A 57671-nucleotide genomic window follows, 5' to 3' on the forward strand; every position below is an offset into this window, starting at 1 on the left:
TGGCCAACCGGCGGCAGAACTCCATTATTTGGCGGAACAGGAAAGTGCAGACCTGATTATTGTCGGCTCCCACGGCCGCAAAGGCCTGGCCTTATTGTTGGGGTCCACACCTAACAGTGTTTTGCACGGCGCCAGTTGTGATGTGCTAGCGGTGCTGGTCAACAAAAGTGCCAAGGGGGAATAGCAACTACTGTTGCATATCCTCCAGCTCAGCCCAACGCTCGAAACAGTTATCCAACTGCTGTTGTACCTGTCCCAGTTGCGTTAATTTGGCTTCGACATCGGCCTGTGCCCGATTGTAGAAATCAGGGGCGTTTACTTCGGTTTGCAAGTGCTCCAGCGCCTCTTCCAGGCGCTCGATGGTTAACGGCAACTCATCAAATTCCTTTTGCAACTTATAACTGAGCTTGCGGGTTTTGGTCGAGGAGCGAGCGTCACTTATAACAGGCTTTTCTTCCACGGATTCCTTTTTGGCGACAGGCAATGCATCCTCTGTCCAGCGCCCCCCCTGGCGCAACCAATCATCGTACCCGCCGACATATTCCAGGACGCGTCCATTACCTTCAAATGCAATAACACTGGACACCAAATTGTTCAGAAATGCCCTATCGTGGCTGACCAGAAGTACGGTTCCTTCATAATCTGTCAGTATTTCCTCCAGTAGCTCCAGGGTTTCCACATCAAGATCATTGGTAGGTTCATCCAGTACCAACAGGTTTGCCGATTTGCTAAATAACTTGGCCAGCAAAACCCGATTGCGCTCTCCTCCGGACAGGGCACGCAAAGGCGTACGGGCACGCTCTCCACTGAAGAGAAAATCACTTAGATAAGAAAAAATATGTTTGGATTTGCCATCAACATCGATAAATTCACGCCCTTCAGCAATGTTATCAACCGCATTTTTATCCAGGTCTAGCTGATCGCGCAGTTGGTCAAAATAAGCGACTTGCAGATTGGTGCCACGACGGATATGGCCAGATTGAGGTTCAAGTTCCCCCAGGATCAGTTTCAACAGGGTACTTTTGCCGGCGCCATTGGCACCCACCAAGCCAATGCGATCACCGCGCACGATGCTGGTTGAAAAGTTATCGACGATCACCTTATCGCCCCAGCGATAATTGACCTGGCTCAGCTCTGCCACCAATTTACCGGATGCCTCTCCACTGGCCAGGCTAAAGCTGGCCTTGCCCACTTGCTCACGCCGCTGGGCACGGGTGTCACGCAAGGCTTTCAGCGCCCGCACCCTGCCCTCGTTACGCGTGCGCCGCGCCTTGATGCCCTGGCGGATCCACACCTCTTCCTGTGCCAGTTTCTTATCAAACAACTCATTGTGGCGCGCCTCATCCGCCAGTGCCTGTTCGCGATACACCAGGAAGCTGGCGTAATCACCGGCCCAGTAGCGCAACCGACCCCGATCCAATTCGGCAATATGGGTCGCCAGTGCCTGCAGCAAGGAGCGGTCATGGGTGATAAATACCAGGGCGCCATTAAACGCCAACAACTGCTTTTCCAGCCATTCAATAGCAGCGATATCGAGATGGTTGGTGGGTTCGTCCAGCAACAGGACATCCGGCTCCAACACCAAGGCCTTGGCCAGGGCAACACGACGGCGCCAACCACCGGAGAGTTCACGCATAAAGCGCTCTGCCGGTAGCGCAAGGCGAGATAACACCTCCTCCACTTTTTGCTGCAACAACCAGCCATCGGCAGCTTCGATTTGCAGCTGTAATTGGGTCATACGCGCCAGGCCGGCATCATCCAGGGCATCGCTATGGGCTAACTGACGGTATTCCGCCAGCAAATCCCCGACGCCTTTGAAACCTGCCGCAACCACATCAAATACACGGCGGTCATCCGGCTCCGGCAAATCCTGCTCCAGCCGGGCAATGCGGATACCGCCCTGGCGAATCACCTCGCCTTTGTCCAGATCCACCTCACCGGCGATCACTTTAAGCAGTGTCGACTTACCGGTTCCATTGCGCCCAATCAGGCACAGGCGCTGGCCTTTTTCGATGTTGAACTCAACATCGTCCAGAATAACTTGCAGGCCGTAGCCCAAATGGGCTTTTTCAATTTTAATCAGCGACATAGAAGGAATAATTCAAGTGTTTTTTGAGCCTAAATGTGACTGGCAGACGAGGCTGTTGACTGTTATTCTCAAGGGCATTATGACCGGCATCACTGCCGCGCCAGATCAGTCTTTGCCAATGATTGCGTTTCCTGTCTTCGATAAAAACCAAGGAGTGCCACAACACCCAAGCAGGAGGGCACCAACAGGAAGACCGTAGTTGCCATGAAATGGGGGCGAATCATATCCCAGTCACCCAGGCCAACCAAGCGCAATCACCGATGAATTGTTGTTGAGGTATCCATGAGTTTTACCCGCCTGTTATTTCACCCGCTTGGCTTAAGTGTCAGCCTCATCCTGGGTTGTAGCCTTGCCCCTTTGTCCCTGGCTAACAATACATCGACGCAACAGGCCGTTGCGCCACCGGGTATTGCGCTTGCGAGCAGCCATATACCCACCAAGCCCGACCAATACACGGTGCAACGTAAAAAGTATGCTGCTGCCCAAAAGGCGCTCAGTGCCAAAAACACCACTGAATTCCATCGCCTGAGCGAGCAATTGGCCGGCTATCCATTGCTCACCTACCTGGAATATGAGGAGCTGGTTCCCCGCCTGGTCAACCTGCCTTACAAAGATGTAGAGCGCTTTTTTGCCCGTTATCCGGATTCTTTCCTCGCCGAGCGCCTTACCCATCGCTGGTTGCGCACCCTGGCCCAACGCCAGCAATGGCAGGACTATCGCCGTTTTTATGATGCGCGCCTCAGCGACCCGGAGCTGGCTTGCCTCAACTTGCGCGCCCGCCTGGAAACCAAAGACACCAGCGCCCTGGTTGAAGCCGATAGCTTATGGAATATCGAAAAAACCCAATCCAAGGCCTGCGATCCAGTCTTCGAACAGTGGAAAAAAGCCGGGCGTATGACGCCGGAGCTGATCTGGAGCCGGCATTTAAAAGTGGTACGCGCTGGCGATGTGGGAATGGCCGGCTATCTCGCGCGCCAGTTGCCTGCTGCAAAACAACCCCTGGCCCTGCAATTACAACAGGTAAACGCCAATCCCGGACTGATTAAACAAACCACGCGTTTTTCACAGCAGACACCGGAAATGAAAAGCATCATCCTGCTGGGGCTGGAAAAATATGCCCGCCAGGATGCCAGTGATGCCCTTCGCCTGTGGCAACACTATGATGCCCAACAACTCTTCGAAGATGCGGACCGCCTGCATATCAAACATCAAATTGCATTGCGCCTGCTACACCAGAAAAAAGATCGGGAGGCAGAATTACTGGTCGCCTCATCGCCGGACTTAAGCCGCCTGGACCTGGTTGAATGGCTGATTCGCGAATCACTGCGACGCCAGGATTGGGAGAAAGTCAACGAGTGGCTGACTCGCCTGCCCGACGATGCACGCCAAACCGAACGCTGGCGCTATTGGCGCGCACGCACGATGGAAGAATTGAAAATTCTTGAGCACAACGGTGAAACGCCCACGGCGATTTATGCCAGCCTCGCACCGCAGCGCAGCTTTTATGGTTTCCTTTCCGCAGATAAAACCGGTATCGATTACCACCTGCTCGACCGCCCGGTAACCTTTACCCCGGAACAACTGACCAAGGTCGAAAATCACCCTGGCATTCAGCGGGCACGTGAATTCTATTTAATGGGGAATATGAGTGCAGCCAGCCGCGAATGGTTCTATAGCACCCGCCGCCTGCCAGCCCAGGACATTGCAATTGCCGGGAGACTGGCCAAGAGCTGGGGGTGGTATCGCCAGGGCATACAAGCCATGGTAGATGGAAACTATTGGGATGACCTGGAAGTGCGTTTCCCGGTGCTGTACCAGGACCATGTCGCCAAGGCAGCGAAAAAGACCTCGGTTAATCCCCTGTTGATTTTGGCAGTAACACGCCAGGAAAGCGCCTTTATGCACGACGCAAAATCACCGGCAGGCGCAGTAGGCTTGATGCAACTATTACCCTCCACCGCCAAGCAGACGGCACAGCGTAATGGCTTGAGCTTTCATCAACAGGATCTGCTGACACCGGAAAAAAATATCGCTTTGGGCAGCCATTACCTGGAGCAACTGCTCAAAACCTATGACGGCAATCGTATTTTGGCAGCCGCCGCCTATAACGCTGGCCCTGGCCGGGTGCGCCAATGGCTTAATAAGGAAAAAGACAGTCAGCTTCCCTACGATGTATGGATAGAAACTATCCCCTTTAGGGAGACCCGAGGCTATGTCCAAAATGTGCTGTCTTTCTCGGTGATATACGCTTACCGCCTGGGGCAAAAACAAAACTTCATCACCCCGGAAGAAGCCAACACCCAACTTTAGTATCGCTGCACTCACAAGTAGCGCTGAACATGATGTTTAACAAAAAAACCGGCACAAGGCCCACTGCTGTCCCATAGTTCTACTCATAAGGCGAGCCTCATTTGAGGCTCGCTTTTTTTATGATTCGGCGGGTCCGGTATCAGGATGCTTTTTAGACTCCTACGCTCAAACAAATTTAACTGAATTACCCTCATGATCCGTTGAACTGTCCATCCCGCTTTAGTGCTGTGACGCGAAAATGCCAACAATAGATACGTAATCATGGCAATCCAAATTTGTGTTAACACCGCATTTCTTGAAGTGCCCACAAACGCTTTGATCTTCAGGTTTTGTTTGATCGCTTTGAAGAACAACTCCACCTGCCAGCGATCCTTATAAATCGCTGCAATTGTGGCCGCCGCCAGCTGAAAGTTGTTGGTGAGAAACTCATAGAATTTGCCGGTTGTTGCGTCACGATAGCCAATTCGACGCAACTTCGGTGCGCCGCGTTTGATCGCATGAGCGCTGGATAATTGAATGACCTGATCACTGATAATACCTTTGCTGCTGTCGGCATAGCGACGTTCTTCCACGCGATAGACGGCTTTGGCGCGCAAGCGGGTTACAAAGAAAACTCCTTTATCTGTCAATAACTTAAACCAGCGGTAATCCACGTAGCCTTTATCAAACGCAACGATGCTGCCTTTGGGAAAATCAAATTTTCGTCCCTCAATCATGTCGTTTTCCTGGCCATCACTGAGTGCGACAAACTCCGGCACTTGGGTGCCATGATTCAGGCCAACACTTAATTTTACATTTGCTGTGTCATCTCGATGCGCCGCCCAGGGAAATACCGACAGCGATAAATCAATCGCGCTGGCATCAAGGGAGTACAGCGGATTTTTAAACTGGAATTTGTGTTTGCCCTGCATGGATTTACAGCGGTGAAGCAGACGAGCAAATACGTGTTTGTAGAGTTCGGCGGGCTGTACTTCGTTGATTCGTGCCAACGTTGAACGGGCTATTGGCTTGGCACCGAGATGATAAAGTTTATGCTGCTGTGCTTCGAGATTGGATTGAATATCACGCAAGCTTTGGCGGCCAGAGAGCTGCGACATGGCCATGCCGACAAATTGATCCCAGCGGGTGGCCGAGCGCAATTTTTGGCCGACATGATGCTTTTTAGCTTCCGCTTCAAATTCATGTCTCGATAAAGGTTTGAGTAGTTGATGAAATGCGGTGTTAGAATGTGACAAAGCCTGTTTTCCTTTGTTTTACCAATGTTTGGTCGCACTTACATTGTATCAACTTGGAAAACAGGCTTTTCTTTTATCTACAAACTATGGGACAGCAGTGGCGTCATGCCGCTTTTTTATTGGTTAATCTGGATAAAACCCTCACTGGGGTTTTGACAATAAAGGATTACAATTCTTTATTGTCACCCTGCCTTCCAGCAAATTCCCTTTGGAGTACTCACGAAAAATACACTGGTTTTTGGCCGGATCGTAATTTTCAATCCAGAGGTTATCGTCCTTCCAGGTTGCTTGCATATGCATTTCGCCATCGGGAACAGTGAGCGTCATCACTCCCCCCCAATGCTTTACAAAATATTGCTCGTAGTGAAACACATACATACCCCAGCCAATAATAAGAACGATCAGGCCTCCAATAAAACCCACTTTGGCTTTGAAATAACGTCCAATGCCCCAGAATACAAAGAGGCTAACGGCAATAACAGCAAACCAGTAGAGGTACGTAATCATGGCGATACTCCTTCGATGATTAGATGAGGGCACATCAGAATAACCTGGGCCCAAACAGGATCATCGACGAGTTTAGCACTCTTTAGCGATATATTTAGCCTTGGCCCGGCGCAATCCGACCATTAACCCCAACAGGGCAAGCATCCACAGGCCGACAGAACTGCTGCCATCACTCTTTTTATTGATGAGGGTATTTTTGACCGGATTAAGGGTTGCTGCTGAGTTGGGATCTGCGTTGACAACCAGGATATTGCTAATCAGCACCAGGTGGCGATCATCAACAGTGACGTTATTTGTAGCGTCTTCAGCGGTATAGTCACGCAGGGGGATTGCATCCAGGGGCGAGCGCATATTGAAGCGATTCAGGGCAGCTATGGCATCCAGGACGTCAATACCACTGATCACCTGGCCGAAAACGGTAAATCCGCCATTTTGGGTATCCAGATTTTCCGCATTCACATCATTCAGGTTGAAAAACCACTGGCTGCTGGCGGTATCCGGACCTGAGGATTGCTTAGCCATGGCAACTGTGCCACGCACATTCGAATAGATTGGCTGGTTGGTGATTTTGGGGCCGGTTTTCACCGATTTCAGCGGGAGGCTGCCATCGTAAAAATAACCACCAGCCTGGACAACATACAATTTTCCTGACGATGAGCTGGTTACGCGGTGAATCACGTTATTTTCGTAATTACCGTAACCCTCTGCACCTTCGACATAGTTGAGGAAGTTATCAACGGTTGCCTTGGTTGCCGGGTCGTGATCGAACAAGTTAATTTGAACATTGCCCAAAACCGTTTGCACCTCCACTATCGTTGCGTGGGCATGGGCACCACATAACAAACCAAGCCCAAGGGCAGTGGTTTTCAGGGGGTGGCCGATAACGTTGTTCAGGATTTGAGCAAACGGCAATTTCATTATGGTAATAACCTCAAGGTTGATCTTGGCAAATAATGGCATATTAGCCGAATGGAGGCATGACAACACGACTTCCGTTGTAGCATTTTGTAATCTGCCGTTATACGCGCCTATTCATCGATACACTTTAACCAGTGTCCGTTGGCCTGGGGCTTTACTTCATAGCGCGCCCAGAGACGGAATTCAGTGCGCAGGCAAATTCCCGTTGCATAGGCACCATCGCCCGCCACCGTTTTATAAATAACCTGATCCTTATTCGCCGACGGGCTGCTGTCAGCGGCGTCTATGACTTGGCGCACACTCCACAAGTTCCCCAGTTTGCCATTGCTGTAGTAGCGACCTGCAATAATCTCATTGGGATGGGTAATATTTTTTTCAGCGTGTTGTTTGGCCAACTCCAATAGCTGGGTCAAGTTGTCATGCGTAATATCGATATAGGAATCCAACTCTTCCATAGCCGCCGAAAAGTCCTCCTGGGTCAGCTCGTATTGACGCTCTGAAGTTTTGGTTGGCTTGGCCAGGGTTCGGCGAGTGAGATGGGCCGGGTAGCGCCGCCAGGGAAACAGCGCATTAAACGCAACCGCCATTAGCAGGATACTGGTCACATTCACCAGGATAGGCATCAACAGGTAGTAGTATTCCAGGCGGTAGATTTCAGGCCCGCCAATCACCGCGGCAAGCGCAGTCGCACCGCCGGGTGGATGAATACAGCGTGCATAGTGCATGGCACCGACAGCCAGACCGACTGCCAGCGCGGGAGTCCAGGTTTGATCCGGGAACATCTGCTGGCAGCTGACACCGACAAAAGCGGAAATCAAGTGTCCGCCCAATACTTGCCATGGCTGTGACAAGGCTCCCTGGGGGACAGCAAATAGCAATACGGCTGACGCTCCCATGGAGGTCACCATGATCAATGTGCCTGCAGTGTGCATAAAACCATGGGGGAAATACCAGCGGGTTCCCCAATAGACAGCCAGGATACCCAGGAAAGCCCCCAAGGCAGAAACCAGTTTCTCGTGATGACTCGTGGTATTGCGCTCTATCCCCAATAACGCGCGAGCTTCATGCAGCCAATGATTAACAGACATAGGTATTGTTCCGCACCATAAAAGTGCAGCATCCTAGTGCGAGATGCTTGGCAGATCAAACTCATTCGCCAAATCCTTACACAAAATAAACAGGCAGGATTGACCTGGATCATTGGCCCTGTACCCGCTTGACCTTACCATGATGTCAAGGATTATCCTGAGCCTGGATAATTACCGAAAAGAGGCGTGTTTGTATGTACCGTTTCCATGTTCCTGCGATGACCTGTGATGGCTGTGCACGCGCAATCACCCGTGCAATCCAGCGGCAAGATCCGCAGGCCAGTATCAGTGCACTCCCCTCAAGCCACCGGGTAGATATCCAAACCGGATTGGACAAGGGCCAACTGGTGCATATTCTGGAAGAGGCCGGCTACGGCGATGGGTTGGAGGAAATCCCGCATGGCTAATACTGCGACAGAAGCAAGTCTCGACCTGCACATTGAAGGGATGACCTGTGCCTCTTGTGTCGGCCATGTGGAGCGCGCCTTGTCCAGGGTAGTTGGCGTCACCGGGGTGAATGTCAACCTGGCTACTGAACGGGCGCATATCGAGCTGGCTGATGGTACGGACACAGCCGGTATTACCCCGCAATTGATCAGCAGCGTAGAAAAAGCAGGCTACGATGCCAGCTTACTCACTACAGACGCCACGGCTATCGATGACAAGGAGGAAGAGCGCAACAACCTGCAACGCCAATTGTGGATAGCCGCCTTGTTAACCCTGCCTGTGTTTTTACTGGAAATGGGCGGACACCTGATCCCTGCCCTGCACCACTGGATCATAGCGACCCTGGGAAATAACCATTGGATCATACAGGCCATATTAACGACATGGGTCATGTTCGGCCCCGGGCAGGTCTTTTATCGCAAGGGGCTGCCAGCCCTATTCCGTTTGCAACCGGATATGAACTCACTGGTTGCCCTGGGTAGCCTTGCGGCCTGGGGATATTCGCTGGTCGCCACCTTTAAAGCCGATTGGTTGCCTGCCCAGGCTGTCCATGTCTACTACGAAGCAGCTGCAGTTATTGTCACCCTTATTTTGTTGGGCCGTTTGCTGGAGGCTCGTGCCAAAGGGCGTACCAGCGAAGCCATTCGCCAGTTAATCAAACTCCAACCACACAAGGCTCAGCGCCTGCGCGATGGCCAGCCCGAGGAAGTTGATGTCACTGCCCTGAAACCGGGCGATGTCGTATTGGTGCGCCCCGGTGAGCGTATTCCCATGGATGGCCAGTTACTTGAAGGCCAATCCTATGTCGATGAATCCATGATGACCGGTGAGCCCTTGCCTATTAACAAAAAAGCCGGCGATAACCTGATTGGTGGAACACTCAATACCACAGGTTCCCTTACCTATCGACTCACCCATGTTGGCAAAGACACATTACTTGCCAGGATTATCCAACTGGTTGAACAGGCGCAGGGCAGTAAGCTGCCTATCCAGGCAGTCGTAGATCAAGTCACGCGTTGGTTTGTACCGGCAGTGATGCTGATTGCACTGGTGACGTTTGCCGTTTGGCTGGCGGTTGGTCCGCAACCGGCACTCAGTTTTGCCCTGGTCAATGCAGTTGCGGTACTGATTATTGCCTGCCCCTGTGCCATGGGCTTGGCGACACCAACATCGATTATGGTGGCCACAGGCAGGGCTGCGAACCTGGGAATACTCTTTCGTCGAGGCGATGCATTGCAAACCCTGGCAGAGGTTCGTGTTATCGCCTTTGATAAAACCGGAACCCTGACGCAGGGCAAACCTGAATTGACAGACTTTATCGTCGCAGACGGTATCAACAGTGCGGAGTTGCTCGCCCTTGCAGCAGCGGCCGAACAACATTCGGAACATCCTATCGCCCAAGCGTTGATCAAGGCTGCCGCTGCACAGGCGTTAACGCTACCCAGGCTCCTCCAGTTTGAAGCAATTCCCGGGTTTGGCCTAAAAGCAAAACTCGAAACCCCGGCGGGCGAACAAATCCTGTATATCGGAGCCGATCGATTAATGGTGCATATAGGCTTGGCGATTGACAGCCTATCGGCTAATGCAGAGCGCCTCGCCCACGAAGGAAAAACCCCGATTTACCTCGCCGTAAATGGCCGTGTAGCGGGCATCATGGCATTGGCTGACACCATCAAGCCCGGCACCAGGGAGGCCCTGGATACCTTGCATCAACTTGGCTATAAACTGGCCATGGTCAGCGGAGATAACACGCGCACGGCACAGGCAATTGCCAGACAACTGGGGATTGATGATGTGGTTGCTGAGGTATTACCGGAACAAAAAGTCAATGTTGTAAAAACACTGCGCCAACGCAAGGGAAAAATTGCATTTGTCGGCGATGGTATCAACGATGCCCCTGCCCTTGCTGAAGCCGATGTTGGCCTGGCCATGGGAACAGGTACCGATATCGCCATTGAAAGCGCGGATGTTGTTTTAGTGCGCGGCGATGTTAATGCAGTTGCACAAGGGCTGGGATTGGCGCAGGCAACCATGCGCAATATCAAACAGAATTTATTCTGGGCATTTGCTTACAATGTGGCCTTGATTCCCCTGGCGGCCGGCCTTGCCTACCCGGTGCTGGGTATCCTGTTGTCACCTGTTTTTGCCGCAGGCGCCATGGCCTTGTCCAGCGTATTCGTGGTGACCAATGCACTTCGCTTACGCTCCTGGCGTGCAACCTGATGGAGATGTCCCCATGAGTGCCAACCGACAACACACACCAACACTGGAATTGGCAGATGCCCATGCACAAGGGCTCTATAGCATCGGTGAGGTCGCCAGGCATACTGGTCTGAGCGCTAAAATGATCCGTCACTACGAATCCCTGGGGCTGGTAAACCCAACAGGCCGCACCCAGGCTAACTACCGTTTATATCGGCCCCGGGATATCCATCTATTGAAGTTTATTCGCAGCGCCCGCGACCTTGGCTTCTCCATGAAACAGATCGCTATTTTGCTTGACCTGTGGCAGGACGCCGGACGCAATAGTGCCGAAGTAAAACAACTGGCACTGGAGCATATTCGCACTATGGATGAGCGGATTAACGCCTTGCAACATATGCGCGAAGCGTTGAATGCCCTGGCCAACCAATGCCATGGCGATCATCGCCCGGATTGCCCTATCCTTGAGGGGATTGAAGGTCTCGCCGGACTGACCAATTGCGTTATTATTGAGCCCTGCTGCCAACATTAATAGCCAACCATGACGCTGACACAACGCTATCACAAATGGATCATTGCGCTTTGCCTGTGGTTACCACTGCAGGCAATAGCGGGCCAATGGGCTCATTGTGTCCAGCTGGACGCCCTGACAGCAACATCTGCTGCAACATTGGAACACACAAATCCAACACCGGGGTGCCATCAAACTACACCAACAGCAGCCAACGACAGCGCCCCTCAAAACACTGATTCCCGTTTTAGTTGCAAACACTGTCAATTTGCATGCCACTGGCATTCTGCGGCAATAGAAACCACAGTAATATCGGTACTTATGCCACAGGACCTGCTCACAGTTCCTTTCCTGTTCTTATCACCTGATTCGATAGTCCTGGCAACTCCACAGCGTCCCCCCCGATTCTCGTCAAGTTGATGCGATTAATAGCCTGGCTTTGCCACGCCTTTTAAAAAACCTGTACGAGATACACTCCATGAAGCCTGTTCCATACTCGGCCCATCGGCTATTCCGATGGCTGCTGGTTATCAGCAGCCTGGCCATGAGTGCCTGCGCCACGCGTGAACCACTGTCCAGCCTGCCCCAAGCGCAGGAACAATTTGCACAGACTTACCACCAATCCTGGCCAGGATTGGTTTTACATAACGCCAATCCCCAGGAGTTACCGACGTCCAATGTATTCATTAAGCCCCTCGATTTGCCGACCAGCTTGCAGCTCATGCTGCAGTATTCGCCCCAGGTGCGTAAGGCTATCGCCCGCCTGGGCATTGCCGATGCCAGTGTGTTGCAAGCGCAACTTATCGATAACCCTCATCTGGCACTAGGAGCCCTAAGGCCCGAGGATGGTGGACGCTGGCAATTGGAAACGGGTATCAGCCAGCCCTTGCTCAGTTTTTTCACGCGCCCCTTACAGCGTCAATTAGCACAGCAACAATTAGCCAGTGCACAATTGGAATTACAGGTATCCATCCATAAGTTGATCAGTACAACAACACACAACTACTACGAAGCCCTGGCAACACAACAAGAAAAAGCCATGTACGCGCAATTGCTTGCCACTGCACAGGCACAGCACGACCTGGCACAAGGGCTCTATGCAGCGGGCAATATTCCCGAGAATCGCTTTCTCTATTATCAAAAAGAATTAAACCTTGTGCGCCTGCAACAACTGGATGCCGTGCAGAAGGCTGAATCCGCGCGACTGACCTTATTGCAACAGCTGGGCATAGCCTCAACCAGCGCTATTACCCTGCCAAATGATTTACCACTCCCACCGCAAGACAGGTTTAATCGACACCAATTGCTGGCTGATGCCATGGCAAGCCGCCAGGACTTGCAATTGATTCGGCTGCAACAGGATCAATTGCAGCAACGCAGGCAGCTATTGCGCAAGGAATCCGGCTGGCGCGATATGAAACTAGGCGTCAATGCAGAACGTGAATTTGACGGTGCAGTGAATATAGGGCCAGAAATTGAATTTGCACTCCCCCTGTTCAATCGTGCACAGGGGAAACAGGCTGTGCTGGATGCAGAACTGGCTATTGCACAAGCCAATTACGATCAGACCCTATTAAACATAGAAAGGGAAATTACCCAGGCATTGATGACGCTCGATGCAACACAGCAATCCCTGGCCCTGCTACAAACTACCCTGCCCATTGCTGAAAAGCGCCTTGTTCTGTCGCTGCGCGAAGTGAACTTTATGCTCGCCAGCCCATTTGAATTATTGAACGATAAACGTGAAGTAATTAACTTGCACAAACAAAATATCCAAATCCTTAAAACCTACTGGCAGGCCAGGGCAGACCTGGAATTGGCCATCGCCAAACCACTAGCAATAGCATTGCAATCCATGCCAGGCACACAGCATCAGCATTCGCATCAGGAGCATCATCATGATTAATCGTCGCAACTTATTAATCAGCAGTGCTGCCGGACTGGTTGCTGCCAGCTTGCCCTTGCGAGCCCAGGAACACCATGCGCATGATCATCACGCCATGCAGGACAAGGTTGACCATTCAACCCATCACCACCAGGACCAACCCGCATCACCACATAATCCAAGCCAGGGGCATCACCATAATATTGAGGGGAAATCCCTTTTTAATCAGGAAATTCCCCACGTCAGTACCCAAAAACCTGCAATCACGGATCAGGGATATCGTCCGGTGATAACACCTAACGGGCGCACACTGGGTTACAAAATGAATGCAGGGATTAAGGAATTTCACTTGATCGCCCAGGAAATTGAACACGAATTTGCTCCTGGCACAAAAATCAAAGCCTGGGGCTACAACGGCAGTACACCCGGCCCCACCATCGAAGTGGTAGAGGGCGACCGCGTGCGCATTTTTGTTACCAACCAATTGCCCGAGCACACCAGTATCCACTGGCATGGCATTCTCTTGCCCTGGGGGATGGATGGTGTCAGCGGTTTAACGCAAAAGCCTATTCAACCGGGTGAAACCTTTGTGTATGAATTTACCCTGCAACAACACGGCACCCACATGTATCACCCACACGCCGACGAAATGGTGCAGTTGGCCATGGGCATGATGGGTCTGTTTATCATTCATCCTAAAACACCCGATGAACCGGTGGTGGACCGCGATTACGCCTTACTGCTGCACAATTGGGCCGTTCACCCGGGCACCTATAGGCCCGACCCGAGTGTAATGAGTGAATTTGATTTATGGACCATGAACAGCAAGGTATTCCCGGCAATTGAATCCATGGTCGCGCAAACCGGTGAGCGGGTGCGCATCCGCACCGGCAATCTGTCCATGTGGAACCACCCGATTCATTTGCACGGCGTGCAATTTGAAGTCACCGGCTCCGATGGTGGCCGCTGGCCACAACATCAATGGCGCAAGGAGGTCACCGAAATTGTCGGCGTGGGACAGGCGCGCGATATTGAATTTACCGCGGTGCCGGGCGATTGGGCTTTCCACTGCCATATGAGCCACCACACCATGAATGCCATGGGGCACGGTATTCCCAATATGCTCGGGGTAAAACAACCGGAGGCGCAAATAGCACAGCTAGTGCCCGGCTATATGGCCATGGGTGAACAGGGCATGGGCGGACACCAGGATCACACCGACTCAGGCCATATGCCCGGCCCGGAAAATACCCTGCCGATGATGATGGGCAAGGGGCGTTACGGCAATATCGAAATGGGCGGCATGTTCAGCCTGGTCAGGGTGCGCGATCTATTGGATGGCGATCCCGGACTCTATTCGCCGCCCGAAGGCACTCAGGCAAAACCGGTGAATGCCCTGCCCGAGGGGATTCCCGTTTAGACTTTCCCCGCTCATGGACGAGCGCAACCGTCAAAGGACACCCATCCGCGCCGCTTGTCCGACCCGGACTTGCAGCAATTAAAGGACGATATATTGCACGAGTTGGGCATTGAGCCATAAAAAATTTCCGGGAGAAATTTTCAACGCCGCGTCAGCGGCGGCCCGGAGGGTGGTCGCCAGGGATAGCAGGCCATAAAAAACCATCACATCTGTTGCTGTTGTTCGCTGGGATTTTTATCGCGCAACAAAATCCAATACGGTGGCGTTGATGCAATAACGTGGTTTGCCATTGGGGCCATCATCAAACACATGGCCCAGATGGATACCCGAAACTTTCGCGCGAATTTCCGTGCGCCGCATACCATAGCTGTTATCAGGCTTTTCAATGACGGCACCATCGACCGCTTTGGTAAAGGACAGCCAACCAGTTCCAGAGTCAAAGCGGTCACGCGTATCAAATAAGGGAGCACCACTTAACTTGTCTACAAAAATACCGTCCGGTGTATTCTTGAAAATTTCGTATTGTTTGCAAAATCGGGCGTCGGTACTTTCTTCGAATGCAACATTAAATGCTTCGCTGTCACCGAGTTTGAACTTACCTAACAGTAAATAGAATTGTTCGGGGCTCATGTAACCCTGGCGGCCAAATACTTCCTTGCCATCCTGCACTAATAAAATCGTGGGTGTAGCCCAGGTCGGTGTTTTTAATACCAGCCCATTTAGTTGGGTTGCATAACGAAAATGCATCGGGATATCACCTTTATAGCCTTGGGCAACATCCTCTTTAAATTTTTTACAGTAGGGGCAAAAGTCTTCGGCATCAATCACCAGGATATGCTTGCCGTTAAGCAGGGCCGTATTATCGACCATCGGGATCGATTTGATATTGTCTTCAAAGCGCACCCCCGTGGAGTGATCCGGACAGTAACCATTAGGTTTTTTGGCAAGGTAGTCCTGATGGTAATCCTCAGCGGGATAGAATTTCACCAAGGATTTTATTTGCGTAGTGATTGCCCCGTAGCCTGCTTTGGTTAACAGTACCTGATAGGCAATTAACACCTGCTGTGCAATCCCGGCCTGGGCTTCGCTGTTGGTTAAAATAACGGAGCGGTATTGCGTACCCACATCATTCCCCTGGCGATTCAACTGGGTGGGGTCATGCATTTCAAAATAGCGTTGCAATAATACATCCAGGCTGATGACTGTCGGGTTGTAGGTGATTTGTACGACTTCCGCATGATTGTTTGGATTGTGTTTATTGGTGTATTGCGTGATTGCCCTGTAATTTGGCTCAATCCCCTTGCCATCGGCATAACCTGCAACCACATCGACCACCCCCTTGATCGCTTCAAAGCGCTTTTCAACACCCCAAAAACAACCTGCCCCGACAACGATGGTGTCCAGGTTGCGGGTGGCAGGCATATCCTTGGGCTCTGCCTGTGCATAAGCCCCCAATAGCCAACTATTCACAAGCAATATCAGTAACAATCTGGCTTTAAGCATGACATTCTCCAGGCGCCAATAAATTCTCTGGTTAGAGTTTGATATAGGGGGATTTGTTACAAGCTGATAACAACTAAATTTTGCATCTTCATTGTGCACGCCCCTCATTTTACGCACCAAAAAATAAAAATTGCGCCACATAAATGAGTCTATATTGGTGCTACACCAGAAAATAAACATAATAAAGCACAAAAATAGATCAATTATGCATTGAGTGATCATTTTTATAGGATTGGCCCCCAGTTTGCTATGTATCGCTATATCCAATCATATATATCGATGTATAACCTTGAGCAATAACAACTCCATCAAATCCGTTTGTCCCTATTGCGGCGTTGGTTGCGGCATAGTGATAGATGTCATAGACGGCAAGATTGCCAAGGTGTCCGGTAATAAGCGTCTTTACGCCAAGGGGAATACCTGTAATTCAGATCAAGCCAGGTTCTGCGCTAAAAAAATTTAACCATCGATATATACATATAAATATATCGAATTTTACTTAAAGACCGAGGACAGACCATGAAACAAAAGATGCAAACACAACATCTGAAACCCGCACCATTAGCCACTGTAATTGCCACAATATCTGCACTGGGTATTAGCGCCACTGTACTCGCCAATACCGGCGATCCAAAACTCGAAACCATTGTGGTCACCGCCAATGCCCAGGATACCGAGCGCGACAATACCCAGCGCATCAGTATTGACACTATCCGCGCCCACGATAAGGAAACGGTGGGCTCAGCCCTAAACCTCAGCAGCGGCGTCAGCTTAAGCAAAATAGGCGCGCGCAATGAAGAGATGGTCTATGTGCGCGGTTTTGACCTGCGCCAGGTTCCGGTATTTCTCGATGGTATTCCGGTCTATGTGCCCTATGACGGCTATGTGGACTTGGGCCGCTTCAATACCTTTGGTATCGCCCATATCGATGTGGCCAAGGGTTTCAGTTCGCTGATTTACGGCCCCAATACCCTGGGCGGTGCGATCAATCTGGTCAGCCGCAAGCCGGGCGATTTATTGGAAGGCGAAATCGGTGCCGGTACCACCTGGGCAGATGATGGCGACAACAATTCCCGCCGGGTTTACGCCAATATCGGCAGCAATCAGGGCGGGTGGTATTTGCAGGGCGGAATCTCTTACCTGGATATGGATTATTTCGCCCTGCCCGATGACTTTCCTGAACGGCGCTTTGAAGATGGCGGCAAGCGCGAGAACAGTTACAGCGACGACCGCAAGTACAGCCTCAAGCTGGCGCTGACCCCCAACGCAACAGATGAATACAGCCTGAGCTATTCATCGCAACAAGGTGAAAAGGGCAACCCGCCCTATGCCGGCGCCATCGGCACCATCAATGCCCGCTTCTGGCAGTGGCCCACCTGGGATAAAGACAGTCTCTATCTGCTCTCCAATACCCAATGGGACAGGGTCAGCTTGAAAGTGCGCGCCTATCACGACACCTATCAAAACTCACTGTTCACTTATGACGACGCCACCTACACCACCCAGAACCGTCCCTCATCGTTCAGAAGCTGGTATGACGACTACACCAACGGCGCCAGCGCCCAACTGGATTTCCGGTTGAGTGAGCGCAACCTGCTCAAGGCGGCCTACCATTGGAAAGAGGATGTGCATCGCGAATACAACGCCGGCGAGCCTGTGCGCCGCACCAGTGATCGCACCCAATCTGTCGCATTGGAAGACACCCACAATATCAGTGATACCTTATCGCTGGTTGCCGGCGTTTCCCACGATTGGCGCGAAAGCCTGGAGGCAGAAGACTACAATGCGAATACCGGTGAAATTTCAGATTTTCCCAAAGGCGACAACAGCGCCAACAATATCACCCTGGGAGTGTTTTATCGTTTATCGGATGAGAGTCGCATCCACCTGACCGCTGCACGCAAACACCGTTTTGCCACCATCAAGGATCGTTTTTCCTATCGCATGGGCAGCGCTATTCCCAATCCGGAGTTGCGCAGTGAAGCCGCTGACCATATAGAACTGGGTTACGAGTACACGCTGTCCACGCACTTGCGCTGGGATATCAGTGTGTTCCGTTCAGACATTAGCGATATGATCCAGGCCATTAGCATTCCTGCCAGTGCTTGCAGTTCGCCGCCCTGCTCGCAAATGCAAAATATCGGCGAAGTGCGCGCAACCGGTGTGGATACCGGGGTTCGCCTTTCGCTCAACCATTGGGAGTTGGGCGCCGCCTACAGTTACCTTGAACGCGACAATATCACTTCACCCAGTGTGCATTTAATTGATACACCACGCCATAAGATCGCAGTAGATCTGCGTTGGAATATCACCGATGCCTGGAACCTGACAGCAACCACCGAGGCCGCGTCCTCCCGCTACACCACCAGCAATGGAGTGCAACAAACCCGTGGCTTTGGTGTGACCAATCTAAAAACCGGCTATCGCATTCTCGATGAAAAATTATTGATCGAAACCGGTGTACGCAATGCGTTTGATCGCCTGTATGAGTACAGTGAAGGTTTCCCTGAAGCGGGCCGCACCTGGTTCTTGCAAATGAATTACAGTCTCTAGGAGGCGGCAATGAATCCTGTACGTCGTCGATTATTACACTGCGCAGCACTGGTGATTGCCAGTGTTGCGCTGCCGGTACAAGCGGAAACGCTAACCCTCAAGGTGATGACCAGCTACCCGGCTGAAGTAACAGCGCGCATGGAGGCTGCGTTTGAAAAGGCTTATCCACAGTATCGCCTGCAAATTATCTGGCGCATGCCCCAGGACGCCCTGCCCTATCTGCAACAGCCCAAACAGGGCGGTGTGGATGTCTACTGGTCGCCCTCACCGCGCACCTTTAACCAACTCAAAGTTGAAGGTGCATTGCGTAAACTGGATATAGATTTCACCGGTTTGCCCGAGGTAATTGGTAAAACCCGCTTGCGTGACCCCGACCATTATTTTATCGCCAGCGAAATTGCCGGCTTTGGTTTTGCCATCAATACCCAAACCCTCACTACATTAGGTCTTGCTGCGCCGCAAACCTGGCGCGACCTGACCAACCCTGCACTGGCTGGACATATATTACTGCCCAATCCGGCCAGGGTTGGGTTTGCCCCTGTGTTAATCGATATTCCCCTGCAAGCCTATGGTTGGGACGCCGGTTGGGCACTGTGGAGTGAAATCAGCGGCAACGCTGAATTGTTGGAACAAGGCGGTGGTTTTATTAGCGATAAGTTAGCTTCGGGTGAATTTGCCCTAGGCTTATCCATAGACTTTTTTATCGCCTCGGCCATCGCCAATGGTGCACCTATCCATTTTGTCTACCCGGAGCGCGGCGGTATCAACCCGGCCCATATTGCGATTACCGCAGGTACAGATAAAGTAGCGGCAGCAAAAACCTTTGCCGCCTTTGTGCTATCGGAACAGGGTCAACAGTTACTGACCCACGCCGATATTCGCAAGTTGCCCGTACGCCCCGGCGTTTATGCGCAGTTACCTGCCGACTACTACCGCCCTTTTGCGGCAGCAGCGCGCGGTGAACTGGATTACGACAATGACCGCGGACGCAACCGCTTGGGCGTTATTAGCGCATTGTTCGATCATCACCTGGCGTATCGCCACCAAGAACAACGCGAGTTGTGGCAAAGGTTACATGCGCTGGAAGCCGCCGGAAAACCGCAAACGACATTGCGCCAATTATTAACGGCAGCTCCCCTTCCGGAAAGCGCAGCCGCTGATCCCCGGTTACAGCAGCAATTTCGCAATCGCCTGGAAGGCGCCAAACCTGAATTGCGTGAACCCGAGCAAGGTTGGCGGGCAGCGACCGATCAGCGGATTGCCAAAGCCCGGCAACTCTTGGAAAACCCATGATGGAATGGCGAACCTGTGTGATGGTGTTATTGCTCATCCTGGTTCAAAGGGCAATAGCCGAAGGCACTGTCACTATCATTCAACCCCACATAACCCATAACCAAACTCGCGAAGCCTATGGCCAACCTTTTCGCGGACTTAATCGGGAAGATCAGGCTCGCTTTTTTCGCGGACGCCATCTGTTTCGCCAAAGCTGGGTGATAGCTCCCGCCAGCGATACCCTGGTGGGATTGGGACCACTCTATAACCGGATCGCTTGTGTCTCCTGTCATCCCAAAAATGGCCGCGGTCGCGCACCCGAGGAAGCTGGTGAACGGATGCAATCCATGCTGGTACGCTTATCGGTTCCCGGTAAAAGCGCAACCGCCGGCCCCAAACCCCACCCGGTTTATGGCACCCAATTGAATGAAGAAGGCGTACCAGGTGTCCCTGGTGAAGGCCGTGCACAAGTGGTATGGGAATATCACACACACATCCTGGCGGACGGGACGCCAGTACGCCTGCGCAAACCGAGCATACGTTTCAGTGAATTGGGCTATGGAAAACTTAAACCTGTATTAACCTCCGCGCGCATAGGCCCGGCGGTATTCGGATTAGGTTTATTGGAAGCGGTAAGCGACGAGGACTTGTTAGCGATGGCGCAACAACCCAAACCCGATGGTATTACCGGTAAGGTCAATCGCGTATGGGATATCGCCAGCCAGCAAACACGCATCGGCCGCTTCGGAGCCAAAGCGAATGTCGCCAGTTTGCGTAGCCAAATAGCCGAAGCTATGCATAATGACCTGGGAATTACCTCGAATTTACTACCCAGGGAAAACTGCCAGCCACGCCAACACGCCTGCCGACAAGCACCCAGTGGGGGCTCACCCGAATTAAGTGATACACAGCTGGATGACCTGGAATTTTATTTTCGCCATATCGCTGTGCCCGCACAGCGCAACACAGATGCGACAGATGTGATATCCGGTGAAAAAATCTTTGCGGATATTGGCTGTGCTATTTGCCACAAGCCACAATTGCAAACCGCGAAGGATTACCCGCATACCACACTGGCTAACCTTTCCCTCCAGCCCTATACCGATCTCTTGTTGCACGATATGGGTGAAGGCTTGGCCGACCAGCGCCCGGATTTTTTGGCCAGCGGCCGTGAGTGGAGAACACCACCCTTATGGGGTATTGGCCTCACTGAATCTATCAGCGAATACCAGGCTTACTTGCACGATGGCCGCGCACAAACATTGACAGAAGCCATTCTCTGGCATGGCGGTGAAGCGAAAAAATCCCGTGACCGTTATCAACAATTACCACGCCGCAAACGCGAGCAACTGGAGCAGTTTTTGTTGTCACTCTAAACAGGAAGCTACCCTGCTTCTATTCAGGTTTAAGGAGCAAAAAGCCATGAAATACTCGCTGAAAATTACAGATTTTATCCTGCACTTGTCACTTTTCGATGCCGCAGGTGATGCCGATCGCTTTGTGCGCACCTCTTTTTATATTCATGCTATCCCCCAAACCAGTGATGCCCACCGCGCTGTCGCCAGTGCATGTATTCACGGCTGATCCACTTATTGGGAAGTGGAACCAACAGCCTTGATTAATCGGATTGCCACAAAGACTAGCACGCCAACCGCTAACAACAAAATCCCCCAAAACACCAGGGTTGTCCAATTCACTGACTCGCTAAAGCGAGCAAATTGATGAATATCAGGGTCGAGGTTTACCGCGTCAACTTTTTCCCATTGAACCTCTTTTCCTGCCGTTAACTGCGAGAAAACCTGTGCCCCGGCGCTGTTATTCGGCAGCGGATGATCGGTTTCTATGCCAACCTTAAAGGGCGCTGCATTACTGGCAATAAATTGCAACAATTGCGACTGATGGTGGAAAACCAGTATTGGGTTCGCGTTGTTTCGAACCTGTTCACTCAATTCAACTCGCCAGAATAAATCACTGTTTTGGTAGATACTGATACTATCACTGTGTTGCCACACATCACCTACCTGTGCATTAAACCAAACGCCCTGATACACCAATTGCCAGGGCTGCTTTTCCGTACGACGGGAAAACAGCTTGATATTATCGCCATAGCTGGTTTCGCCCAGTGCCAGGCTTATACGAGTGACCGGCGCCATTTCAGCGCGGGTAAACTCCCAGGCAGCCGCCGATGCTTTATTAACCGAAGATTTGGCATTCAGTGCCGATGTTTGAGCCTCGGCTAAACGCCCGGTCACTTGCCACTGCCTATCTGCAATCAAGGCATTTGAGGCCTGCTGTGTAATTACCTGCACACTGGTTAACAGCAAGCCCTGCCCACCGCGGGGAAACTGCAAACGCAAATAAGCATATTCCCGCGCGTGAAGGTTTAGCCCGATTTGCTTGCGTGTTAGCTTTTGTCCGTTTTTTTGCAATTGCACCAGAGTGCCATGGGCAACCGGCGACCAACTGGACAAATCGTTGGAGCCACTAATTTCCACATCCAGGTACTGGTTGATTTCTGCCACCTGCCAATCCAGTTGCAGCTTATCGGCAGTCGCCCTGAACTCCGTCAGATCCACCACATAAAAATCAATCGGGGCTTGTTGATCGAGCAACTCTGTACGGGGTGTTTTTTCCACGGTAACGGAAATGGCGTTGTCATCCAGGCGAATAGATGCACTGCTAAGCGCCAGAAGCGTTTCCGGTTTGGCCCCGACAGGCACAGGGAAAAAGTGCACATGGCTAACCTGTTCTTGCGGTGCCTGCGCGACGGGGATACGGATAACCCGGTGTGGCAATCTATTGCCCTGCCCATCAACGACGACCAGATCCTGTAAATCGCTACTGCGGGAGTAGCGATAAATATCTTCGGTTAATTCCAGCTGCAAGTAAGGCGTAGCCTTGTCTGGCTGAAGTTTTATGTCGTAAACAGCAACAACTCCGGCAACCGTATTTAACGCGCCGCAGGCCAGCACCAATGCAAGGCAGCCACTCCATAAAAATCGCATCAGGACTTCTCCTCTTGGCCCTTTTCAGGATCTGAAACAACAGGTCTGCCCGGGATTGGCGACAGATAACCAATTAACAGCATCAGGCCACCCACGACCATAAACGAAATAATCCTGGCCAAGGTGCCACTGTCCCCCAGATCTTTGGTGAACAGTTTTATCAGTACGATCGCCAACAAGCCTGCACCGATTAACCACAGCTCACGCCATTGGATACGACGGGAAATATTCATTACCACCAAAGCACACAGGCTCCACAGGATCGACAGGGCCATTTGCACCAGGTCGGAATGCCACAGCGCCTCCGGGTGATAGGCCACCCCGGTATAGTGGTGGAGTGCGCGTAAAACAACCAGGTTTAACCACACGAATCCCAAACCACCCAGCAGTCCCCAGCGCAGGGGGGTGGGCCATTGTTGGGCCGCTAACAAATCGCGTCGGTAGATATAAACCAGGACAATCAATACAGCGGCCTGGGCCACATCCAGCGGGTTGATAATGGGCAAATAGAAATAGTCAGTTATCCCGGTGTAATGGCTGGCATGGATAAACCAATAACCCAACAGGATAACCAGCGGGGCAGGAATCCATCGCCGGTAATCGCGCTGCCATGCGGTAAAAGGCCAGCATGCTTTGGGCGCAAGATAGAGCAAGGCAGATAAAGGAATCACCACACAGGCAAACCAGAGCATGAGTTTGGTGGTTCCTTGCCAATTAAAATACGACTGCCAATAAGATGCTTCCCAATACACCAGGAGCCATAAAAACCAGGCAGTCAGCACATGGTACGCACTCAACAGTGCCGCTGGACGTATCGCCTGCTGTAACCAGAGGATGCGATATTGCACTGCAAAAAATGCCAGCAATCCCAGTAATCCCCAACCCTGGGAGGGATAAACGCTATAACCGATAAAGAGGGATTCACCGTAATGGCGCAAGCTCCACAATGCCACCAGCGGCAATAACCAAAAACCGAGGGAGGCGGCACCGGGCCAGGCAGTGTTGCGGCTGATCAGCAATATCACCAGGGTAGAGGCCACAAAAAAACCATTGACCAACACAATCAGGTATTCACCAGGCACATGGGCTTGTAACTCCGTGACGCCGGCAAACAGCCACCACAACCAGCCAATCGCCAGTGCCACCCTCGCCATGGCCAGGGCCGGCGACAGGGCCTGCTGCGCATAACGATGCAGCAAATAGGCAGCGCAAAGCGCGGTCAGGGACAGGATCAGCAGGCCGATAAAATCACCGCTGATAATCGCCACGGGGCCAGTCGCTATACCCTGGATAATGAGCGCTACCGCTGCCGCAAGATGCAGGCAATAACCGGCGAAGCGCGGCAGTAAACGCTGTTGGCGCAACCCCACCCATATCAGGCCAATGGCCTCCAACGCCCAGCTTGCCGATGTCCATTGTGCACTCAGCGCCAGCGGAATCGCCAGGGTGGCAAAGCCAACGCCCAAGGCAATAAACGATTCAATCAGGACGCGGTGTGTCTGTTGGTATTTAAACCACAGGAAACGCGCCAGGCCGATATAGACAGCTGCCAACACCAGGGCACTGATCGCCAAACCATATTCCGTGTGCTTTAACAGGGCCGTTTGCAAAGCGAACCCCACAATGGGTAAACCAAACACCAGGCTGGCATCGACCAATCCTTTCAGGTTAGGCGGCTGTTTCAGCGAAAAAAGTACCGATACCAATAGGTAGAGCGCAAAAAAGGCCAGCAGGAATGGTTGGGTACTGGCATATAAATGCGGCTGGTAATCCAGTACGCCCCAGGCAGTGCTGATCACAAAGGTAAAGACAAAGCCAATCCAATTCAGCAGGCGCCAGGTTTTGAACCAGGCAATCGCCAATATGCCCAGGTTGAGTAGCAGGTAAAAACTGAACAGCGCAACATGGTTGCCCGAGCCATCGGAGGTAAGGATAGGCGCCAGGAAACCGCCAGCCGTTGCCATCAGGGATAGTACCTGGGCGTTTTGCAATAACGCCAGGAGCACACCCACAGCAACAGTCAACAGCATGAATGCCAGCGCCACAGTAACAGGCATCACCTCATAGAGTTTGGCCGCTGCAAACAGGGTCAGGTAAAGCGCAGCGACACCACCCCCTTGCAGCACCAATCCATAGCCGCCAGCCTTGTGACGGGTTTTCCACCCCAACACAATTAATACCACCGAGACAGCGGCCACCATTGCCATGCGTAATTCAAGCGGCAACAACCCCTGGTTGGCCGTGTACTTCACTAAAAAGCTCAGGCCGAAAAACATCACCACCATACCGATGCGGACAATAGGGTTACCCTCGGTGAAAAAGCGCTGCACCCAGGTTGTCAGCTTCGTTAATGGATCAGGTTGTGCTGGTTTTGGTTTATGTGGAGGTGATGCCATATCTGGCAAATCCAGATCCAGCTTCATGTCGGCCACAGCTTCTGTTTTCTGTATCTCAGATGCTTTTACTGCCGCGTGTGTATGCTCGGATACAGGAGAACCCGCTGTTTGAGCATTAACAACAGGTGTTGAGACGGGTGGTGGGGATTTAAGCTCAGGCTCTTGCAGTTTTTTCTGCCAGGCCAGTAACTGCGCTACATGGCGGGATTGCTCTGCAAGCTTATTGGACAGGTTTAATACCTGCCCCGCTAAAAAACCCAGGACTGTACCAATCAGCCAGCCGTCATACCCTAACGCCATAGCGCCGAGCACTAATCCCACCAAGGTGAACGTAATAACGAGAAACATAGATTTCCTATAAAGATCGGCGCGTTATTGTGTAACCAATTATTCCGTTTTGGTTGATTGATCCGCTAAAGCGTTTGATGCTTTGTCCACTGATTCAATCGCCAGGGTTTTCACTGGCATCAGGATCTGCTCCTGTTCCAGTTGCCACCCTATGGAGGCACAGAGCTGCTGCATCATTAACTGGATTTGCTGCTGGGCTATTTGCGGCAAGTCACTTTCCATGGCTTTGTCCTGCATCAGCTTTTTGGCTTCGGCCAGGATAGCGGTGTAATCCTCGTTATCGAATTTGTTCAACAATCCCTGGTTGATGTCATAAAACTTGTAATCTGTATCCGTGGCCAGGATTTCCGGCTCGGCAAAATGTTCAACCACCAGGGTTTTCTTATCAAAGTCGCGCCGAAAACGCATTTTGCTGAAATCGTAACCAACAGATACCTTGGCTTTGGCAACCACCAGGGCTTTACTGTTGGTTTTGAAGATACCGAGAAAGGCACGTTTTGCATTGTGGTCATAAATTTCGGTGAAATAGCCTTCAGCGAGCACCACTTTAAAGACCTTTTCAATGCGCTCCAACAACACCTGGGACTCACTGGTAATATCCTGGCCCGGCATCTTGAGGTGCTTGCGGTAATACCAGGAAAAACCTTGCCAGGCGGCAACAGCGCCCACTACCAAGGCAATGACAAATAACACAATATCCATGGTGCCTCACTTTGCTTGTACAAGGGTACGGAAAATGGCTGTCAGTATAAGGTAGAATGCCAGCCACTTGCCTTATGCCCTTCTCTATCTGTGATTAAGGTTGGCGTCCCACTCCCATAGCCTGGTACTGGTATATAAAGCCCTCCCATGCAATCTAGCCTGGTATTACATCCCCTTCCCTACACGCCCGATTCAGTCTCCTGGCTACTGGCGATTCGCCACCTGCCACGCCTTGTCTGGCTGGACTCCGGACACCCGGGGAGCCACTACGGCCGCTTTGACATCCTTGCCGCAGCCCCGTCCGTTAATCTGGAAACCCATGGCACACGGACGGTCATAACGCACAACACCACCAGCCAATCCCATTCCCTGGACGATCCCTTCCAGCTGTTAGGGCAGTATCTATCCCTGTCCAGCGATGCCGTTAGCCACCCCCTGCCCTTTATTGGCGGTGCCCTGGGCTATTTTGGCTACGACCTGGGTCGACGCCTGGAAAAACTGCCCAACCAGGCCCAGGCCGATATTGACCTGCCGGACCTGAGTATTGGTATCTATCCCTGGGCAATACTGCAGGATCATCAGCAACAACAGGCGTGGCTGGTGTTCAACCCGGCCCTGGATGCTGCTTATAACTTTTTGGAAATCGAGCAATTGTGCCGGGATGCGCCGCAAAACACCTGGTTCCACGAACCTAGACTCAACCTTAAGAGTGACAATAATTTATTTAAAATCAATGAGTTTAAAAGCAAAGTTAATGTAGATGAATACGCCAAAGCCATGGCGCAGATCCAGGCTTATATCCGCGCAGGCGATTGCTATCAGGTGAACTATGCCCAGCGCTTTAGCGCCTGTTACCAGGGCGATCCCCTGCTTGCCTACCTGGCGTTGCGAACCAGCCTCCCCTCACCTTTTTCCGGTTTTATGCAACTCCCCCAGGGGGCAGTACTCAGCCTGTCACCGGAGCGATTTATCCAGGTGCGCCGGCAGCAGGTAGAAACCAAACCGATTAAAGGCACTATCAAGCGCGGCGCAACGGCGGAGGAAGATGTTGCTAATGCCAACTGGCTGGTGAACAGCACCAAGAATCGCGCCGAAAACGTGATGATCGTGGACCTGTTGCGCAATGACCTGAGCAAGCACTGTACCCGGGTAAAAGTGCCGACGCTGTGCGAATTGCAAACTTTTGCCAACGTACACCACCTGGTCAGCACCGTGACCGCACAGTTAAACCCCAATGCCAGTCCCCTGGATGTGCTGCGCGATAGCTTTCCCGGTGGCAGCATCACCGGCGCGCCCAAAATTCGCGCCATGGAAATTATCGAGGAGCTGGAGCCGACACGGCGCTCTGTGTATTGCGGCAGCCTGGGCTATATCAGCCAGGATGGACAAATGGACACCAACATCGCGATTCGCACACTGGTCTGCGATGGCGAACAGATCCACTGCTGGGGCGGCGGCGGCATAGTGGCCGATTCAGAAACCGATCAGGAATACACAGAATCCATCGCCAAGGTAAAAGTACTGATGGATACTCTGGAGCAGTACTTTGGTCCCACAACCTGACCTGTCCGCCGAATCGTTGACCAAGCACCTCAGGCCCCTGTATTCAACAACGAGGAACAACCCATGCTTATCCAAAACCACCAGGTAGACCTGGATACCCCGACGGGCACTATGCGCACTTATGTGTATCGCCCTCGGGAAACAGCTGAAACTGAACACAAGCAATTCCCGGCGATTATCCTCTATTCCGAGATTTTCCAACAAACCTCACCGATTCGCCGCAGCGCACAAATTATGGCGGGCCACGGCTTTATTGTGTTGGTACCGGAAGTTTTCCATGAGCTGAACCCGATCGGTACCGTATTGGGTTACGACGACGCAGGGCGAGATAAAGGCAACGCCGATAAAGTGGCCAAACACCTCGAAGCCCACGATAGCGACACCCAGTCCATGGTGGATTATCTGAACACCCTGCCCTATTACTCCGGCAAGCTGGGCGCTATGGGGTTTTGCCTGGGGGGCGGCCTGGCTTATCGCGCTGCCATGCACCCGTCTGTGCTGGCAACCAGTTGTTTCTACGCTACCGATATCCATTCCGGCCTGACCCCCTCGCAAACCGGCAACGACAGCCTTACACGCACCAAAGACATCCGCGGCGAACTGCAAATGATCTGGGGTAAGCAAGACCCGCACATCCCGGCGGAAGGTCGCGCCAGGGTTTATCAAAACCTGGTGGAAAAGGGCGTGAACTTTACCTGGCACGAGTTTAATGGCGTACACGCCTTTATGCGTGACGAAGGCGATCGCTACGATGCGGAGTTACAACTGCTCGGCTATCAAATGGCGATTGGCCTGTTCAGACGCGTACTCTACTAAGCCCCACCCCGCCAATAATAAAAAGCCCGCCATAGTATTTTTATGGCGGGCTTTTTTGTCAGTGGAACCAGGTTAAATCAGTAGCCAACACTTTGGGCATAGTTCAGAATTTTGGTGCCGTAATCACCGCCCCACTCATAGCCATAGCGACGCTCCGGCTCAATTTCCATAATGTCATATTGCTTGCCGGTACCCGGCGGATTATCCGTCGATAAACGCCCACTGAAAAATCCGGTGTCCGCATCCACATCATAAAAGCGATACCACATGGTGCTGCCACTTTGCGGCTGGATAGGATTGTAACTGTCATCCGTGCTACCGGAGGAGCGCTTGATATAAGCGGTGTTAGCCACCTTCACACTGTCACTGCGATACCAGGCCAAAGCTGCCTTGACAGAGGCTTCAACTTCCGGGGTCTGGGGGCGCGTCATCAGGAATGCCACAACCAGCACCGACTCCTTGCCACTCTTGGAGGGCAACTCATAAGAGCGCGCCCCGCGAGGCACATAAGTTACCGGATCATGCTGGGCACACCAAACCGTTTTAACGCCGTTCTGCTCTATCTGGGCATTCACAATAAAATCGACCCCCTTATTGATGGCGGCCTCTATTTGCGACAACTGCTCGCCACTAAAAAGATCACCGTCCAATGGGGCCACGGCTTTTTGTGACTGGTCGAGCAAGATCAATACCCGCGCCATGGCATCATCGTTAAAGGTGACATGGTTGGAATAGGTAGTGCCCGTCCGCGCAGGGTACACCTGGGGCCAGCCACCGCTGGCATACTGCATGGTCAGGATAAAATCCATCGCACGACGGGCAGCATCGCGGTACTTGCTATCGCCACTGCGGCGATAGACATCGGCCAGGAACAGGAGCTCCGATACCGTGGCATCATTGTCGATAGTACCCAATTCGACGTTGTTGGCCCCGCGCCAATCCGAGCGGGATTCACTGCCGTTCCAGGGATTGTTGTACTTGGAAACATCAAATTTATAAAAACCGCCATGGGGCAGCTGCCAGCTAATCATATTGTCAGCACGGGTTTTGTCTGCTGCCAATTTGGCGGCTGCATCACCGCTGCTACTCAGCCAGCTTTTGTAGTTGTTAAGCTCCGTGTATACCGGGTTATTGGTCTGCGACAGCATTGGGGCCGATGAACTGTTACTGCCTGAAGATGAGGAGCTGCTGGACGAACTGGAAGATACGAGATAGCCCGCACAGCTCTGCGCACTCGGCTCGGTGCTGGTATCCGCTTGATAGCCAATCCACAGGTCATCGAGCACAACAACGGCCCCGCTTTCTGTGCGCAACTGGAGATAGGATGTTGCCGAGCCTAAACTCGACTCAACAACAACTCGCTCACCCCGCGTCAGGGTATCAACGGCAACCTGATGGATACGGCTGGATGAACCATGGATGGAATTAGCCGCTGCCGAGGTATTGTTATCAACATACAACTGCAGGTTTTTGTTGCTGCCTGTCACTTCCCAATCCAATACACAAAAAGAAATACGGTAAGCCTGGGAGAGATCCAGTTCACCCTGTGTTTGGGTATCACCAGCGGCACTGGTTGTCTCCGGCTGTGTATTGCCAAGTGTGAAACGCGCTGCCGGTAAACGCATCCTGCCATCACTGAAAAGCGGCGTACCGGACACACGGAAATAAAAAGCCTGGTTACTGGCACTCAGGGACTTATAGCCTTCGCTGAAAAAACCATCCGCATCCACGACATCATTAAAGTTTTCCAGTAAGGGTAAAGGGGACGCCGCCGAAGGCAAGGACGATGAAACACTGGAGCTGCTGGATACAGGTTCCGAACTTGAAGAAGAGCTGCTGCTGGAAGCAGGCTCCAGGCTGGCAGATGAACTGCTACTGGATACGGAAGTGCCCTGTGAGGAAGAGGCACTGCCTGGAACAGACGACGAACTGGAACTGGTTGAGTTATTACTGCTACCACCGGAACCGCCGCCACAGGCGATAAGACTGGTTGTAAATAACGCAACTCCCAAGTGCATGAGTTTCATAAGCATGGTTCTCTGAATAATAACTACTCATTGACCAATACTATGCCGATAGTGTGTTCGGTGAAGAAAACCCGAATTATTTTAATAATAATGTATTTGCTTAAGGACTCATTCCTGGAGTTCCGGGGATAGGTACTTAAACTCCCACCCCCGGAAAAAGTTCCATCAAGCTATGTAAAGCTTAAAGGCTCAGTGTGCGATTACTCGCCTTGATAAATTCTTTTTTCAAATCTTCGTAGGTATGGACAGCGGGGAACTGTGGGAACTGATCAATCACATTTTGCGGTGCGTGGAACAGAATACCTTGATCGGCTTCACCCAGCATGGTGGTATCGTTATAGGAATCACCCGCAGCAATAACACGATAGTAAAGGGTTTTAAGCGCAAGCACTGATTGGCGCTTGGGGTCTTTCTGGCGCAGGGTGTAACCCGCTACCATGCCGCGCTCATCGATATTCAAGCGATGGCAGAACAAGGTCGGGAATCCCAACTGGCGCATCAGGGGTTGGGAAAATTCATAGAAGGTGTCAGACAGGATGATGACCTGGAAACGCTCGCGCAACCAGTCAACAAACTCAACGGCACCGTCCAGCGGCTTCAGGGTTGCAATTACATCCTGGATTTCCTTCAAACCCAATTTATGCTGTTCGAGGATGCGAATGCGCTGCTTCATCAGTACATCATAATCCGGTATATCACGGGTTGTAGCCTTGAGCTCCTCGATACCGGTCACCTTGGCGAACTCAATCCAAATCTCGGGAACCAAAACCCCTTCCAAATCCAGGCATGCAATTTCCACAGCGACCTCCCAAAACGGTTAAAAAACAGGCTATTTGCACCCAAAAAGTGGCAGCAATCTACCCGTTTTACACCACTAAAGCAAACCCGCCCAGAAGCGGGTTTGGGCCGTACAGGCCCAGTCTGGTATCCTTTGCACAACAATCAAAACCTGATGCCAGCCTGTATAGGCACTAGCCAGGCATCCACCTCTGACCGTGAGACGCTGCCATGACTGACAACCTGATTAATGTGGTCGACCTGGACACCAAGTTCCAGCAAGAAAGTCCGCAGAAAATCCTCAAGTACGCCCTCAATCACTTTGACAATATCGCCATTTCTTTCAGCGGTGCGGAAGATGTTGTGCTGATTGAAATGGCCCGCAATTATCGTCCGGATGTCCCCGTTTTCTGCCTGGATACTGGCCGCCTGCACCCGGAGACTTATCGGTTTATCGAAAAAGTACGCAAACACTACGGTATCAAGATTGATGTGATTTCCCCTGATGGCGATGCAGTACGCAAGCTGGTGGCCGAAAAAGGCTTATTTAGTTTTTATGAGGACGACCATAAAGAATGTTGCGGCATTCGCAAAATTGAGCCGCTGCGTAAAAAACTGCTTACCCTGGATGCCTGGATTACTGGCCAGCGCAAGGACCAAAGCCCTACACGCACCGATATTCCCGCCATCCAGAACGACACCTTGTTTGCACGCCCCGGCGAAACCCTGACCAAGTTTAATCCGCTGGTCAACTGGTCCTCCAAAGACGTCTGGGACTATATCCGCCTGTGCGAAGTGCCCTACAACGAACTGCATGAGCGCGGTTTTATTTCGATTGGCTGCGAGCCCTGCACTCGCCCGGTAGCTCCCGGGCAACATGAGCGCGAAGGCCGCTGGTGGTGGGAAGAGGCCACGAAAAAAGAATGTGGCCTACACGCCGGGAATGTGGATCAGTAAAAGCAACCAACCTTAACCCAGGCACACACCCGTGCCACCCAAACCGCAATAACCACCGGGATTTTTGTGCAGGTACTGCTGGTGATAGGTTTCTGCGTAATAGAACTCACTCGCCGGCAAAATCTCGGTGGTTATCTCTCCCAGCCCGTTTTCGTTCAAGGCTGACTGATAGTCTCTCCGGGTGGCTTCCGCCAATTCGCGTTGCGCCTCGGTAAAGTAATAGATTCCCGAGCGGTATTGTGTGCCCCTGTCATTCCCCTGGCGCATGCCCTGGGTGGGGTTATGGGCCTCCCAGAAAACCTTGAGCAGCTGTCCCAGCGAGACTTGCTCAGGATCAAAAACAACCAATACAACCTCGTTATGGCCCGTTAAGCCCGAGCATACTTCTTCATAAGTGGGATTGGGCGTATACCCGGCCGAATAGCCGACAGCGGTGGTGTATACCCCGGGCTGCTGCCAAAATTTTCGCTCCGCGCCCCAAAAACACCCCAGCCCCAGGATAATCTGTTCCATCCCCACAGGAAAAGGCGGCTTGATGGACACCAGTTTTACGGCATGCCGATCATCGACGAGTATGGGCTCTGCCCTGCCCGGCAAGGCCTGCTCGCGGGTGGGCATTATCATTTTGGTGGTATTAAACAACATAGGAACCTCGTATCACCTACATCCACACTACCAACAAAAACGGCGCCCTCAGGCACCGTTTCAGGTTAGAACCAGCGATTCAAATTTAACCTTTCCCACCAGGTCATCAGCAGGCGATCGACAGCGCCCTGGGCAGCCAGGCCCAATTTTTCCGGCAGTGTCTTTTTAAAGGTAAATTCCACAGTATAAATATCGGCCTGATCGACCTGGGACAGCAGGTATTCATCACTGGTTTGCAATTCGTCGATCAGGTTGACATCTTTGGCGCGGCGGCCAAACCAAACCTCACCGGTGGCAACCTTGGCAATATCCACCTGTGGGCGATGCTCACCGACAAACTCCTTAAAGAGCACATGGGTATCTTCCAGCTCTTCAACAAATTTGGCGCGACCTTTTTCTGTGTTTTCACCAAACATTGTCACGGTGCGCTTGAACTCGCCAGCGGTGAACATTTCAAAATCAATATCATTCTTTTTCAGCAGCTTGTGGAAGTTGGGCAATTGGGCGATAACCCCTATTGATCCCACAATGGCAAATGGGGCAGCGACAATTTTATTGGCGACACACGCCATCATGTAACCACCGCTGGCAGCGACCTTATCAACGCAGACCGTCAACGGAATGTGTTTGTGGGTAATGCGCGCAAGCTGGCTGGACGCCAGGCCGTAGCCATGTACCATGCCGCCACCACTTTCAACCTTGACGACTACTTCGTCAGTGGGTTTGGCAATACTCAATACCGTGGTGATTTCCTCACGCAAATTGTCGCAGGCAGAGGCCTTGATATCACCGTAAAAATCCAGCACAAAAACACGCTTTTTCTCTGGTGCTTCAGCGTGTCCAGCACCGCTATCGACAGTGTCTTCAGCAGGTTTGGCTGTTGTTTTGGCGGCTTTTTTCTTTTGCGCCTTTTCTTCCTTTAACCGTTTTTTCTCCGCCTTTTCAAAAGCCTTGTAAGCCTCTTCGTCCATCATGGCATCGCGCAGGGCATCGCGCATCTGCTCATACTTTTCATTCAGCTTAATGACTTCAATCTGCCCTTTGTCAGATTTTTTATTGCGCCCTCCAAGTGACACAGCCAGGCTGATAATGACAAAAACGGCAACCACAAAGGTCACCGTTTTAGCGAGGAACAAACCGTATTCTGCTAAAAATTCCAAACCACAAACTCCAGATAAGTAGTAAAACAAACCATTAATTGATCAGGCTGACCGCTTCGCGCGCCGCATCATTCAGTGGACGGGCCAGTAATCCCGTATGCGACAGGGTAACTTCAAAAAGCGCTTTATCGATCATCGGCAGATAGGTCGCTGAGCCGTATACCGTGTCTATTGCCGGCACCCATTGTGGATGCTTGTTCAGCAACTGCCAAACATCCAGGCCATAAAGACTTTGATGAATGGCATAGGCCGTGCGTTTTGCGGTTGTTTCCTGCTCTATATCAAAGTAGCGGCCACTCAAACGCTCTAAGCGATATGCCGGTTTAATCCCCAGGGTGGCGATATAACCTTTCCATTTCACGATACGGGCGTCCAGCTGCCACTGGTCGCCGCGCAGGCTATAGCGGGTTTCCTTACCATCCTTATCGACCAGGCGCACATCAAAGTATTGATTTTCAATTTTTTCGAAACTGATAGTCGCTACTGGCTGTTCCTGCAGGATTTGCTTGTAGCTGTATACATCGTAAGCTACCACCCCAATACCTATAGCCAGGACTAACAATCCCAGGCCGAATAAGCCGCGAAAAAACCCTAAAAACCAGCTTTTCAATGCCAATACTCTCACAGCTTGATAGGCAACATAAAGCGCTATAAGGCCAACGATAATGGCAATCAGTGTGTAAAGCATAAGTCATTCCCGGAAATATGGTTCAATTGTTATTGTTGACAGGGCTACGCTATTTTTTACCCGGCAACTGTTTTACCAAGCAACGCTGTACATAAAGGTCTATCAACTGCCCTGCTACAGTAGCTTTTGGTGGCACCTGAGGCAACTGATCGTAGCGGAACCAGTTCGCATCCAATATTTCTTCGCCGTCAATTTGAATATCGCCACTGGCATATTCAGCAATAAAACCAAGCATCAACTGCCCCGGAAAAGGCCAGGATTGGCTGGTAATATACTCAAGCTGGCCCAGCCTTACTCCAACCTCCTCATAAACCTCGCGGTGCACGGTATCCTCCACACGCTCCCCGGCTTCGACAAATCCGGCCAGGGTTGTGTAAACCGGGCGCGATGCCCGCACGTGATGCGCCAGTAATAGTTCCTGGTCGCGCACCACGAGGACAATCATGCACGGGGAAATACGCGGGTAAAAACGCAGCTGGCATGCCAGGCATACACGCGCGCTATCCACTTGATCGGTTTTTGTCGGCTGTCCGCATCGACCGCAATAGGCATGGTCGAAATACCACTGGCAAATTTGCAGGGCCCGTCCGGCCAGGCTGAATAGCGTGGCATCCACTTGCCCCAACTGTGCACGCAACCCCAACCACTGGTAATTACCACGCAACGTTGATGCTGGCATGGCAACAACCCAAAACGTCTGCTGGCTATTGTGCCCAAGATATTGCTCATGACTGGCAGGATGCTGCACCTGTGCTTTCAGGCACTCCAGCCCGGCGGAGGTCAGGATACATAATGTGCCGTCGGTATCGCACAGCAATTGATCCACCTTTCCCCGAACATCACTTACCACAAAATAATTCCGGGCAAGTGATTTGCCCGGAAGGTTTTTGGAAAGGGAAAACTCAAAGGAGGCGAGCGCTATCGGCTCCATAAAACCTCTTTAACCTAACAGGTACAACATCAGACCTGATATCCCAGCGCTTGCAGGCTCTCCTCGGCGATTTGCAACACACTGGTGTCTGCATTTTTATCCAATTTAAGGCTATCCAGATAATATTCGAGGCTGATAATGGCATCCGCAAAGGTTTCCAGCATATGTTGCACGGCTGGATGCTGCTCGCCCTGCAGCAAATCCTCGTCAACAAAACGCATACAACCGGCCAGTACTTTAGCGGCACGCGGCAATCCAAGTACAAACATACCACCACGTACCGCATCCAGGGTGCCGACAATATTGCTGATATGTCCTTTGTCGTAATTGGATTCAGAGAACGCTGTCAGCGCACGCTTGACCAACACCAGGCCAGCTTCGGCTTCGTCGATGACAATTTTTTCAGCCTCGGCAATTTGGTTATTTGACATGGCGGCATCGCGCGATAATGCATTAATTTGCGCAACTTTCTCATCGGAAAGATTGGCATTACCCAAACCGGCAATGGTGCTTTCGACGTATAGCAGGGTATCAGCCACTTGCAGCATTTCTTCGGGGGCTATAGCAGAATGGGTTGCTTGCCAATGCGCAATTTTGTCAATTTCCTGCCTCAGGCTGTTACTGGGAACAACCAGTCCAACCACCTTAAGGATATCGGCAATTTTCTTCAGGGTTTCCAGTAATTCAGGCGATTCATTGAGCAACTCGGCTCCACCTTGTGCGGCGCGCTCGAGAATATTTTTCGTACTGTGCAATTCATCGCGCAGCACATTGACCATAGAGGCAATGGTATTTGCGCTTGGCCCTTTGAGGAATTCATTTTCGCGTTGGAGTTCCGCTTCGCTGTAACTTAGCGGAGGAACACCATAACCGATCAGCACTGACTGGGATTTTTCACTGGTAGAGTGGGCCAGCGCCAAAATATACAGCAGCTCTTTTAGCAGCTGTGGATCCTGTTCGCGCTGCAACACGGCAGTGCCTTCAAATTGAAAGCGTTTAATCTCGCGATCAATGGCACTGAACAACAAGCGACGTGTTTTGGTTAATGCCATGCGCTTTTCAATGATTGCAGCCAGGGTTGTGCTGGCCAGCCACCAAAAATTACCGAGGTTGCTTCCCAGGGTTGCTGACTCAAGTCGCTCCAGTGCGCGCACCATCATGCCAAGCGAGGCTTTGGCTTGTACATTCTTCAGTACATTCAGCAAGCCCGTCTGGTACATATGGCGCAAGCGACGAACCAATTGGCTGTAATCTTCCGGTAAAGCCACGGGCTCTGGTAAACCCTTGCGACTGATTCGTCCAGGGGTGAAATTAAAATAATAGCTTTCTTGCAGCAGCGGTGCCTTGCGCGCCTGGCGCAATTCATTGATGTAAGGGATCAGTAAAACCGCCATACCCCGGGAGGTCTGTGAACAGTATTCCAGGTAGCGGGGCAGGATAAAAAAACTGGCTGTCAATAACTCCAACTTGGGATCGGTTGTCGGATCATCGCCCAGGGTAATGTCAGTAATATGATTAAGTAGCTCATCGGCCAGGAGATCTACCCCCCGCATTTGAATCAGGCTGAGGGTGCCGCGAATTTGCTTGATTCCTTCAATACAGTTTTGCAGTAACTCGCCGTTGTTGCGATCCTGCGCAAACTGCTCCAGGCGCACTGCTGACTGCTCGATAGTGGCGACCAGCTCATCATGCACCATTTTCAGGGATGCGAGATTTACAGATTCTGTCGTGCTCACGAGGTTGATCTCAATTGGGGAGATGAAAACATCTCAGGTTAGGTGTTGATCAAGCTTAGCCGATTTCACCACTTATGCTAGGTGGTTGATATGGCAGCAATTTTCAGCCTTTATCCGAGGCATAACGCGTCTGACTCTATACCATACATCCGCAGATTTCACGCCCGGACCAGGCTTTACCCGCTATCTTGATGCGGGATTGCCAAGCAAATCTCAGTTGGCCAAATTTTGGGCCATCAGGGTTTTAACCACAAACAATTATCACCACTGCTCCTGGCAATGGCTGCCAGCTTCTCTTCATGTGCCTGCAACTCTTCGGCAGAGGCGCTAATCACCCGCAGGGCCGGTCGCTGGCTACTGAGTCGGCGAATACCCTCCTGATTGCCCCCCCCTTCTGCCTTTGCCTGGTTTCCCCCCAGGGAAAGGCTGGTCTGGCCACCGGTCATGGCCAAATACACATCGGCAAGGATCTCGGCATCCAGCAAGGCGCCGTGCAGGTCGCGCTGGGAGTTGTCGACACCATAGCGCTTACACAAGGCATCCAGGTTATTTTTTTGGCCCGGATGCTTGTTGCGTGCCAGCAAGAGCGTATCTATAACACCACAGCGCCCCTTGATACTGCCAAAACCCGGACGCAGCATATTTAATTCGTGGTCGATAAAACCAATATCGAACGCCGCATTGTGGATGATCAGTTCCGCATCGCCGACAAAGTTAAGGAAATCGTCAACAATACGTGCAAATACCGGTTTGTCATTGAGCATGGCATTGCTGATACCGTGTACGGCGAAAGCACCGGCATCCACTTCCCGCTCCGGATTGATGTATTGGTGATAATGGCGGCCAGTCAAGCGGCGATTCATCAACTCAACACAGCCGATCTCGATAATCCTGTGCCCCTGGGAATACTCAAGGCCTGTGGTTTCAGTATCCAATACGATTTGACGCATAGTGAATTAACTTCTCCTGACTTTTTATCGCAACTCTTTTTACTGCTTATCACAACGCGTTATTACTGCAATTTTTAGCGCAATTCGTCTATACCGCGGTTGGCCAGCGCATCGGCCAGCTCATTTTCGCGGTGGCCGCTGTGGCCCTTCACCCATTTCCAGGTGACCTGGTGGCGCTGGTTTTGCTCATCCAGGCGCTGCCATAAATCAGCATTCTTTACCGGCTCTTTAGCAGCAGTGCGCCAACCATTGCGCTTCCAACCCGGCATCCATTCCGTAATCCCCTTACGCACATATTGGGAGTCAGTGGTAATGACGACGGCACAGGGTTCTTTCAAGGCACTGAGTGCTGCTATAGCCGCCATCAGCTCCATGCGATTATTGGTTGTTTCAGGCTCACCGCCATAGAGGGATTTTTCGACCTGGCCATAGCGGAGCAGTGCGCCCCAACCGCCGGGACCAGGATTACCCTTGCAGGCACCATCAGTGAATATTTCTACGGTCTTCAACAGCAGTCTTCTTGTTTTCGGGTGAATGAACATGCCTTGGTGGATGGGCCGATTGTGGTCGCCCACCCTGCCCCAGCAGGCGAGGCACCGCCAAGCCGCGTAAGGGTAAAGGGGCTTGCCAGGCAGGTTTAATGGGTGTCATCGCCAGATGATCCTTGCGTGCCACTATCATATAAAAGCCTCCCCAGGGCAGGCGCCACCTTTTACCCCATGACTCCATCCATTGCAAATGTTGAATAGCGTTAGGCTGCGCTAGCGGAGGGCGATAATAGCCTTGATATATTTCTACCGGCTCCAGGTTCACCAGGCTCAACCAATCCAGGAGTCGCCCCAAACGCAGGTATTGGTAGCGCCAGCGCGCCTGGGAGCTAAAAAGGCGGGCAACCCATGAACCAAGCCCCCATAGGCTCCAGGGGTTGAAGCCAATAATCACCAGGTGCCCACGGGGAATGATAACCCTGGCAGCCTCGCGCAATAGATGGTGCGGACTTTGGGTGTAATCCAGGGTGTGATGCAGGATCACGGCATCAATAGAATCGGATGCCAGGGGTAAATGGTTAAAATCGGTCAGTCCCGAGAGCTTGGGATGTTCATCCCGGCGAGGATGTAGCAGGAAGCGGTGGGAAATCCGAATGCCCTCCCCCATATCAATGCGGCCGCTGATACCCAATTGCATCAGGTGATAGCCAAACAGGCAATTGAGCGATTCATTGACCAGGCGCTTCTCCTCCTGGATCAGGGCTTGTCCCAAGGGGGTTTCAAACCATTCACTCATGTCCTCTATAGAATCGCGCAAAGGCATCACCCCAAAACGCCGCTTCCATATACCGGACAGGCGCAATAAAAAACGCTGGGGCGCGCGCATAAGTTTGCGATGCATATCAGACCTCCTGCGAAACAATACTGATCGCCCAAAGCTGCACTTATTTGTGGTGCTGACCAACACCTTGCATAATCCGCCCCGAGCCTAGTCTGATATATAGTGCGCGCAAACCAGGCGCGCAACCAGTTGTTTTTGCTCGCACATGGAAATAACCGGTATTGGTAGCAGGAGTTCCTCCATGATTCGAATCAGCCCAATTCCCGCCTTTAGTAATAACTATTTCTGGCTTATACAACCAAATATCCACTCCCCCCCAGGCCCTGATCGTTGATCCAGGTGATGCCACACCGGTACTCAATACATTGGAAAGCTGGGGACTGGTATTAGATGCCATACTGGTGACCCATCACCATCGCGACCATATTGGTGGTATAGATGATCTCCAGCACCATTATGGCAACCAGCTACCCGTCTACGGACCATTCAGCCAGCGTATCCCCTCTATTAATATCCCGCTAAAAGCGGGGGATGGGATAGACCTGGCAGGGATGCACTTTGACGTTATACCCACCCCCGGTGATGCCTTGCAACCGCCCAGCCTTTTCTGTGGCGATGCGCTTTTCGCCGGTGGCTGCGGGCGACGCTTTGAAGGGACAGCAGAGGACATGTGGGCATCCCTCGAACGCCTTGCTGCCCTGCCGGAAGAAACCCTGGTGTACTGCGCCCATGAATATACCCTCGACAATCTGCGCTTTGCAGTCGCTATAGAGCCTGACAACCGGGAATTACAGCAGCGACTCCTGACAGTAGAAGCCCAGCGAGCGCAAGGACAGATCACCCTACCCAGTTTTATTGGCCTTGAAAAACGCACGAATCCATTTTTGCGCTGTCATTTACGCAGCATTCGGGATGTCGTCGAAAATCACTTTGCAGACACCTTTGAAACTCCGGCCAAGGTTTTCGGCGCCCTGCGCCTGATGAAAGACACTTGGCGCTAAAAGTGCTTAAGGTTGTGTCAGGCGTCACGCCCAAGGATTGACCGGGGCAATCTATGTCCCTAGAATCCCGAAATCCCAATTCTGCCATTGCTTATTTTTTCGTTATTTTTATTGAGCATCCCTGATTTTTTAGGATGTTTTTCCTGAAAACAGCCTGAATTCTGCTAACAGAATCGCCTAAGGCCATAATCAACATAAGATTCATCACTATGAAGATTTGCAACCGACCGCCCTTTTGGACCCGATATTTAGCGCTTGTCTGTCTTTTCAGCCTTGCTGCTTGTAGTAATCTCCAGACAGCCAAAGAGAGCGCTACTCACAAAACACCTGCCCCCGCACCGGTAGCAAAAACAAAAACCAAAAAAGAAGACAACAACAAACCCGAAGAAAAAGCCGAAGCCAATCTCTGGGAAGAACTGCCAAAAGGCTTTGGCCTGCCCCAGGTCGAAGACAGCAAAGTTAGCAACTACCTCCGCTGGTACTCCAACAACCAGCGCTATATCGATAAGATCGCCGAGCAAAGCAAACCCTATCTCTACTACGTCAAGTCCGAACTGGCAGCCAATAACATGCCGCTCGAACTGGCCTTGTTACCGATTGTCGAAAGTGCCTATAACCCGCTTGCCAACTCCCCCAGTAAAGCCGCCGGTATATGGCAATTCATGCCCCATACCGGACGCAGTTTTGGACTGCAGCAAAACCAGTGGTACGACGGCCGACGCGACCTTGTTGCCTCTACCGATGCCGCCATTCGCTATCTGAGCCGGTTACACAATATGTTTGACGGCGATTGGTTTCTGGCAATTGCCGCCTATAACGCCGGGGAGGGAACGGTAAAGCGGGCGATTGCCAAAAATCAACGCGCCGGTAAAAAAGCAGATTTCTGGTCCCTGCCATTATCACAGCAAACACAATCCTATGTGCCGCAGTTGCTGGCATTATCCAAAGTGGTTGCCACCCCGCATAAGTACGATCTCAGCTTCCAGCCTATCGTGGATGCGCCCTACTTCACACGCATCGATATCCCGGGGCCGATCGATATGGCGCAGGCAGCGCGTATAGCCAACCTGAATCCCCAGGATTTGCGCCTACTGAATGCCGGCCATATCAAATGGATCACCGCCGCGCCGGGTACAAAAGAATTACTGGTTCCCGTTGCAGACGCCCCTGCCCTGGCCCTGGCCCTGGAACAACTGCCAACCCTCGGCCCCATCAAGACGGAAAGTAACTACCGGGTGAAATCCGGCGATACCCTGGGCGCGATTGCCCGCCGTTTTGGCACCAGCGTCGCTGCAATACAGAAAGTTAACCATTTAACAAACACCAACCTGCGTATCGGCCAGGAGTTGGCAATTCCCGGCCAAGCCATTATCGAATCCAGCTATATCGCCCAGATTGAAAAAGAATTGGCAGCCAAGCAATCGCAAGCCGTTACCAATCGTTATTACACCGTCAAATCTGGCGATAACCTTTGGTCAATTGCGAAAAAACACGGTGTCAAACTAGCCTCCTTGCTCAAATGGAATAAACTCGACGCCAAGAGCGCACTCAAGCCCGGCCAGAAATTGGTTGTTGCCCAGAGCGCCGGCTATGCCACCAGTAAAGATGGAAAAATTACCTATCGCATCCAACCTGGCGATACACTCTATACCATCGCCAGCCGGTTTGACGTAAGCCAGAAAGACCTGCTGAGCTGGAACAAGGTAAAGGATGAAAGCTATATTCATCCGGGACAGGAACTCACTATCTATCGCGTTGCACAAAACTGATTTTCACATAATAACCCCATAAAAAAGCCCTCAGTATGAGGGCTTTTTTATGGGTGAAAATATAGCGCCTTACAACGTTGGAATGGCGGCCAGTAATTGACGCGTATACTCCTGTTGAGGATGGGCAAACAGGGTTTCAGTATCCCCCGCTTCGATCAACTTACCTTTTTGCATGACCATCACGCGATCACACAGATAACGCACGACTGACATATCGTGTGAAATAAACAACATGGTTAAATTGTGCTTTTGGGTCAGGTCCAACAACAGAGCCAGAATTTGTGCACGAATAGTCACATCCAGTGCCGATACAGGTTCATCCGCAATAATAAGCCTTGGCTTGGGAGCAAGGGCGCGGGCTATAGCAATACGCTGGCGCTGGCCACCGGAAAACTCGTGGGGATATTTGCGAATAAAACGGCGATCCAGCCCTACATCATCCATCAGTTGGTTCACTTGCTCGACGACTGTCTGTTTGTTAGCAATACCATGCAGCAGCAAAGGTTCTGCCAGTGTATCGAACACGGTCATGCGTGGATTCAATGAGGCGTAGGGATCCTGGAAAATCATTTGCACCTGGGAGCGTCGCTGTTTCAATTGCTCAGGATTTAATGACAAAAGATCAGTGCCCGCAAAAATAACCTCGCCTGAATCGGGTTCAACCAGACGGATAATACTTCGCCCAAGTGTCGACTTTCCCGAACCAGATTCACCGACAACGCCGAGGATTTCACCCGGCTGGATACGGATACTAATATCATCAACACCCCTGACCTGATTCAGGACCCGCCGAAAAAAAACACCGGTATGCTGGGTAAACCAGGTGTTAAGGTGTTTAACCGAAAGTAAGGCGGGCGCATCATGGCGAGCCGCACTGGGAACCGGCTTGGCCGTGGTCAATACGGCCGCCAATAACTTGCGCGTATACTCCTCTTTGGGAGCCTGGAAAATTGCGCTGGTTTCGCCCTGCTCGACCAAACGCCCCTTTTCCATCACCAGGATATGGTCCGCCATCTGCGCAGCAACCCCCAAATCGTGGGTGATAAAAATAACCGCCAATTGACGTGTACGCTGCAAATCCTTGATCAAGGCCAGGATTTGCGCCTGTACCGTTACATCCAGCGCTGTTGTTGGCTCATCAGCAATCAACAATTCCGGCTCCGCCAGGAGAGCCATGGCAATCATGACCCGCTGGCGCATGCCACCGGAAAACTGATGGGGATAATCATCAACACGCTTGGCTGCATCGCGAATCCCTACCTCATCCAACGCCGCGATGGCTTTGGCGCGCGCATCACGCCTGGTGATATCGCGATGTTCCAACAGGACTTCAACCAGTTGGTCGACAACACGCATATAAGGGTTGAGACAGGTCATGGGGTCCTGGAAAATCATCGCGATCTTGTTGCCACGGATACCCCGCAACTGCTTATCACCCATCTGCAACAGGTCTTCACCATGGAAAAGGGCACGGCCGCGCTCAACCTGTCCCGGTGGTGAAGGGATTAGTCCCAACAGGCTATAACAAGCCACGGATTTTCCCGAACCGGACTCACCAACAATACCCAATACCTCTCCCGGATTCAGAGAAAAGCTCAGGTCTTCTACTGCGACAGTTTGGCCATCGCGGGTATTGAATACCACACGCAAACTATCGACATTCAATAATGCTTGCCCGGTCATGGTATTAATCCTTGGAGGTGCGAGGATCAAGCGCGTCACGCAGGCCATCGCCGAGGAAATTAAGGGAAAACAAAGTGATCGTCAGCACCAATCCGGGAAATAAAATTAACCAGGGATATTCTTCCATGGTCTCCACACCACCGGAAATCAATGAACCCCAGGAACTGGCAGGCGGTTGGATACCCAACCCCAGAAAACTCAAAAACGACTCTAATAGAATCACGCTGGGGATTGTCAGTGTTGTGTAAACAATAATCGGACCCAATACATTAGGAATAAGATGGCGGGAAATAATCTGCCAGGGAGACAGGCCCATCGCCACCGCCGCTTCAACAAATTCCTGGCGTTTAATATTCAGCACCTGGCCACGCACAATACGCGCCATAGTCAACCATTCAACAGCACCGATTGCTAAAAACAGCAACAGCATACTGCTGCCAAAAATGACTGTGAGCAAAATAATAAAGATAGTAAACGGCAATGCATAAAGTACATCCACGATACGCATCATAACCGCGTCTACCCGCCCACCGAGAAACCCGGCTGTCGCCCCCCACAATACACCGATCGTTAACGCAACGGCAGTCGCAATAAAACCGACCATCAACGATACCTGGCTACCATACATAATGCGTGTCAGCTGATCGCGACCGAGTACGTCAGTACCTAACCAATGCTCTGCAGAGGGCGGTGATGCACCCAGGAGAAGATTTTGTTCTTCGTAGGAATAAGGCGCAATCCAGGGAGTGAGGATAGCGATCAAAATCATAAACAACAGGATAAACAAACTCAGCATTGCCACTTTATTTTTGCACAAACGGGCTAATGCATCCTGGGTCAGGGACCTGCCCTGCTCTACACCATACTCTAATACGAGGGTTTTCATCAGCGTTTTCCTCCCAGCTCCTGGCGCAATTTCGGGTTGAGCCACACCAGTACTATGTCTGCGAGTAAATTAAACAGCACAATTAAAAATGCAAAGAAAATAGTACATCCCAGGATCATGGTGTAATCACGGTTAAAGGCTGCAGTGACATAAAAGCGCCCCAGGCCGGGAATCTGGAAAATCGTTTCCACCACAAAAGATCCTGCCAACAACCCAGCCAATGCAGGGCCAAGATAAGAAATCACCGGGGCAATACCACCGCGCAAAGCGTGTACTAATACAATACGCTGGTTGGAAAGCCCCTTGGCCCGAGCGGTGCGTATGTAATCCTGCGACAGGATTTCCAGCATACCTCCACGGCAGATACGTGCAATATACGCGGCATAGGCCGTGCCCAGGGTAATTGATGGCAGGACTTTATCACCGGGAATCTGGCCCCATCCGGCAACGGGCAACCACCCCAGCCATAAACCAAATATCAACAACAAAATGGGCCCCAGTACAAAAGTCGGCATACAGATACCGATCATAGCGGCTGACATGGGGATATAGTCCTGCCAGGTATTGCGCCTGAGAGCTGCAAGCAAACCGGCAGACAGGCCTACCAATAATGCAAAACCAATCGCATACAACGACAGCTCCAGCGTTGCAGGAAAACCGGATGCAATCAGGTCATTCACACTGTGGGTGGGATATTTAAACGAAGGACCGAAATCCCCCTGGATGACATTCCATAAATAATCCAGATATTGTTTCCATAATGGATCATCCAGGTGATAGCGCTGGTTAAGCTGTTTGAGCACTTCCGGTGGTACAGCCCGCTCGGCATCGAAGGGGCCACCGGGCGCGGCGCGCACCATAAAAAACGTCACAGTAATGACCAGGAACAGCACCGGAATCGCCTGGAATAGACGCTTTACAATAAACAACCACATGCAAACATCTCCTATCGGGTCGCTTCCAGATACATATATTTATAGGGATGATAATCCATTATGTTCGGGTAATAGCCCTTCACATCCGGCGACAGAAGGTAATTTGTTGTGTAATTGTAGAGTGGGATAAAGGGCGCATCGTCAACCAGAATGGCTTCTGCCTGTTGGAAATAATCGTAGCGCTCTTCGCGGGTTTTGGCGGATGCTGTGCGGCGAATCAATTCATCATACCGGGTATTACCCCACCCGGTTTTATTATTACCAGCCCCGGTCATGAATAACTCAAGGAAAGTGTAAGGGTCCATGTAATCGCCAATCCAGCCCATGCGCGAAACCTGGTAATCCAGCATCTGCTGGGTTTTGATAAATACCTTCCACTCCTGGTTTTTGAGGGTGATATCTATGTTCAGCGCCTTTTTCCACATCTGCTGGATAGCAACCGCAATTTTTTGGTGATCTTCCAAGGTGTTGTAACTTAACTCCAACCTGGGAAAGCCTTTGCCATCCGGATAACCGGCTTCCGCCAATAGTTTGCGCGCCAGCTCCAGGTCATAGACCATTTTTGCTTCGGCGGTGTAACCAAGGGTATTGGGTGGTGTGAAGTTATAGGCAGCGGATTGTCCACCTTTGACAACGTTGCGAACAATGACATCACGATCAATCGAATATGCCAGGGCTTTGCGCACGCGCACATCATCCAGCGGCTTCGCGGTGACATTCAATAAATAGAAATAGGTTCCAAAATACATATTGGCGCCTTGCGCTCACGATAGCCGGGAATTTTCTCGCTGGGCATGGTATTGGTTTTATGCAATTGCCCGGCTTTGAACATGCGCTCTTCCACCAATGCCTGATCCACCGGGTAGAAGCGAATCTCTTTTAAGCGCACACTGGCTGCATCCCAATAATAGGGATTGGGGATGACAGAGAATACCTTGGCCGGCGTCCACTCCTTGATCACAAAGGGGCCATTACCGACAAAGTTTTCTGCGCGCGTCCAGGGCGTGGTATTGTCATCCAACGCACCGAATTTCTTAATCGTTGGAATATGGACAGGGAACAAACTGTGGTGATCCAGCAGCTGTAAGAAATAAGGGGTGGGATTCTCCAGGGTCACATGCAGTGTTTTTTCATCCACTGCCTGCACACCAACCTCGGAAAAGTCATTGATGGTTTGACGGTAGTAAGCCTCTGCATTCTTGATGACAAATAGCGAGCCGGCGTATTGGTTGCCCAATGCCGGCATTAATGCCCGATTCCAGGACTGCACGAAATCTTGCGCAGTAATTGCATCACCATTGGACCACTTGGCAGTGTCACGTATATGGAAGGTATATACCAAACCATCATCAGAAACCTCCCAGCGCTCTGCCACCGCCGGAATAATCTCCAGGGTTTCCGGATGTTTGGCAACCAACCCTTCAAACAACGCCATCTGCAAATGATACTCGGGCATGCCTGTGGTGGTATGCGGATCTATCCCGGCAGGTTCAGTACCATTACCCAGATGCAATATTTGCTGCTCTGTGCCTAATTGCACCAGCGTTTTGCGCTCTTCACAACCCCATAAACCAAGACTGATGATGACCAACAAGCTGACAAGGCGGCCGGGTTTCATAAAATTCTCCTTTGTTCGATAACAACGAAGTAGCAACTGGATTGGAGCCGCCAGCACACGCACTGGCGGCCATTCATTTATTAATGGATGGAAAGATCCCGGGCAAACGCATCAAAGTTATAGGGGCGTCCGAGGAAATCCTGTACCAATTGATCAGCATCTTTAGTGCCACCAGGCTCCAGGACTGTTGTGCGATACTTGTGGGCAATTTCCGGATTGCGCAGCCCGTATTTGAGAAACTCCGCATGCATATCGGCCGCAATCACCAATGACCACATGTAGGTGTAATAAATCGAAGAATAGCCGTTTAGGTGACCAAAGCTGGTATAAAAATAAGTGTCATCCACATAACCAAAGGGAGAATATTTGGCCTGGATTTTCGCCATCAGATTATCCAGTTCCAATTGAGCAGGATCGCCGTTGTATACACCCAATGACAGTGCCGCATAAAACAGCTGGTGCTTGGTCCACATACCACGACCAAAATCACGTGCTGAAATCATCTTTTCTACCAGTGCCGGGGGAATAACTTCACCTTTATCATTGCGCGCAAAGGTTGCCAGGGTTTCTGTATCCCACACCCATTCTTCCAGCATTTGTGAAGGAGCCTCTACAAAATCCCATTCCGCACGTATGCCCGAGAAATACACCCAGCGCTGTTTGGTTCCACCAAAAATAGCATGCAGCAAGTGACCGAATTCATGCAGGAAGGTTTCCACATCAGCATGTTCCATCAACCCGGAACTACCGTCGCCACCAGGGAAGTTACAAACCAATGCAGCCAAGGGTAACTGCACACCAGAGACACCACTTAAAATAGTAAATGCAGCAGCATGCTTGTATTTACCCTCACGCGGATGCATGTCCAGGTAAAAACGTCCAATCAAGGACTCACCATCCCATATCTCATAGGCATTGACAGAGGTGTGCCATGTATCGGTCTGCCAGGGTTTGATCTGGATACCAAACATAGCCTGGGTCAAATCAAAAATACCCTGGCGCACATTAGCGTAGTGAAAGTACTGACGCACTTCCTGGGCATCCACCTGGTAGTCCTCTTTTTTAACCAGTGCCTCTACATACATTTTTTGCCAATCAGCTACCTGGCTGGCCTCCGGATTAATTTTTTGCAATCGTTTCAGGAGTTGTTGGTATTCAACCTGGGCACGCTCGTCTGCAATAGCAGACACCTTGTCAATAAATGACTGGGCATTGGCCGGAGACTTGATCATTTTGTCTTCGGTAATATATTGGGAAAAATTTTCATAGCCCAGCAACTGTGCCAATTCATGGCGTTTGCTGACCAGCTGGTGTAAGACGGCTTTATTTTCCGGATAAGCCTGTTGACGAAAGATAATATAAAACTGCTTGCGCAACTCATCATTTTCCGCATATTGCATGAAAGGAACATAATCGGGGTATGCGGTGGTCAGGACGATGTTCCCTTCGCTATTGGGTTTATGGTTATCAATATAATCCTGCGGTAAACCTTTTAGGTCATCGACAGAACCAAGTATCAACTGACGCGCTCCCTGGCGAATATTTTTATCAAAAGTCTGCCCGATTTGATTGATCTCTTCATTCAGCTGCTTGATACGTGCACGGGTTGCATCATCCTTATCAACACCAGAGCGTTTATAATCGCGTAACAATCGCGTAACAAGACGCTGGTCCTGTTGATCCAATTGACGGGTATCCACATTGACCAATTTATCGTAAATGGGACGCAATAAACTGATTTCACTGATCAGCGCGACAAATTGCTGCTCGCAAAACTCGGCCTGCTCCCGCACAGCAGTATTCGGATGGACATTGGCATAAAGGCTGGCGTAGTTCATCTGTTTATCTAACAACAGGTCTATCGCATTGAGGGCATTGAGCAACACCAATGCCTCATAGGACTTTTGTGGATCACGCAGGGGGATAAGATGGGATTGCACAGCGTCGTAATCTGACTGACAGTCCTTGATATAGGACGCAGCCTCCCGATCGTCCGGTGTCGGCCAACTGATTGCAACTGCAGGTACGGCAGAAGCGGTATCAGATGTCTCGTCTTTTTGACTACAAGCAGTGATAAATACCATCACAAGCATCAATACCGGGGTAAGCAAGCTGTTCCATCGTTGTGTTATTGCAGGCGGATTCACCCTGGTGTGCACTGTGCTGGTCATCAAATCACCTTCCAAAGCTAGCATTTATCAATCAGGTTTCAGGGCACCATGGAATCGACCTACTGATAGCCATGTCAGGCATACGCCATGGTGTCCTGTTAGATACCCTGCCCCCTTCTGTCAGCCGATCGAGCGGGAGCGGGCGGCTCATGGTAGTACACTTTATCGGACAAACAAAGTGCTATAAAAGCCTTGTTTTTTAAGTACTTAGTCCAAGGGAAGTGCATAACTGCAACCCGTCACCCCACCCGGTGAGGGTACAAACCTGATCCCCCCAGAAACGGACAGTATTCCGTTGGCAAGATTTCCTACATTCTTGCAGATAGCTGCTAAGCTTGAGTTAACTTACGAATTCTTATAACTCCCTGCATTATGCGAGATTACCTGCTGACTGAAGACCAACGCGACTGTCTGCAAGAAATCACCAATGTGGCCATGGGCCAGGCCGGTGATCGTCTGGCACGCTTGTTAAATGTCTTTGTAGTTCTATCCATCCCCCATGTAAGCGTCCTCAACCCAACCGATATTGCTATGGCACTACAGTCCCTCAACCGCGAGAATGAGGACGATGTTGTCCATGGTGTTTGCCAAGGGTTTATTGGGGGCGGGATTGCCGGGGAAGCCATGCTGATCTTCCATGGTACCGACTTTAACGATCTGGCCAAATTGCTCAAATATGATCGAATACCCGATGAACAGGCACAAAATGAACTCTTGATGGATACTGCCAATGTTCTCAACGGGGCCTGCCTGCGCGGTATGGCAGAGCAGCTGGATACCAATTTCAGTTTTGGCCCCCCCATGTTGCTCGGACACCACTGCAACATTACCGACTTACTGCAAAGCAATAACATGAAGTGGAAACAGGCACTGGTGGTTGAAATCAACTACGCTATAGAAAATCGCCAGATCAACTGCGACCTGTTACTCGTGATTGCCGAGCACTCGATCTCGGGTCTGGTGGAAAAACTCAATTACCTTCTGGATTGAAGTCGAATCGACAATGGCCAAGCGTGCGAACCCTCCCGAGAACATGAAAGATATCCACTGGCACATGGATATATTACACAACATTGATGTGGGTTTAATTGTGCTGAACGAGCGCTATGAAATTGAGATGTGGAACAATTTCATGCAAAACCACAGTGGCAAACCGCCCGAGTCGGTACTGGGAGCCAACCTGTTTAGCGTTTTTCCCGAATTATCGGAAGAATGGTTCTGCCATAAAGCACAAACGGTTTTTGTATTACACAATGCAACTTTTACAACCTGGGAGCAGCGCCCCTACCTGTTCCGTTTCCCCCATTACCGCCCCATTACCGGCACAGCCGACTACATGTACCAGAACAGCACCATCTTTCCCCTGGTTAATACCAAGGGTGAGGTTGACCATATCTGTGTCATTATCTATGACGTTACCGATACTGCTGTCAATAAAATTGCCCAGCAACACGCCAATAAGCAGCTGCAAAACCTGAGTCGCACGGATCATTTAACGAGCCTGTTTAATCGCGGTTACTGGGAGCTGCGCCTGATCCAGGAGTTCAAGCGCTACGATCGCTATGAAAGCCCATCCAGTCTGATTATGTTGGATATTGATCACTTTAAAAAAATCAACGACAACTACGGTCACACGGTCGGGGATGAAGCCATACGTTGTGTCAGTCGGGTCATTAAGGAACAGGTGCGCGACCTGGATATTGCAGGGCGCTATGGTGGTGAGGAATTTGGCATTATTCTCACCAGCACCAATGGTGATGGTGCCTGTGTTATTGCTGAGCGCTTACGCAGCATCATCGAAAAGCAAACGGTGTATGCCGAAGGTCATGAAATCCACTTTACTATTAGCCTTGGTGTAGCCGAGCTGAATGACCATATGCATGATCATCGCCAATGGATTGAAAAAGCAGACCATGCACTGTACAAGTCCAAAGAATCAGGTCGCAATCGTTGCACGCTGTCAGCAGATTAACCCCAACAAATGCCAAACAAAAAGCCCGCTGACAAGGCGGGCTTTGGGGTGGGAGATTAACAGGGTAAACCACAGCGGAGGATTGCAGGTTATTCGTTTGAAGAGTCAGCAACCGCCGCTTCTGCCTTGATGTGTTTATAAGCATAAAAGCCAACATAGGTAATCATGGCAAAGGTTAACGCCACAATCACAAGGCTCAACAATACAACACTGTCCAAATACATAGGGCACCTCCACTATTGACTGACGATTTCAGTCTATCAACCCGATGGTGCCGGTTCTTGATGGAGATCAAATCAACGTGTCAAAGCGTCCATCACCGGTTTCAAATCCCGCTCCCACACCTGGGCATCAACGGCACCGATGTGCTTGTAACGAATAATTCCCTGCTGATCGACAATATAGGTTTCGGGTGCACCAAATACCCCCAGGTTCAACCCCAGGCGACCGTCTTCATCCATTGCACTCATAACATAGGGGTTATGCAGATCGCGCAGCCATTTTTGGGCTGCAGTACTATCATCCTTGTAATTAATTCCAAAAATAGCGACCCCCTGGGTGCGAAGGCTATTGAGGAATTCATGTTCCTCACGGCAGGTAACACACCAGGTTGCCCATACATTTATCAGGCTGATTTTCCCTTTAAAAACCGACTCATCCATTTCTTTAATCCCGGCAGGATTTTCATCAGCCGGTAATATGGGTAACTTGAATGCTGGCACTGGCTTGTTCAGCAAAGCCGAGGGCATGGCATTAGGGTCAAGGGAGAGTCCGCGCCAGAAAAATAGTGCCAACACAATGAATACCAATAGCGGGGCAAACAGCATCAGGCGTTGTTTATTCATTGGCCAGAACCCCTGTTCCAGCACCTACAGGCACAGCAACCTTTTTCGTTAGCTTGCGATAGCGCTTATCCGCAACAGCCAGCAGTGACCCCAGGGCCATAAAAATGGCCCCCAACCAAATCCAGCGCACAAAGGGTTTGAAATGAACACGCATCGCCCAGGCATTATCGGTCAGGGGTTCCCCCATAGCGATATACAGGTCGCGGAATAACCCCGGGTCCAGGGCAACTTCTGTCATAACACTGTTGGTCGCCAGGTAGCGACGTTTTTGTGGTTTCATTTGCTTAAGGAACTTACCCTTGTGATACACCGCAATACGCGCCTCATCCGCGACGTAATTAGGGCCATTCACCTTAGCCAATTCCTCAAGCACAAACTCGTAATTATCCAGAGCCACCTTCTGCCCCACCTCCATACGCAGGTCGCGATGCTCGTTATAAATACTGGTGTAGCACACACCAATCAGGGTCACGGCAACCCCCAGGTGGGCAATAACCATAGCGTAATAGCTCAAACTCAATTTGCGTAAACCCGCTGCCGCACTTTCAGCATGACGCAGGCGATACAGCAGATCTGTAATTAAAGAGAAGCTAATCCAGCAACCAATCATCGTGGCCAGCGCAGCACCCCAACTGTATTCATCTTCATACAGCCAAGGTAATAACAACCCCAACGCAAGGCTGAATATCCATGGTTTTATAAGCAGTTGCCTCAAATAAGCGACACTGGAGCTCTTCCAATTAGCCAGGGGGCCAAACGCCATCAGAAAACAGAGAACCCCCATGAGGGGGATAAAGAAGAGGTTGAAGAAAGGCGCACCCACGGAAATCTTGCCCAGCTTCAGCGCATCGGCAATCAAGGGATACAAGGTTCCTAACAACACTGCCAGCATCACCACCACGAGCAGGATGTTATTGGATAGCAGCAGCGTTTCGCGCGATAGCCAACCAAAACCGACGGCACTTTTCACTACCGGGGCACGCAAGCCATAGAGGATCAGTGAACCACCTACCACGACCAACAAGAAACCCAGAATAAATACACCGCGCTCAGGATCGTTTGCAAAGGCATGGACCGACGTCAGAACCCCGGAACGTACCAGGAAGGTTCCCAACAAACTCAGGGAGAAGGTAAAAATCGCCAGTAAAATTGTCCAGCTTTTAAACAAACCACGCTTTTCAGTAACGGCCAATGAGTGAATCAAGGCAGTCCCTACCAACCAGGGCATAAAGGAGGCATTTTCTACCGGGTCCCAAAACCACCAGCCACCCCAGCCCAGTTCGTAGTAAGCCCACCAACTGCCCAGGGCAATTCCCAGGGACAGGAACCCCCAAGCCAAAGTAGCCCATGGACGCGACCAACGCGCCCAAGCACTATCCAGGCGACCGGTGAGCAAAGCGGCAATTGCAAACGCGAAACAAACACTAAAACCAACATACCCCATATAAAGTACAGGAGGATGTATGATCAAACCAATATCCTGCAACAAGGGATTGAGGTCTTTTCCATCGGCAGGCGGCAGGGGCAACAAGCGATCAAAGGGATTGGATGTCAACAAAATAAATAACAGGAAACCTATACCCACGAACCCGAGGATAGCCAATACCCGCGCCTGCATATCCAGCGGCAAGGAGCGGCTGAATAAAGCAACAGCTAGCGTCCAGCCCGCCAACATCAGGATCCACAGCAACAGCGAACCCTCATGCCCCCCCCAGACTGCGCTGATTTTGTAATACACCGGCAACAGGGAGTTGGAATGATTGGCAACATAAGCCACCGAGAAATCATCGACAACAAAACTGTAACTCAGGCACACAAAGGCAATGGCCACAAACACAAAAAATGCCGACGCAAATGCGCGGGCCGAATGCATAAGGATGAGATTACCGCGGTGAGCCCCATAAAGAGGAACCACAAACAGCAGCAGGCTGAAGCAACAGGCGAGGATCAGCGCAAAATGCCCAAACTCCGGAACAAGGGCGCCAAATGACAGCGAATAATCAGGCACCATAGTTTAATCCTCCGCAAGTTGCCTGGTGCTGGCCTTTGCCTTTCATCGCTTCAGCAACTTCTGGCGGCATGTAGGTTTCATCGTGTTTGGCCAGCACTTCGCTAGCCTGGATATCACCGGCCTCTGTCACTATGCCATTAATAACAGCCGCTTCGCCTTCGGCAAATAAATCCGGAAGGATTCCTGTGTAGGACACTACAACATCGGCATTACCATCCGTAATCACAAAGCGCACATCCAGATTTTCCTGGGAGCGCACCACACTGCCCGGCTTGACGCAGCCACCTGCGCGTATGCGGGTGTTATGGGGGACATCCCCGGCAGCAATTTTGCTCGGCGGATAAAAGAGGTTGATATTTTCCCGCAGTGCATAGGCAATCAGACCTACTGCCAATGAAGAAAACACCACAATAAAAAGCACGATCATCAACCGTTGTTTACGTTGGGGATGCATAAAACCACCAGTATTCCAGATTTGAAGCAGTCACTCGGTTGCCAGTTGCAAGGTTCTATTCGTATTTAGTATTGGTTGCGCTCTTGTTGCTCGCGCTTTTGCTGCAAGCGATGCGCACGGACGAAGCGGCGCTGTTGCACCAAAGGCACGACAATCAATACCGCCAGCGCCACCAGGGTAATTGCATAGGCCGCCCAGACAAAAGGCCCGTGCCCATTCATAGCCACAAAATCGACAAGATCAGAAAATTGGAATTGCATGATTTACTCCCCGCCAGGTGACTGTTGGGCGTTGGCATTGACAAGGTCGGCCACCCATTGGGTGCGACTTTCACGGCGCAGGATTTCCAGGCGGGTATACAGCAGTAGCGCCAGTGCATAAAACACATAGAAGCCAATTACCATGGTCAATAAGGGATACAACATGGAGGGATCTATGGTGGACTTACCGGTAAATTTAATACTGGCAGGCTGATGCAGGGTGTACCACCAATCGACCGACTTGTAGATGATCGGAATATTCACAGTGCCCACTAATGCCAGAACTGCACTGGCTTTATCGGCACTATCGCGATGCTGGTAGGCTTGCTGTAACGCAATGATGCCCAGGTACAGGAAAAACAGAATCAACATGGACGTGATACGGGCATCCCACTCCCACCAGGTTCCCCAGGTCGGCTTGCCCCAAATGGACCCGGTCACCAAAGCGACAAAAGTCAGTACCGCGCCGAGGGGGGCTGCCGACTTCATCACCATGAATGACAGTTTCATCTTCCAAATCAGGCCAATGGCACCGGCAATCGCCATGATGTAATAGCCCGCCAAGGCCAGGAAAGCGGCAGGCACATGGATATAGATAATGCGATAACTATTACCCTGTTTGAAGTCTGCCGGGGAAAAGGCCAACCCCCAAATACCGCCACCCAGTAACAAGACCAGACTGACAAGACTCAGCCAGGGCAGCCAGGGAGTTGTTTTTTCATAGAACCAACGGGGTGATCCCAAGCGGTGAAACCATTGCCAAGCCATAATCCGAGTCTCTTCAGCTGTTTGTATTATTGCTTTTTGACTTTACGTTACATCGATAACTAATTGATATTTCATGAGTTACTACTAATGCGCAACGCGCCAGCCGCTGCCAGGGGTGCCAACACCAACGCCAGTGCCAGCATGGCTCCCAAAACAGCCAGCTGCATTGCCAGCGGGTTGGATCCCACCGCTGACTGCACCGCACTAGCCCCGAAAATCAACACCGGGATATACAAGGGCATCACGACTAGCGACAGCAATAACCCCCCCTTACGCAAGGATACGGTTAGGGCTGCCCCTACCGCCCCTATCAGGCTCATAGCGGCCGTGCCCAGCAACAGGGAGAACACCAATGGCAAATAGCCCTGTCCCGGTAGGCTCAGCATCAACCCCAGCAGCGGGGATAATAGCGCAATGGGTACACCGGTTGTCAGCCAATGCACCAATACTTTGGCTAACACCACAAAATAAACCGGTTGGGGACTGATCAGGATTTGCTCCAGGGTGCCGTCCTCAAAATCGCTGCGGAATAGACCGTCAAGGGAGAGCATAGTTGCCAGCAGGGCCATCACCCAGAGGATACCGGGGGCAAGCATCGCCAGGACCTTCTTTTCGGGACTGATTCCCAAGGGAATCAGGGTAATAACGATCAGGAAAAACACCAGCGGATTCAGCAAATCTGCGCCGTGGCGAATGGCAATTAACCAGTCGCGCCTCAGGCTGGCGAGAAAACCGCTGAACACACCGGGAATAGCGGCAGGAGAGCTCTTCATCAGGCCTTCTCTCCACTAGCGTAGCGACCGGCAGGGACGGGCCGATAATCCAGCAAATTTAACTGGCGCAGACCTGGCAGGTTTAAATCCTGGTGGGACGTGAGTATCACAAGGCCACCACGGCCGGATTGTTCCAGCATCAAGGATTCCAGCGCTTTTACACCCGGCTTGTCGATGGCAGTGAAAGGCTCATCCAGTATCCATACATCCGCACGGGATAAATACAGGCGCGCCAAGGCAACCCTGCGCAATTGGCCCGCCGACAACTGGTAGCAGGCCGTGTCTTCATAACCTGCCAGCCCTACCCTGGCCAACGCTTCCTCAATTGCCATGCGCACAGGCAGCTGGGCAGTGTACCAACACAGGTTTTCCAGAGGGGTGAGCGCTTTTTTAATACCGGGCATATGCCCGAGGTAGAGACAGCGGGTGGTGTAATCCCAGGGGTGGGTGGCAATGGATTTTCCCTGGAAGAGAATGTCGCCACTGACATCATTGCTAACTGTCGCCAATACCCGCAACAAACTGGTTTTTCCTGCACCATTGGGGCCTAACACC

Annotated in this window: 52 protein-coding genes (2 of these 52 cut by a window edge); 19 read left to right on the forward strand and 33 right to left on the reverse strand. The window is 51.3% G+C overall.

Translation table 11 applies throughout. The annotated features are described in order from the left end of the window. Nucleotides 1–184, forward strand: partial view of a universal stress protein gene (locus tag CJA_RS09815; protein WP_012487622.1) — the end only. Its footprint begins 272 nt before the window's first position; only the last 184 of its 456 coding nucleotides appear in the window; the start codon falls outside the window, past its left edge; it ends in the stop codon at nucleotides 182–184. Between the two features lie 3 nt (nucleotides 185–187). Here CJA_RS09815 and CJA_RS09820 read toward each other — a convergent pair whose 3' ends face one another. Continuing rightward, on the reverse strand, nucleotides 188–2089 hold the full coding sequence (locus CJA_RS09820) for an ATP-binding cassette domain-containing protein (protein WP_012487623.1): 1902 nt from the start codon (nucleotides 2087–2089) through the stop codon (nucleotides 188–190). A gap of 282 nt (nucleotides 2090–2371) precedes the next feature. On the opposite strand from CJA_RS09820, the gene CJA_RS09825 reads away from it, so the two are divergent. Then, the gene (locus tag CJA_RS09825) at nucleotides 2372–4399 is read left to right on the forward strand and encodes a transglycosylase SLT domain-containing protein (protein ID WP_012487625.1); all 2028 of its coding nucleotides are present in this window, start codon (nucleotides 2372–2374) and stop codon (nucleotides 4397–4399) included. 83 nt (nucleotides 4400–4482) lie between these two features. Here CJA_RS09825 and CJA_RS09830 read toward each other — a convergent pair whose 3' ends face one another. The 4 genes from CJA_RS09830 to CJA_RS09845 all read right to left on the reverse strand — a co-directional run bounded on the left by CJA_RS09830 (nucleotide 4483) and on the right by CJA_RS09845 (nucleotide 8147). Further along, nucleotides 4483–5634, reverse strand: coding sequence for an IS4-like element ISCja2 family transposase (locus CJA_RS09830; RefSeq protein ID WP_012485938.1), 1152 nt, complete (start codon nucleotides 5632–5634; stop codon nucleotides 4483–4485). 141 nt (nucleotides 5635–5775) lie between these two features. Then, complete coding sequence (locus CJA_RS09835; protein ID WP_012487626.1) at nucleotides 5776–6141, reverse strand: hypothetical protein; 366 nt, start codon at nucleotides 6139–6141, stop codon at nucleotides 5776–5778. A 72-nt stretch (nucleotides 6142–6213) separates the two neighbouring features. After that, nucleotides 6214–7059 carry a peptidylprolyl isomerase gene (locus CJA_RS09840; RefSeq protein ID WP_049765523.1) on the reverse strand — a complete coding sequence of 282 codons (846 nt, stop codon included), beginning with the start codon at nucleotides 7057–7059 and terminating at the stop codon, nucleotides 6214–6216. A 110-nt stretch (nucleotides 7060–7169) separates the two neighbouring features. Beyond that, nucleotides 7170–8147, reverse strand: coding sequence for an HPP family protein (locus tag CJA_RS09845; RefSeq protein WP_012487628.1), 978 nt, complete (start codon nucleotides 8145–8147; stop codon nucleotides 7170–7172). Between the two features lie 194 nt (nucleotides 8148–8341). Here CJA_RS09845 and CJA_RS09850 point away from each other — a divergent pair, with 194 nt between their 5' ends. From CJA_RS09850 to CJA_RS09870, 5 genes are all read left to right on the forward strand, one after another. Next, nucleotides 8342–8554: a heavy-metal-associated domain-containing protein gene (locus CJA_RS09850; RefSeq protein WP_012487630.1), complete on the forward strand. Its 213-nt coding sequence runs from the start codon at nucleotides 8342–8344 to the stop codon at nucleotides 8552–8554. After that, nucleotides 8547–10817, forward strand: coding sequence for a heavy metal translocating P-type ATPase (locus tag CJA_RS09855; protein ID WP_148208844.1), 2271 nt, complete (start codon nucleotides 8547–8549; stop codon nucleotides 10815–10817). The genes CJA_RS09850 and CJA_RS09855 overlap by 8 nt, the downstream gene beginning before the upstream one ends. 13 nt (nucleotides 10818–10830) lie before the next feature. Then, entirely contained in the window at nucleotides 10831–11328 is a 498-nt protein-coding gene (gene cueR / locus CJA_RS09860) for a Cu(I)-responsive transcriptional regulator (RefSeq protein ID WP_012487632.1), read from the forward strand. 457 nt (nucleotides 11329–11785) lie between these two features. After that, the gene (locus CJA_RS09865; protein WP_041551429.1) at nucleotides 11786–13213 is read left to right on the forward strand and encodes a TolC family protein; all 1428 of its coding nucleotides are present in this window, start codon (nucleotides 11786–11788) and stop codon (nucleotides 13211–13213) included. After that, nucleotides 13206–14612, forward strand: coding sequence for a multicopper oxidase family protein (locus tag CJA_RS09870; protein ID WP_012487634.1), 1407 nt, complete (start codon nucleotides 13206–13208; stop codon nucleotides 14610–14612). Before CJA_RS09865 ends, CJA_RS09870 begins: the two co-directional genes overlap by 8 nt. Before the next feature lie 234 nt (nucleotides 14613–14846). Here the strand turns inward: CJA_RS09870 and msrA (CJA_RS09875) are convergent, their stop codons facing one another. Then, complete coding sequence (gene msrA, locus CJA_RS09875; RefSeq protein ID WP_041552215.1) at nucleotides 14847–16115, reverse strand: peptide-methionine (S)-S-oxide reductase MsrA; 1269 nt, start codon at nucleotides 16113–16115, stop codon at nucleotides 14847–14849. A 214-nt stretch (nucleotides 16116–16329) separates the two neighbouring features. Between msrA (CJA_RS09875) and CJA_RS20010 the strand changes: the two genes are divergently transcribed. Genes CJA_RS20010 through CJA_RS19460 form a run of 5 tightly spaced genes read left to right on the forward strand, consistent with a single transcriptional unit; the run spans nucleotide 16330 to nucleotide 21524 of the window. Further along, complete coding sequence (locus CJA_RS20010; RefSeq protein ID WP_012487637.1) at nucleotides 16330–16578, forward strand: assimilatory nitrate reductase; 249 nt, start codon at nucleotides 16330–16332, stop codon at nucleotides 16576–16578. A 56-nt stretch (nucleotides 16579–16634) separates the two neighbouring features. Next, nucleotides 16635–18668 (forward strand): TonB-dependent receptor plug domain-containing protein, encoded by a 2034-nt coding sequence (locus tag CJA_RS09880; protein ID WP_012487638.1) that lies wholly within the window; start codon nucleotides 16635–16637, stop codon nucleotides 18666–18668. Between the two features lie 9 nt (nucleotides 18669–18677). Beyond that, nucleotides 18678–19961 carry an ABC transporter substrate-binding protein gene (locus CJA_RS09885; RefSeq protein ID WP_012487639.1) on the forward strand — a complete coding sequence of 428 codons (1284 nt, stop codon included), beginning with the start codon at nucleotides 18678–18680 and terminating at the stop codon, nucleotides 19959–19961. Beyond that, a complete protein-coding gene (locus CJA_RS09890) occupies nucleotides 19958–21316 on the forward strand; it encodes a di-heme oxidoreductase family protein (RefSeq protein ID WP_012487640.1) in 1359 nt (452 codons plus the stop codon). Before CJA_RS09885 ends, CJA_RS09890 begins: the two co-directional genes overlap by 4 nt. A gap of 46 nt (nucleotides 21317–21362) precedes the next feature. After that, nucleotides 21363–21524, forward strand: a complete 162-nt coding sequence (locus CJA_RS19460; RefSeq protein WP_012487641.1) for a hypothetical protein — start codon at nucleotides 21363–21365, stop codon at nucleotides 21522–21524. A gap of 5 nt (nucleotides 21525–21529) precedes the next feature. Here CJA_RS19460 and CJA_RS09895 read toward each other — a convergent pair whose 3' ends face one another. Genes CJA_RS09895 through CJA_RS09905 form a run of 3 tightly spaced genes read right to left on the reverse strand, consistent with a single transcriptional unit; the run spans nucleotide 21530 to nucleotide 26391 of the window. Then, complete coding sequence (locus CJA_RS09895) at nucleotides 21530–22945, reverse strand: DUF3999 domain-containing protein (RefSeq protein ID WP_012487642.1); 1416 nt, start codon at nucleotides 22943–22945, stop codon at nucleotides 21530–21532. Then, the gene (locus CJA_RS09900; protein ID WP_012487643.1) at nucleotides 22945–25689 is read right to left on the reverse strand and encodes a DUF2339 domain-containing protein; all 2745 of its coding nucleotides are present in this window, start codon (nucleotides 25687–25689) and stop codon (nucleotides 22945–22947) included. The genes CJA_RS09895 and CJA_RS09900 overlap by 1 nt, the downstream gene beginning before the upstream one ends. 39 nt (nucleotides 25690–25728) lie before the next feature. Continuing rightward, nucleotides 25729–26391 carry a DUF4230 domain-containing protein gene (locus CJA_RS09905; RefSeq protein ID WP_012487644.1) on the reverse strand — a complete coding sequence of 221 codons (663 nt, stop codon included), beginning with the start codon at nucleotides 26389–26391 and terminating at the stop codon, nucleotides 25729–25731. 147 nt (nucleotides 26392–26538) lie between these two features. Here CJA_RS09905 and pabB point away from each other — a divergent pair, with 147 nt between their 5' ends. Continuing rightward, a complete protein-coding gene (pabB, locus tag CJA_RS09910; RefSeq protein WP_012487645.1) occupies nucleotides 26539–27954 on the forward strand; it encodes an aminodeoxychorismate synthase component I in 1416 nt (471 codons plus the stop codon). 63 nt (nucleotides 27955–28017) lie between these two features. After that, on the forward strand, nucleotides 28018–28770 hold the full coding sequence (locus tag CJA_RS09915) for a dienelactone hydrolase family protein (RefSeq protein ID WP_012487646.1): 753 nt from the start codon (nucleotides 28018–28020) through the stop codon (nucleotides 28768–28770). A gap of 77 nt (nucleotides 28771–28847) precedes the next feature. On the opposite strand, the gene pelA is transcribed toward CJA_RS09915, so the two are convergent. Together pelA and thrH are read right to left on the reverse strand one after the other, a co-directional pair. Beyond that, nucleotides 28848–30797: a pectate lyase gene (pelA, locus tag CJA_RS09920; protein ID WP_041551431.1), complete on the reverse strand. Its 1950-nt coding sequence runs from the start codon at nucleotides 30795–30797 to the stop codon at nucleotides 28848–28850. A 181-nt stretch (nucleotides 30798–30978) separates the two neighbouring features. Next, the gene (gene thrH / locus CJA_RS09925; RefSeq protein ID WP_012487648.1) at nucleotides 30979–31596 is read right to left on the reverse strand and encodes a bifunctional phosphoserine phosphatase/homoserine phosphotransferase ThrH; all 618 of its coding nucleotides are present in this window, start codon (nucleotides 31594–31596) and stop codon (nucleotides 30979–30981) included. Between the two features lie 209 nt (nucleotides 31597–31805). On the opposite strand from thrH, the gene CJA_RS09930 reads away from it, so the two are divergent. Beyond that, nucleotides 31806–32531, forward strand: coding sequence for a phosphoadenylyl-sulfate reductase (locus CJA_RS09930; protein WP_012487649.1), 726 nt, complete (start codon nucleotides 31806–31808; stop codon nucleotides 32529–32531). Between the two features lie 12 nt (nucleotides 32532–32543). On the opposite strand, the gene msrA (CJA_RS09935) is transcribed toward CJA_RS09930, so the two are convergent. From msrA (CJA_RS09935) to CJA_RS09970, 8 genes are all read right to left on the reverse strand, one after another. Then, nucleotides 32544–33176, reverse strand: a complete 633-nt coding sequence (gene msrA, locus CJA_RS09935; RefSeq protein ID WP_012487650.1) for a peptide-methionine (S)-S-oxide reductase MsrA — start codon at nucleotides 33174–33176, stop codon at nucleotides 32544–32546. A 65-nt stretch (nucleotides 33177–33241) separates the two neighbouring features. Next, the gene (gene sohB, locus CJA_RS09940; RefSeq protein ID WP_012487651.1) at nucleotides 33242–34336 is read right to left on the reverse strand and encodes a protease SohB; all 1095 of its coding nucleotides are present in this window, start codon (nucleotides 34334–34336) and stop codon (nucleotides 33242–33244) included. Between the two features lie 34 nt (nucleotides 34337–34370). Beyond that, complete coding sequence (locus tag CJA_RS09945; RefSeq protein WP_012487652.1) at nucleotides 34371–35024, reverse strand: hypothetical protein; 654 nt, start codon at nucleotides 35022–35024, stop codon at nucleotides 34371–34373. A 49-nt stretch (nucleotides 35025–35073) separates the two neighbouring features. Then, nucleotides 35074–35874, reverse strand: coding sequence for an NAD(+) diphosphatase (gene nudC / locus CJA_RS09950; RefSeq protein WP_238526750.1), 801 nt, complete (start codon nucleotides 35872–35874; stop codon nucleotides 35074–35076). Nucleotides 35875–35984: 110 nt separating this feature from the next. Further along, complete coding sequence (locus CJA_RS09955; RefSeq protein ID WP_012487654.1) at nucleotides 35985–37691, reverse strand: FimL-related protein; 1707 nt, start codon at nucleotides 37689–37691, stop codon at nucleotides 35985–35987. Between the two features lie 236 nt (nucleotides 37692–37927). Next, the gene (gene dnaQ, locus CJA_RS09960) at nucleotides 37928–38641 is read right to left on the reverse strand and encodes a DNA polymerase III subunit epsilon (RefSeq protein ID WP_012487655.1); all 714 of its coding nucleotides are present in this window, start codon (nucleotides 38639–38641) and stop codon (nucleotides 37928–37930) included. Nucleotides 38642–38715: 74 nt separating this feature from the next. Continuing rightward, nucleotides 38716–39150 carry a ribonuclease HI gene (gene rnhA, locus CJA_RS09965; RefSeq protein WP_012487656.1) on the reverse strand — a complete coding sequence of 145 codons (435 nt, stop codon included), beginning with the start codon at nucleotides 39148–39150 and terminating at the stop codon, nucleotides 38716–38718. Beyond that, nucleotides 39125–40030 (reverse strand): methyltransferase domain-containing protein, encoded by a 906-nt coding sequence (locus CJA_RS09970; protein ID WP_012487657.1) that lies wholly within the window; start codon nucleotides 40028–40030, stop codon nucleotides 39125–39127. The genes rnhA and CJA_RS09970 overlap by 26 nt, the downstream gene beginning before the upstream one ends. Before the next feature lie 305 nt (nucleotides 40031–40335). Between CJA_RS09970 and gloB the strand changes: the two genes are divergently transcribed. Continuing rightward, nucleotides 40336–40971: a hydroxyacylglutathione hydrolase gene (gene gloB, locus CJA_RS09975; RefSeq protein WP_012487659.1), complete on the forward strand. Its 636-nt coding sequence runs from the start codon at nucleotides 40336–40338 to the stop codon at nucleotides 40969–40971. A 209-nt stretch (nucleotides 40972–41180) separates the two neighbouring features. Further along, complete coding sequence (locus tag CJA_RS09980) at nucleotides 41181–42740, forward strand: lytic transglycosylase (protein WP_012487660.1); 1560 nt, start codon at nucleotides 41181–41183, stop codon at nucleotides 42738–42740. 69 nt (nucleotides 42741–42809) lie between these two features. Here CJA_RS09980 and CJA_RS09985 read toward each other — a convergent pair whose 3' ends face one another. The 6 genes from CJA_RS09985 to CJA_RS10005 all read right to left on the reverse strand — a co-directional run bounded on the left by CJA_RS09985 (nucleotide 42810) and on the right by CJA_RS10005 (nucleotide 50033). Next, the gene (locus CJA_RS09985; protein WP_012487661.1) at nucleotides 42810–44423 is read right to left on the reverse strand and encodes an ABC transporter ATP-binding protein; all 1614 of its coding nucleotides are present in this window, start codon (nucleotides 44421–44423) and stop codon (nucleotides 42810–42812) included. Between the two features lie 4 nt (nucleotides 44424–44427). Further along, nucleotides 44428–45309 (reverse strand): ABC transporter permease, encoded by an 882-nt coding sequence (locus CJA_RS09990; RefSeq protein ID WP_012487662.1) that lies wholly within the window; start codon nucleotides 45307–45309, stop codon nucleotides 44428–44430. After that, on the reverse strand, nucleotides 45309–46244 hold the full coding sequence (locus CJA_RS09995) for an ABC transporter permease (RefSeq protein WP_012487663.1): 936 nt from the start codon (nucleotides 46242–46244) through the stop codon (nucleotides 45309–45311). The genes CJA_RS09990 and CJA_RS09995 overlap by 1 nt, the downstream gene beginning before the upstream one ends. An 11-nt stretch (nucleotides 46245–46255) precedes the next feature. Next, nucleotides 46256–46993 (reverse strand): peptide ABC transporter substrate-binding protein, encoded by a 738-nt coding sequence (locus CJA_RS19865; RefSeq protein ID WP_012487664.1) that lies wholly within the window; start codon nucleotides 46991–46993, stop codon nucleotides 46256–46258. Then, nucleotides 46963–47862: a peptide ABC transporter substrate-binding protein gene (locus CJA_RS19870; protein WP_012487665.1), complete on the reverse strand. Its 900-nt coding sequence runs from the start codon at nucleotides 47860–47862 to the stop codon at nucleotides 46963–46965. Before CJA_RS19870 ends, CJA_RS19865 begins: the two co-directional genes overlap by 31 nt. A gap of 80 nt (nucleotides 47863–47942) precedes the next feature. Then, complete coding sequence (locus CJA_RS10005) at nucleotides 47943–50033, reverse strand: M3 family metallopeptidase (protein ID WP_012487666.1); 2091 nt, start codon at nucleotides 50031–50033, stop codon at nucleotides 47943–47945. A gap of 372 nt (nucleotides 50034–50405) precedes the next feature. Between CJA_RS10005 and CJA_RS10010 the strand changes: the two genes are divergently transcribed. Together CJA_RS10010 and CJA_RS10015 are read left to right on the forward strand one after the other, a co-directional pair. Next, nucleotides 50406–51023, forward strand: coding sequence for a histidine kinase (locus CJA_RS10010; RefSeq protein WP_012487667.1), 618 nt, complete (start codon nucleotides 50406–50408; stop codon nucleotides 51021–51023). Nucleotides 51024–51036: 13 nt separating this feature from the next. Then, complete coding sequence (locus tag CJA_RS10015) at nucleotides 51037–52005, forward strand: GGDEF domain-containing protein (protein ID WP_012487668.1); 969 nt, start codon at nucleotides 51037–51039, stop codon at nucleotides 52003–52005. A gap of 89 nt (nucleotides 52006–52094) precedes the next feature. Here the strand turns inward: CJA_RS10015 and CJA_RS19875 are convergent, their stop codons facing one another. From CJA_RS19875 to ccmA, 8 genes are all read right to left on the reverse strand, one after another. Next, nucleotides 52095–52229 carry a hypothetical protein gene (locus CJA_RS19875; protein ID WP_012487669.1) on the reverse strand — a complete coding sequence of 45 codons (135 nt, stop codon included), beginning with the start codon at nucleotides 52227–52229 and terminating at the stop codon, nucleotides 52095–52097. Nucleotides 52230–52301: 72 nt separating this feature from the next. Continuing rightward, complete coding sequence (locus CJA_RS10020; protein ID WP_012487670.1) at nucleotides 52302–52850, reverse strand: DsbE family thiol:disulfide interchange protein; 549 nt, start codon at nucleotides 52848–52850, stop codon at nucleotides 52302–52304. Beyond that, complete coding sequence (locus tag CJA_RS10025; RefSeq protein WP_012487671.1) at nucleotides 52843–54861, reverse strand: heme lyase CcmF/NrfE family subunit; 2019 nt, start codon at nucleotides 54859–54861, stop codon at nucleotides 52843–52845. The genes CJA_RS10020 and CJA_RS10025 overlap by 8 nt, the downstream gene beginning before the upstream one ends. Further along, nucleotides 54851–55315 carry a cytochrome c maturation protein CcmE gene (gene ccmE / locus CJA_RS10030; RefSeq protein WP_012487672.1) on the reverse strand — a complete coding sequence of 155 codons (465 nt, stop codon included), beginning with the start codon at nucleotides 55313–55315 and terminating at the stop codon, nucleotides 54851–54853. The genes CJA_RS10025 and ccmE overlap by 11 nt, the downstream gene beginning before the upstream one ends. Nucleotides 55316–55380: 65 nt before the next feature. Beyond that, nucleotides 55381–55575 carry a heme exporter protein CcmD gene (gene ccmD / locus CJA_RS10035; protein WP_012487673.1) on the reverse strand — a complete coding sequence of 65 codons (195 nt, stop codon included), beginning with the start codon at nucleotides 55573–55575 and terminating at the stop codon, nucleotides 55381–55383. A gap of 3 nt (nucleotides 55576–55578) precedes the next feature. Next, complete coding sequence (locus CJA_RS10040; RefSeq protein WP_012487674.1) at nucleotides 55579–56343, reverse strand: heme ABC transporter permease; 765 nt, start codon at nucleotides 56341–56343, stop codon at nucleotides 55579–55581. A gap of 71 nt (nucleotides 56344–56414) precedes the next feature. Next, complete coding sequence (gene ccmB / locus CJA_RS10045) at nucleotides 56415–57116, reverse strand: heme exporter protein CcmB (RefSeq protein WP_012487675.1); 702 nt, start codon at nucleotides 57114–57116, stop codon at nucleotides 56415–56417. Continuing rightward, nucleotides 57116–57671, reverse strand: the 3' portion of a protein-coding gene (gene ccmA / locus CJA_RS10050) for a cytochrome c biogenesis heme-transporting ATPase CcmA (protein ID WP_012487676.1). It continues 110 nt past the right edge of the window; only the last 556 of its 666 coding nucleotides appear in the window; the start codon falls outside the window, past its right edge; it ends in the stop codon at nucleotides 57116–57118. The genes ccmB and ccmA overlap by 1 nt, the downstream gene beginning before the upstream one ends.

Source organism: Cellvibrio japonicus Ueda107 (assembly GCF_000019225.1).
Taxonomy (GTDB): domain Bacteria; phylum Pseudomonadota; class Gammaproteobacteria; order Pseudomonadales; family Cellvibrionaceae; genus Cellvibrio; species Cellvibrio japonicus.

Coding starts and splice junctions, on each gene's coding strand:
- CJA_RS19865 (WP_012487664.1), bottom strand. CDS start 46,993: ATGTATTTTGGAACCTATTTCTATTTATTGAATGTCACCGCGAAGCCG.
- CJA_RS09850 (WP_012487630.1), top strand. CDS start 8,342: ATGTACCGTTTCCATGTTCCTGCGATGACCTGTGATGGCTGTGCACGC.
- CJA_RS09970 (WP_012487657.1), bottom strand. CDS start 40,030: ATGCATCGCAAACTTATGCGCGCGCCCCAGCGTTTTTTATTGCGCCTG.
- CJA_RS10005 (WP_012487666.1), bottom strand. CDS start 50,033: ATGACCAGCACAGTGCACACCAGGGTGAATCCGCCTGCAATAACACAA.
- CJA_RS09820 (WP_012487623.1), bottom strand. CDS start 2,089: ATGTCGCTGATTAAAATTGAAAAAGCCCATTTGGGCTACGGCCTGCAA.
- CJA_RS09905 (WP_012487644.1), bottom strand. CDS start 26,391: ATGGATATTGTGTTATTTGTCATTGCCTTGGTAGTGGGCGCTGTTGCC.
- CJA_RS09900 (WP_012487643.1), bottom strand. CDS start 25,689: ATGTTTCTCGTTATTACGTTCACCTTGGTGGGATTAGTGCTCGGCGCT.
- ccmD (WP_012487673.1), bottom strand. CDS start 55,575: ATGCAATTCCAATTTTCTGATCTTGTCGATTTTGTGGCTATGAATGGG.
- CJA_RS09885 (WP_012487639.1), top strand. CDS start 18,678: ATGAATCCTGTACGTCGTCGATTATTACACTGCGCAGCACTGGTGATT.
- CJA_RS09865 (WP_041551429.1), top strand. CDS start 11,786: ATGAAGCCTGTTCCATACTCGGCCCATCGGCTATTCCGATGGCTGCTG.
- CJA_RS09870 (WP_012487634.1), top strand. CDS start 13,206: ATGATTAATCGTCGCAACTTATTAATCAGCAGTGCTGCCGGACTGGTT.
- pabB (WP_012487645.1), top strand. CDS start 26,539: ATGCAATCTAGCCTGGTATTACATCCCCTTCCCTACACGCCCGATTCA.
- CJA_RS09880 (WP_012487638.1), top strand. CDS start 16,635: ATGAAACAAAAGATGCAAACACAACATCTGAAACCCGCACCATTAGCC.
- CJA_RS09980 (WP_012487660.1), top strand. CDS start 41,181: ATGAAGATTTGCAACCGACCGCCCTTTTGGACCCGATATTTAGCGCTT.
- CJA_RS10010 (WP_012487667.1), top strand. CDS start 50,406: ATGCGAGATTACCTGCTGACTGAAGACCAACGCGACTGTCTGCAAGAA.
- CJA_RS09930 (WP_012487649.1), top strand. CDS start 31,806: ATGACTGACAACCTGATTAATGTGGTCGACCTGGACACCAAGTTCCAG.
- cueR (WP_012487632.1), top strand. CDS start 10,831: ATGAGTGCCAACCGACAACACACACCAACACTGGAATTGGCAGATGCC.
- CJA_RS09825 (WP_012487625.1), top strand. CDS start 2,372: ATGAGTTTTACCCGCCTGTTATTTCACCCGCTTGGCTTAAGTGTCAGC.
- CJA_RS09990 (WP_012487662.1), bottom strand. CDS start 45,309: ATGAAAACCCTCGTATTAGAGTATGGTGTAGAGCAGGGCAGGTCCCTG.
- CJA_RS09895 (WP_012487642.1), bottom strand. CDS start 22,945: ATGCGATTTTTATGGAGTGGCTGCCTTGCATTGGTGCTGGCCTGCGGC.
- msrA (WP_012487650.1), bottom strand. CDS start 33,176: ATGTTGTTTAATACCACCAAAATGATAATGCCCACCCGCGAGCAGGCC.
- CJA_RS19875 (WP_012487669.1), bottom strand. CDS start 52,229: ATGTATTTGGACAGTGTTGTATTGTTGAGCCTTGTGATTGTGGCGTTA.
- CJA_RS09855 (WP_148208844.1), top strand. CDS start 8,547: ATGGCTAATACTGCGACAGAAGCAAGTCTCGACCTGCACATTGAAGGG.
- ccmE (WP_012487672.1), bottom strand. CDS start 55,315: ATGCATCCCCAACGTAAACAACGGTTGATGATCGTGCTTTTTATTGTG.
- CJA_RS10040 (WP_012487674.1), bottom strand. CDS start 56,343: ATGGCTTGGCAATGGTTTCACCGCTTGGGATCACCCCGTTGGTTCTAT.
- CJA_RS09840 (WP_049765523.1), bottom strand. CDS start 7,059: ATGAAATTGCCGTTTGCTCAAATCCTGAACAACGTTATCGGCCACCCC.
- ccmB (WP_012487675.1), bottom strand. CDS start 57,116: ATGAAGAGCTCTCCTGCCGCTATTCCCGGTGTGTTCAGCGGTTTTCTC.
- CJA_RS09915 (WP_012487646.1), top strand. CDS start 28,018: ATGCTTATCCAAAACCACCAGGTAGACCTGGATACCCCGACGGGCACT.
- CJA_RS10020 (WP_012487670.1), bottom strand. CDS start 52,850: ATGAATAAACAACGCCTGATGCTGTTTGCCCCGCTATTGGTATTCATT.
- CJA_RS09995 (WP_012487663.1), bottom strand. CDS start 46,244: ATGTGGTTGTTTATTGTAAAGCGTCTATTCCAGGCGATTCCGGTGCTG.
- CJA_RS09845 (WP_012487628.1), bottom strand. CDS start 8,147: ATGTCTGTTAATCATTGGCTGCATGAAGCTCGCGCGTTATTGGGGATA.
- CJA_RS09835 (WP_012487626.1), bottom strand. CDS start 6,141: ATGATTACGTACCTCTACTGGTTTGCTGTTATTGCCGTTAGCCTCTTT.
- CJA_RS10025 (WP_012487671.1), bottom strand. CDS start 54,861: ATGGTGCCTGATTATTCGCTGTCATTTGGCGCCCTTGTTCCGGAGTTT.
- CJA_RS10015 (WP_012487668.1), top strand. CDS start 51,037: ATGGCCAAGCGTGCGAACCCTCCCGAGAACATGAAAGATATCCACTGG.
- CJA_RS09890 (WP_012487640.1), top strand. CDS start 19,958: ATGATGGAATGGCGAACCTGTGTGATGGTGTTATTGCTCATCCTGGTT.
- CJA_RS09985 (WP_012487661.1), bottom strand. CDS start 44,423: ATGACCGGGCAAGCATTATTGAATGTCGATAGTTTGCGTGTGGTATTC.
- CJA_RS19460 (WP_012487641.1), top strand. CDS start 21,363: ATGAAATACTCGCTGAAAATTACAGATTTTATCCTGCACTTGTCACTT.
- msrA (WP_041552215.1), bottom strand. CDS start 16,115: ATGCTTAAAGCCAGATTGTTACTGATATTGCTTGTGAATAGTTGGCTA.
- CJA_RS09945 (WP_012487652.1), bottom strand. CDS start 35,024: ATGCTTTACACACTGATTGCCATTATCGTTGGCCTTATAGCGCTTTAT.
- dnaQ (WP_012487655.1), bottom strand. CDS start 38,641: ATGCGTCAAATCGTATTGGATACTGAAACCACAGGCCTTGAGTATTCC.
- CJA_RS19870 (WP_012487665.1), bottom strand. CDS start 47,862: ATGAAACCCGGCCGCCTTGTCAGCTTGTTGGTCATCATCAGTCTTGGT.
- pelA (WP_041551431.1), bottom strand. CDS start 30,797: ATGAAACTCATGCACTTGGGAGTTGCGTTATTTACAACCAGTCTTATC.